The sequence below is a fragment of the Serratia odorifera genome (assembly GCF_041448735.1).
Lineage (GTDB): Bacteria > Pseudomonadota > Gammaproteobacteria > Enterobacterales > Enterobacteriaceae > Serratia_F > Serratia_F odorifera.
This window is the reverse complement of record NZ_JBGMUT010000006.1, coordinates 57,672-115,342: the sequence shown is the minus strand read 5'-3', so window position 1 is coordinate 115,342 and position 57,671 is coordinate 57,672. Positions and strand designations below refer to the sequence as shown.

The 57,671-nt window shown below is 58.7% G+C and carries 49 protein-coding genes (2 of these 49 cut by a window edge); 18 read left to right on the top strand and 31 right to left on the bottom strand.

Features of this window, described 5'->3' with window-relative positions; genetic code table 11:
* From selB to fdnG, 8 genes are all read right to left on the bottom strand, one after another.
* On the bottom strand, nt 1-1,603 hold the 5' portion of the coding sequence (gene selB, locus ACCC84_RS16170) for a selenocysteine-specific translation elongation factor (RefSeq protein ID WP_004957102.1). 239 nt of this gene lie to the left of the window's left edge; the window shows 1,603 of its 1,842 coding nt (coding positions 1-1,603); the start codon lies at nt 1,601-1,603; the stop codon falls past the left edge of the window.
* Nucleotides 1,600-2,991, bottom strand: coding sequence for an L-seryl-tRNA(Sec) selenium transferase (gene selA, locus ACCC84_RS16165; RefSeq protein WP_004957099.1), 1,392 nt, complete (start codon nt 2,989-2,991; stop codon nt 1,600-1,602). The genes selB and selA overlap by 4 nt, the downstream gene beginning before the upstream one ends.
* 67 nt (nt 2,992-3,058) lie before the next feature.
* A complete protein-coding gene (locus ACCC84_RS16160) occupies nt 3,059-3,664 on the bottom strand; it encodes a glutathione S-transferase (RefSeq protein WP_004957096.1) in 606 nt (201 codons plus the stop codon).
* Between the two features lie 34 nt (nt 3,665-3,698).
* Nucleotides 3,699-4,349, bottom strand: coding sequence for a DcrB-related protein (locus ACCC84_RS16155; RefSeq protein WP_004957093.1), 651 nt, complete (start codon nt 4,347-4,349; stop codon nt 3,699-3,701).
* Nucleotides 4,350-4,477: 128 nt separating this feature from the next.
* The gene (gene fdhE / locus ACCC84_RS16150) at nt 4,478-5,407 is read right to left on the bottom strand and encodes a formate dehydrogenase accessory protein FdhE (RefSeq protein ID WP_004957092.1); all 930 of its coding nucleotides are present in this window, start codon (nt 5,405-5,407) and stop codon (nt 4,478-4,480) included.
* Nucleotides 5,407-6,042, bottom strand: a complete 636-nt coding sequence (gene fdoI / locus ACCC84_RS16145; RefSeq protein ID WP_004957089.1) for a formate dehydrogenase cytochrome b556 subunit — start codon at nt 6,040-6,042, stop codon at nt 5,407-5,409. The genes fdhE and fdoI overlap by 1 nt, the downstream gene beginning before the upstream one ends.
* Nucleotides 6,039-6,938: a formate dehydrogenase subunit beta gene (gene fdxH / locus ACCC84_RS16140; RefSeq protein WP_004957087.1), complete on the bottom strand. Its 900-nt coding sequence runs from the start codon at nt 6,936-6,938 to the stop codon at nt 6,039-6,041. The genes fdoI and fdxH overlap by 4 nt, the downstream gene beginning before the upstream one ends.
* 12 nt (nt 6,939-6,950) lie before the next feature.
* Nucleotides 6,951-9,998: a formate dehydrogenase-N subunit alpha gene (gene fdnG / locus ACCC84_RS16135; protein ID WP_088499819.1), complete on the bottom strand. Its 3,048-nt coding sequence runs from the start codon at nt 9,996-9,998 to the stop codon at nt 6,951-6,953.
* 168 nt (nt 9,999-10,166) lie between these two features.
* On the opposite strand from fdnG, the gene fdhD reads away from it, so the two are divergent.
* The 4 genes from fdhD to ACCC84_RS16115 all read left to right on the top strand — a co-directional run bounded on the left by fdhD (nt 10,167) and on the right by ACCC84_RS16115 (nt 13,432).
* On the top strand, nt 10,167-10,985 hold the full coding sequence (gene fdhD / locus ACCC84_RS16130) for a formate dehydrogenase accessory sulfurtransferase FdhD (protein WP_371902074.1): 819 nt from the start codon (nt 10,167-10,169) through the stop codon (nt 10,983-10,985).
* A 127-nt stretch (nt 10,986-11,112) separates the two neighbouring features.
* Complete coding sequence (sodA, locus tag ACCC84_RS16125; RefSeq protein WP_039991494.1) at nt 11,113-11,733, top strand: superoxide dismutase [Mn]; 621 nt, start codon at nt 11,113-11,115, stop codon at nt 11,731-11,733.
* Nucleotides 11,734-11,965: 232 nt separating this feature from the next.
* Nucleotides 11,966-12,637 carry a 6-hydroxyaminopurine reductase gene (yiiM, locus tag ACCC84_RS16120; protein WP_198773562.1) on the top strand — a complete coding sequence of 224 codons (672 nt, stop codon included), beginning with the start codon at nt 11,966-11,968 and terminating at the stop codon, nt 12,635-12,637.
* A 21-nt stretch (nt 12,638-12,658) separates the two neighbouring features.
* Complete coding sequence (locus ACCC84_RS16115; protein WP_371902060.1) at nt 12,659-13,432, top strand: class I SAM-dependent methyltransferase; 774 nt, start codon at nt 12,659-12,661, stop codon at nt 13,430-13,432.
* Between the two features lie 55 nt (nt 13,433-13,487).
* On the opposite strand, the gene ACCC84_RS16110 is transcribed toward ACCC84_RS16115, so the two are convergent.
* Entirely contained in the window at nt 13,488-13,850 is a 363-nt protein-coding gene (locus tag ACCC84_RS16110) for a YibL family ribosome-associated protein (RefSeq protein ID WP_039991492.1), read from the bottom strand.
* Between the two features lie 73 nt (nt 13,851-13,923).
* Complete coding sequence (locus ACCC84_RS16105) at nt 13,924-15,390, bottom strand: aminotransferase-like domain-containing protein (RefSeq protein ID WP_004957072.1); 1,467 nt, start codon at nt 15,388-15,390, stop codon at nt 13,924-13,926.
* A gap of 139 nt (nt 15,391-15,529) precedes the next feature.
* Here ACCC84_RS16105 and ACCC84_RS16100 point away from each other — a divergent pair, with 139 nt between their 5' ends.
* Nucleotides 15,530-16,138, top strand: a complete 609-nt coding sequence (locus ACCC84_RS16100; protein WP_004957071.1) for a LysE family translocator — start codon at nt 15,530-15,532, stop codon at nt 16,136-16,138.
* On the opposite strand, the gene ACCC84_RS16095 is transcribed toward ACCC84_RS16100, so the two are convergent.
* From ACCC84_RS16095 to glyQ, 6 genes are all read right to left on the bottom strand, one after another.
* Nucleotides 16,135-16,686: an MltR family transcriptional regulator gene (locus ACCC84_RS16095; RefSeq protein ID WP_039991491.1), complete on the bottom strand. Its 552-nt coding sequence runs from the start codon at nt 16,684-16,686 to the stop codon at nt 16,135-16,137. The genes ACCC84_RS16100 and ACCC84_RS16095 overlap by 4 nt on opposite strands.
* A 152-nt stretch (nt 16,687-16,838) precedes the next feature.
* Nucleotides 16,839-17,993 carry a mannitol-1-phosphate 5-dehydrogenase gene (locus ACCC84_RS16090; protein WP_039992488.1) on the bottom strand — a complete coding sequence of 385 codons (1,155 nt, stop codon included), beginning with the start codon at nt 17,991-17,993 and terminating at the stop codon, nt 16,839-16,841.
* A gap of 52 nt (nt 17,994-18,045) precedes the next feature.
* A complete protein-coding gene (locus ACCC84_RS16085) occupies nt 18,046-19,968 on the bottom strand; it encodes a PTS mannitol transporter subunit IICBA (protein WP_004957065.1) in 1,923 nt (640 codons plus the stop codon).
* A gap of 520 nt (nt 19,969-20,488) precedes the next feature.
* Entirely contained in the window at nt 20,489-21,208 is a 720-nt protein-coding gene (locus ACCC84_RS16080) for a DUF3053 domain-containing protein (protein ID WP_004957062.1), read from the bottom strand.
* A 256-nt stretch (nt 21,209-21,464) separates the two neighbouring features.
* Complete coding sequence (gene glyS, locus ACCC84_RS16075) at nt 21,465-23,534, bottom strand: glycine--tRNA ligase subunit beta (RefSeq protein ID WP_371902059.1); 2,070 nt, start codon at nt 23,532-23,534, stop codon at nt 21,465-21,467.
* 9 nt (nt 23,535-23,543) lie between these two features.
* On the bottom strand, nt 23,544-24,458 hold the full coding sequence (glyQ, locus tag ACCC84_RS16070) for a glycine--tRNA ligase subunit alpha (RefSeq protein ID WP_004957056.1): 915 nt from the start codon (nt 24,456-24,458) through the stop codon (nt 23,544-23,546).
* A gap of 240 nt (nt 24,459-24,698) precedes the next feature.
* Between glyQ and ACCC84_RS16065 the strand changes: the two genes are divergently transcribed.
* Nucleotides 24,699-26,024, top strand: a complete 1,326-nt coding sequence (locus ACCC84_RS16065; protein ID WP_004957054.1) for an MFS transporter — start codon at nt 24,699-24,701, stop codon at nt 26,022-26,024.
* A 53-nt stretch (nt 26,025-26,077) separates the two neighbouring features.
* On the opposite strand, the gene ACCC84_RS16060 is transcribed toward ACCC84_RS16065, so the two are convergent.
* On the bottom strand, nt 26,078-28,066 hold the full coding sequence (locus ACCC84_RS16060; RefSeq protein ID WP_039991489.1) for an autotransporter domain-containing esterase: 1,989 nt from the start codon (nt 28,064-28,066) through the stop codon (nt 26,078-26,080).
* Nucleotides 28,067-28,263: 197 nt separating this feature from the next.
* On the opposite strand from ACCC84_RS16060, the gene ACCC84_RS16055 reads away from it, so the two are divergent.
* Entirely contained in the window at nt 28,264-28,833 is a 570-nt protein-coding gene (locus tag ACCC84_RS16055; protein WP_039991488.1) for a DNA-3-methyladenine glycosylase I, read from the top strand.
* Nucleotides 28,834-28,875: 42 nt separating this feature from the next.
* Here the strand turns inward: ACCC84_RS16055 and ACCC84_RS16050 are convergent, their stop codons facing one another.
* Entirely contained in the window at nt 28,876-29,931 is a 1,056-nt protein-coding gene (locus ACCC84_RS16050; RefSeq protein WP_081445063.1) for a fimbrial protein, read from the bottom strand.
* 643 nt (nt 29,932-30,574) lie between these two features.
* On the opposite strand from ACCC84_RS16050, the gene ACCC84_RS16045 reads away from it, so the two are divergent.
* The 8 genes from ACCC84_RS16045 to ACCC84_RS16010 all read left to right on the top strand — a co-directional run bounded on the left by ACCC84_RS16045 (nt 30,575) and on the right by ACCC84_RS16010 (nt 40,356).
* Entirely contained in the window at nt 30,575-31,237 is a 663-nt protein-coding gene (locus ACCC84_RS16045; protein ID WP_004957041.1) for an OmpA family lipoprotein, read from the top strand.
* 120 nt (nt 31,238-31,357) lie between these two features.
* Nucleotides 31,358-32,392, top strand: a complete 1,035-nt coding sequence (locus ACCC84_RS16040; protein WP_039991485.1) for a LacI family DNA-binding transcriptional regulator — start codon at nt 31,358-31,360, stop codon at nt 32,390-32,392.
* 205 nt (nt 32,393-32,597) lie between these two features.
* Nucleotides 32,598-33,350 (top strand): sugar phosphate isomerase/epimerase family protein, encoded by a 753-nt coding sequence (locus ACCC84_RS16035; RefSeq protein WP_004957038.1) that lies wholly within the window; start codon nt 32,598-32,600, stop codon nt 33,348-33,350.
* A gap of 5 nt (nt 33,351-33,355) precedes the next feature.
* Nucleotides 33,356-34,315 carry a sugar kinase gene (locus ACCC84_RS16030; protein WP_004957036.1) on the top strand — a complete coding sequence of 320 codons (960 nt, stop codon included), beginning with the start codon at nt 33,356-33,358 and terminating at the stop codon, nt 34,313-34,315.
* 115 nt (nt 34,316-34,430) lie between these two features.
* Nucleotides 34,431-35,699 (top strand): MFS transporter, encoded by a 1,269-nt coding sequence (locus tag ACCC84_RS16025; RefSeq protein ID WP_039991483.1) that lies wholly within the window; start codon nt 34,431-34,433, stop codon nt 35,697-35,699.
* Between the two features lie 47 nt (nt 35,700-35,746).
* Nucleotides 35,747-36,724, top strand: coding sequence for a glyoxylate/hydroxypyruvate reductase GhrB (ghrB, locus tag ACCC84_RS16020; RefSeq protein WP_004957031.1), 978 nt, complete (start codon nt 35,747-35,749; stop codon nt 36,722-36,724).
* Nucleotides 36,725-36,907: 183 nt separating this feature from the next.
* Nucleotides 36,908-38,968: an alpha-amylase gene (locus ACCC84_RS16015; RefSeq protein WP_371902058.1), complete on the top strand. Its 2,061-nt coding sequence runs from the start codon at nt 36,908-36,910 to the stop codon at nt 38,966-38,968.
* 134 nt (nt 38,969-39,102) lie between these two features.
* Nucleotides 39,103-40,356 (top strand): valine--pyruvate transaminase, encoded by a 1,254-nt coding sequence (locus ACCC84_RS16010; protein ID WP_004957025.1) that lies wholly within the window; start codon nt 39,103-39,105, stop codon nt 40,354-40,356.
* Between the two features lie 34 nt (nt 40,357-40,390).
* Here the strand turns inward: ACCC84_RS16010 and ACCC84_RS16005 are convergent, their stop codons facing one another.
* The 3 genes from ACCC84_RS16005 to ibpA all read right to left on the bottom strand — a co-directional run bounded on the left by ACCC84_RS16005 (nt 40,391) and on the right by ibpA (nt 43,164).
* The gene (locus tag ACCC84_RS16005; RefSeq protein ID WP_004957023.1) at nt 40,391-42,049 is read right to left on the bottom strand and encodes a putative transporter; all 1,659 of its coding nucleotides are present in this window, start codon (nt 42,047-42,049) and stop codon (nt 40,391-40,393) included.
* A gap of 178 nt (nt 42,050-42,227) precedes the next feature.
* A complete protein-coding gene (gene ibpB / locus ACCC84_RS16000; RefSeq protein ID WP_039991482.1) occupies nt 42,228-42,656 on the bottom strand; it encodes a small heat shock chaperone IbpB in 429 nt (142 codons plus the stop codon).
* 97 nt (nt 42,657-42,753) lie between these two features.
* The gene (gene ibpA / locus ACCC84_RS15995; RefSeq protein ID WP_004957020.1) at nt 42,754-43,164 is read right to left on the bottom strand and encodes a small heat shock chaperone IbpA; all 411 of its coding nucleotides are present in this window, start codon (nt 43,162-43,164) and stop codon (nt 42,754-42,756) included.
* A 304-nt stretch (nt 43,165-43,468) separates the two neighbouring features.
* On the opposite strand from ibpA, the gene ACCC84_RS15990 reads away from it, so the two are divergent.
* Nucleotides 43,469-43,810 (top strand): YceK/YidQ family lipoprotein, encoded by a 342-nt coding sequence (locus tag ACCC84_RS15990; protein WP_039991480.1) that lies wholly within the window; start codon nt 43,469-43,471, stop codon nt 43,808-43,810.
* A 90-nt stretch (nt 43,811-43,900) separates the two neighbouring features.
* Here ACCC84_RS15990 and ACCC84_RS15985 read toward each other — a convergent pair whose 3' ends face one another.
* The 7 genes from ACCC84_RS15985 to ACCC84_RS15955 form a co-directional block, all read right to left on the bottom strand.
* The gene (locus tag ACCC84_RS15985; protein WP_198773556.1) at nt 43,901-45,196 is read right to left on the bottom strand and encodes a YidR family protein; all 1,296 of its coding nucleotides are present in this window, start codon (nt 45,194-45,196) and stop codon (nt 43,901-43,903) included.
* A 45-nt stretch (nt 45,197-45,241) separates the two neighbouring features.
* Nucleotides 45,242-46,534: an MFS transporter gene (locus ACCC84_RS15980; RefSeq protein ID WP_039991478.1), complete on the bottom strand. Its 1,293-nt coding sequence runs from the start codon at nt 46,532-46,534 to the stop codon at nt 45,242-45,244.
* Between the two features lie 76 nt (nt 46,535-46,610).
* Complete coding sequence (locus ACCC84_RS15975; protein WP_004957011.1) at nt 46,611-47,927, bottom strand: MFS transporter; 1,317 nt, start codon at nt 47,925-47,927, stop codon at nt 46,611-46,613.
* Between the two features lie 116 nt (nt 47,928-48,043).
* Nucleotides 48,044-49,192 (bottom strand): galactonate dehydratase, encoded by a 1,149-nt coding sequence (gene dgoD, locus ACCC84_RS15970; protein ID WP_004957008.1) that lies wholly within the window; start codon nt 49,190-49,192, stop codon nt 48,044-48,046.
* A complete protein-coding gene (locus tag ACCC84_RS15965) occupies nt 49,189-49,806 on the bottom strand; it encodes a 2-dehydro-3-deoxy-6-phosphogalactonate aldolase (protein WP_004957005.1) in 618 nt (205 codons plus the stop codon). Before ACCC84_RS15965 ends, dgoD begins: the two co-directional genes overlap by 4 nt.
* Entirely contained in the window at nt 49,790-50,683 is an 894-nt protein-coding gene (locus tag ACCC84_RS15960; RefSeq protein ID WP_004957003.1) for a 2-dehydro-3-deoxygalactonokinase, read from the bottom strand. Before ACCC84_RS15960 ends, ACCC84_RS15965 begins: the two co-directional genes overlap by 17 nt.
* Nucleotides 50,680-51,375: a FadR/GntR family transcriptional regulator gene (locus ACCC84_RS15955; protein ID WP_004957001.1), complete on the bottom strand. Its 696-nt coding sequence runs from the start codon at nt 51,373-51,375 to the stop codon at nt 50,680-50,682. Before ACCC84_RS15955 ends, ACCC84_RS15960 begins: the two co-directional genes overlap by 4 nt.
* Before the next feature lie 245 nt (nt 51,376-51,620).
* On the opposite strand from ACCC84_RS15955, the gene ACCC84_RS15950 reads away from it, so the two are divergent.
* On the top strand, nt 51,621-52,226 hold the full coding sequence (locus ACCC84_RS15950; RefSeq protein WP_198774086.1) for a helix-turn-helix transcriptional regulator: 606 nt from the start codon (nt 51,621-51,623) through the stop codon (nt 52,224-52,226).
* Complete coding sequence (locus ACCC84_RS15945) at nt 52,223-53,191, top strand: threonine/serine dehydratase (RefSeq protein WP_371902057.1); 969 nt, start codon at nt 52,223-52,225, stop codon at nt 53,189-53,191. Before ACCC84_RS15950 ends, ACCC84_RS15945 begins: the two co-directional genes overlap by 4 nt.
* A gap of 194 nt (nt 53,192-53,385) precedes the next feature.
* On the opposite strand, the gene yidA is transcribed toward ACCC84_RS15945, so the two are convergent.
* The 3 genes from yidA to recF all read right to left on the bottom strand — a co-directional run.
* Nucleotides 53,386-54,201: a sugar-phosphatase gene (gene yidA, locus ACCC84_RS15940; RefSeq protein WP_004956995.1), complete on the bottom strand. Its 816-nt coding sequence runs from the start codon at nt 54,199-54,201 to the stop codon at nt 53,386-53,388.
* Nucleotides 54,202-54,332: 131 nt separating this feature from the next.
* Nucleotides 54,333-56,747: a DNA topoisomerase (ATP-hydrolyzing) subunit B gene (gene gyrB, locus ACCC84_RS15935; RefSeq protein WP_198774084.1), complete on the bottom strand. Its 2,415-nt coding sequence runs from the start codon at nt 56,745-56,747 to the stop codon at nt 54,333-54,335.
* An 18-nt stretch (nt 56,748-56,765) separates the two neighbouring features.
* A protein-coding gene (gene recF / locus ACCC84_RS15930) for a DNA replication/repair protein RecF (protein ID WP_004956992.1) crosses the window boundary here: on the bottom strand, nt 56,766-57,671 show its 3' portion. Its footprint extends 183 nt past the window's final position; only the last 906 of its 1,089 coding nucleotides appear in the window; its start codon lies off the right edge, out of view; its stop codon occupies nt 56,766-56,768.

Here is a 57,671-nt window from a genome sequence, read left to right as displayed (position 1 = left end):
GGCCCAACTGCGCCGCTTTGCGCAGCGTGGCGCGCACCTGTTGTTGATCCTCGCCCAGTTCGTCAGCCAGATCCCGCACCCACCAGGGCTGTTCGGCAAACAGCGGTTCAATGCGCTGCCACAGCGCCTGTTGCGATGCGCTGAACGCCAGACCGTGCTCCGGCAAATGCAGCCAGCCGCGAGTATTGCGCAGCAAGCCGTCCGCCAACAGCCGTTCAATCATTAAAAACACCAGCGGTTCCGGCAGCGTTGGCAACGCCATGCGCCGCAAGCGGGCCCGCCCCAGCCCCAACTGGTCGCCATGCTGCTGATGATAATCGGCCAATACCTGCAACAGCTGCTGCTGCGCCCGTTGGACGTTGTCCGTCGCCAGCGCCATACCATCGACGCTCAGCAGCGGTTGCTGCGCCAGCAGTTGCGCCAGCCCGTCGTCCGTCAGCTGCCGCGCCCAGGCAAAGGCCGCCAGATCCAGCGGCCCCTGCGGCAATTGCAGCGCCAGGCGCTGTGCGTCGTCCTGCGCCTGTGCCAGCTGCGCCAGCCACGCCAGGTACTCCGGCCGCCGCTTGCCGCGCGCCGGTGCCGCCAGCGTTAACGCGCGCGCCGCGCCAAGGGTTTCACGGGCAGCGATATCGCGTAGCACCAGCCGGTCGTCCTCCGCCAGCCACAGCGGTCGATCCAGGATCAGTTCGGCCAGAGGAGCCTGTAACAACGCTACGCGGCCGGTGGTGTGACTGGCGGCATGGTGCACATGCACCGGTTGCCAATGCTGTAGCGGCCGATCCTGCTCCAGTATCACCAGCAGCCGCTGCGCCGCCTGTAGCGGGCGTTGCGCCACCAGCCAGTCGCCGCGTGCCACCGCGTCTCTGCTGACGTCACCGCTGATGTTCAGCGCGATGCGCTGCCCGGCCTGAGCCCGATCTGCCGCCTGGTTCTGCGCATGCAAACCGCGCACCCGCACCGCAACCGCTGCGCCAGTCAGCCACAGCGTATCGCCAACCGCCACCGTACCGCCCAGCGCGGTGCCGGTGACCACCAGACCCGCGCCCTTGACGCTGAACGCGCGATCCACCGCCAGCCGGAAACGGCGCGTTAACGCATGCTGCGCCGGCGTCAGGGTCAGTAAATGCTGACGCAGCGCCTCGATGCCGCTACCCTGCGTGGCAGCGGTGACAAACAGCGGCGCCTGCGTCCAGCCTTGCTGCGCCAGTTCGGCACTGACCTGTTGCGCCACCTCCTCCACTCGCGCCGGGTCGACCCGATCCGCCTTGGTCAACGCCACGGTCAACCGGGGCCGACCGCTGAGACGCAGGATCGCCAAATGCTCGCGCGTTTGCGCCATGATGCCATCGTCGCAGGCCACCACCAGCAGCGCATGATCGATACCGCCAACGCCCGCCAGCATATTGCCGAGGAATTTTTCATGCCCTGGCACGTCGATAAATCCCAGTACCCGCCCATCGGGCTGTGGCCAGTAGGCATAACCCAGATCGATGGTCATACCACGCCGTTTTTCTTCCGGCAGCCGGTCGGCGTTGATGCCGGTAATCGCCTGCAATAGCGTGGTTTTGCCATGATCGACATGGCCGGCGGTGGCGATAATCATCGGTTTAGCGCCTCAACCAGCGCCTGTTCCTGCGTCAGACAGCGCAAATCGAGCCACAGCTTGCCGTCATTGATACGGCCAATAATTGGCTGCGGCAGCCCGCGCCAACGCTCAGCCAGCCGTTCTAACGTGGCGCCGCGGCCATCCAGCGGCGCGAAAGTCAGGGCATAGCTTGGCAGGCGATCGACCGGCAACGAGCCACTGCCGATTTGTGACCAGCATGGCTCGGCACGCAGCAGGAACTGTTCGCTGAAACGCGGTGTCAGTACCCTCAGCAGGCGTTCGGCGGCCTGTTGCATCTGCTGTTGCGGTCGGGTCAGCAAACGCAGCGTCGGCAGCTGTTGCGCCAGCAGTTCGGGTTGCAGATAGAGGCGCAGCGTGGCTTCCAGCGCCGCCAGCGTCATTTTTCCGACGCGCAGCGCGCGCTTTAGCGGGTGTTGTTGCAGTTGGGCGATCATGGCTTTTTTGCCGACGATGATCCCGGCCTGTGGGCCGCCAAGCAGCTTGTCGCCGGAAAAGGTCACCAGATCGACGCCAGCGGCCAACAGACGCTGCGGCATCGGTTCCGCCGGCAGGCCGTACTGCGTCATGTCGATCAGCGAACCGCTGCCCAGATCGGTGGCGGTGGCAATGCCGTGCTGCTGCCCCAATGCTGCCAGTTCGGCTTCGTCCACCGCAGCGGTAAAGCCCTGAATGCAGTAGTTGCTGGTGTGTACTTTCATCAGCAGACCGGTGCGTTCGTTGATGGCATTGCGGTAGTCCTTCAGATGGGTACGGTTAGTGGTACCGACCTCCACCAGTTCGCAACCGGCCTGGCGCATCACGTCCGGAATGCGGAACGCCCCGCCGATCTCCACCAGTTCGCCGCGCGACACCACCACCTGCCTGCCGGGCGTGACCGCCGCCAGCATCAGCAGTACCGCCGCCGCGTTATTGTTGACGATGCAGGCATCTTCCGCGCCGGTCAGTCGGCACAGCAGATCCGCCACCGCGCGATCGCGATGACCGCGCCCGGCGCCGTCCAGATCGTATTCCAGCGTGACCGCCGCCCCCATCACCCGCTCGATGGCCTCGATGGCCGGTTGCGCCAGCTGCGCGCGCCCCAGATTGGTGTGCAGTACGGTGCCGCTGAGGTTGAATACCGTTTTCATCGCCGGTTGCCGCTGCTGAAGCAGGCGCGCCTGCAAGGCCTGTGGCCAGTCGTTACACCATGCCGGCAGCTGCGCGTGCCGTTGAATCTCCACCCGGGCCTGCGCCTGCAGCTGGCGTAGCAGATCGCCGATCAGCGTCTGGCCATGGGCGGCGACCAACGGTTCAATCGCCGGTTCGCGCAATAGGCGATCGATGGCGGGTAATTGGCTGTAAAGTGAATGGGCTGCTGTACTCATGATTGCTCTATTTTTTATCTATATCAGCAGGATGGGCGCAACAATCACGCCCCTGTGCCATGGGGAGTCAGGGTGGCAGCGTCCGCGCGAAGCTCTCACGGGCAAACAGCCGTTCGGCGAGCTTGATCAGCGTCGGGCGCCCTACGCACCAGTTTGGCAGGATACGGCGGAAGTTCAGGTAGCCCAGCGCACAACCGGTAGCAATATCGGCCAGCGTCAGCCGTTCGCCATTCAGCAGCGTTTTTTGCTGCGCCAGCGCCTCAAGCGCGTCCAGGCCCTGCTGGAGTTTTTCGCGCTGTCGCAACATCCAGCTTTCATCCTGTTTTTCCGGCGCGCGTCGGCTTTCACGAAACAGCGTTGCTGCCGCCTCCGTCACACCGTCCGCCAAGGCTTCAATCTGGCGAATACGCAGCGCGCCAGCGCGATCGGCCGGCAAAAAAGCCGGGGCGTCGGGCAACAGTTCCAGATATTCGGCAATCACCCGCGAGTCGTAGAACGCCTCGCCGTCATCAGTCACCAGCACCGGCACCTTGCCGAGCGGATTAAACTCCGCCACCCGGTTGCCGGCCTCGTACGGTGGGTCGTTGACGAATTCGAACACCATGCCCTTTTCCAGCAGCATGACGGAGATTTTGCGTACAAAAGGGCTGGTGTAACTGCCAATAAGCTTCATCAGTCTTCCCCTCGGTTGGCAAACCACTGGGTTGTTATTTCACCGCCAGCGTGTCGATAATCCGCTGCACCAGCGCCTGATGCACCTCCGGCGTTTTAGCCGGGGATAGCATTTGCAAGGTAACCACGCGTTTATTGAACACCGTCAGCATGATGGTGGAAACCACTTTTTGCCCGTTAACGCTCTGTTCGGTATCCAGACGGTGAAACTTCTGTTTGCCGATCACCAGGTTTTCTTCTTTGGTTCGCTTGATGTTCTGATAGCGATCGGACAGCTCGGTCATCATGCTCTGCATCAGCTCGTTGAGCATTTTATCGCTGTTATTCAGCTTCATACCGTCCGGTGGGATCACTTCGGACGATACCGTACGCTGGCGCGATTTGCTGTCCAGGAACAGCTGAATATGGGATTTGCTGTCGTTGATAATGCCGCTGTATTTGGTTTGATCGCTAAAGCCCGGCGGCAGTTCAAAGGTGATGTTGCCTTTTTGCATCGACACGCTCAGGCCCTTTGGCAGCGCGGGTTTCGGCTGTTCTGGCTTGGCTGCTGGCGGCGCCGTTTGCGCAGCGGTGGGTTTGGGGTCGGGTTTTGGCACCGTCGGCTGTTTGGTGTCAGGGTTGTCACACCCCCCCAGGCCGGCAACCAGTGCGGCCACCGTGGCAAATTTCGCTATCGTCTTCAGCATCGTCCCTTTCCTTTCGCGTTGCGCGTCATTGCGTAAACGTAGCAAGTCACTTCGCCGAATGCCAGACACGCACGCTGAAATTGGCCTGCTGGTCGGTTGAAGGCGCGGCACACCACGCCTTCAACCCCCTATTCGCCCGGGAACAGGAACGGGTTGATGCTGCTGCGCGCAAAACCTTCGTCTTCCATTTTTGCGTCCAGGATCAACGTGGCCAGATCGTCGGCTACCGCTTCCACCTTCGGATCCTTTTCCTGATACAGCAGCTTCAGATAGGTGCCGCAGTCGCCACAGCTTTCCGCCTTCACCGCCGCCTGCTCGCTGTCCAGCGACCAGTAATTGAGATCGCGGCTCTGCTCGCAGTTGCTGCACTTCACGCGCACCACATGCCATTCGCTTTCGCACAGGTTGCAGTGCAGATAGCGCAGGCCGTTGACGGTACCGATGTGCACCATGCTGGATACCGGAATGCTGCCGCACACCGGGCAAAACTGCCGGTGTTCGCCATATTCGGCGCGCGCCTTGCCGGGGATCAGGCTGGCCATTTGCGCCCAGTACAGCGACAGCGCGGCCCAGATAAACGGCGCGTTCTCACTGCCGACCTGTGCAAACTCACGGTTGAGCAACGCGCCGGCCATCAGCTCCAGTTCGTGGGACGAGGCTTTTTCCAGCTTGTCCAACACCACCGCGACGTGATCGGGCGCCTGCGGGCGCAGTTCGGCCATCAGCGCCGTCAGCAGTTTCTGCCAGTGTTCACTGCGTGGATAAACGCCGACGTCGAGCGGCGGTTTACCACTGGCGGCACTTTGGCTCAGGGCATCGGACAGATCCAGCGTCAGCGGGTTGTCATACAGCGCATGCTGCTGTGCCTCGGCAATGGTTGCAGCAAAGTTGAGGTAATCGCCCAGCGGGTGATCGACCGCCAACTGGCGCAGGCGCTCAGCGCGACGGCTGTACAGGCTCTTCAGATTGGCGAAAAGCAACGGCGGAATTGCTTCCGCCGCCGTCGTCTTCTCACGCTGTGCCCCTAACTGCTCTTTAGGAACGATGCGGATACTCATCAGGGTTTATCTTCCTGTTGTTTTTCGCGGACCTCTCGGTACCAGCGTGGATGATGTTTCTTGGCCCAGGCGGCCGGCACCCAGCCTTCAACCATCGCGGTAATGGTGCCTTTTACCCACAATGCGGCATAAATGTGCACCATAATCACGATGATCAGCCCCACCGCCGCCAGCGAATGCACCAGCAGCGCAATGCGGATCAGCGGGATGGGGAACGCCGGGGCGAAGTACGGCCGCCAGATAACGATACCGCTGGCCAGTAACAGCACCAGACTGACGATCGCCGCCCAGAATACGCATTTCTGACCGAAATTATAACGTCCGGTGTCACCCACTTCCTCATTCAGGGCGATTTTGTGGATGTTTTTGGCCCAGACGATGTCTTCCCGGTTGATCAGATTATGCTTCCAGTAGCGCAGGAACATCAGCAGAAACGCCGCGAACATCACCACGCCGGCAAACGGGTGCAGGATGCGCGCCAGCTGCGGCGTACCGAAGATGTTCATCAGCCAGTTGAAGGACGGGAAAAAGAACCCCAGCCCGCTGATGGCAGCCAGAATAAAGCAGAACGCCACGATCCAGTGGTTAATCCGCTCCGGCGCACTGTAACGCTGAATTGGCTTTTCCTTCCTCATTTGCGCGTCTCCTCATCATGCAGCTCGTCGTTGTCTTCCTCTTCGACGCGGTTTGGCCCCACGCCGACGTAATGGAAGATACTGGCTGCGAAGGTGGCCGCGAAACCGATGGCCGCCAGCGGCTTCCATACCCCTTTCCAGAACGTCACCGCCGGGCTGATGGTCGGATTGTCCGGCAAACCGTGGTACAGCTGCGGTTTGTCGGCGTGATGCAGCACGTACATCACGTGGGTGCCGCCCACGCCCGCCGGATCGTACAGACCGGCGTTTTGGTAACCACGAGTTTGCAGTTCGCTCACGCGCCCTGCGGCGACTTCCTTCATCGCGTCCTTGGTGCCGAAGTGAATCGCCCCGGTCGGGCAGGTCTTCACGCAGGCCGGTTCCTGGCCGACATCAACGCGGTCGACGCACAGGGTGCACTTGTACACCCGATTGTCTTGCTCGTTCATGCGCGGTACATCGAACGGACAGCCGGCGATGCAGTAACCGCAGCCGATGCAGTGCTCCGACTGGAAGTCGACGATGCCGTTGGCGTACTGGATGATCGCCCCTTCCGACGGACAGGCCTTCAGGCAGCCCGGATCGGCGCAGTGCATGCAGCCGTCCTTGCGGATCAGCCACTCCAGCTTGCCATTCTCCTCCACTTCGGAGAAACGCATCACCGTCCACGACTTGGCGGTCAGATCGGCGGGGTTGTCGTACACCCCGACGTTGTGGCCGATTTCATCGCGGATGTCGTTCCATTCGGAACAGGCCACCTGACAGGCCTTGCAGCCGATACAGGTGGTGACGTCGATCAGCTTCGCCACTTCTTCCTGGTGGTCGCGCGCGCGCGGTGCCGGTGTGAAGCCGTTGGTAGCGGATTTACGAATAATGTCTTGAGATTGCATGGCCATAACTCGTCTCCGTTACACCTTTTCCACATTGACCAGGAACGCCTTGAACTCCGGCGTTTGCGTGTTGGCGTCGCCGACGAACGGCGTCAGGGTATTGGCGATAAAGCCTTTTTTCGTCAGACCTTCGTAACCCCAGTGGATCGGGATACCGATGGTGTCCACCTCCTGACCGTTGACCTGCAGCGTACGAATGCGCTTGGTCACCACCGCCTTGGCCTTGATAAAGCCACGGTTGGAACTGACTTTTACCGTGTCGCCGTGCTTGATGCCTTTTTTCTCCGCCAGTTTCTCACCGATTTCAACAAACTGTTCCGGCTGCGCGATGGCGTTGAGCTGCGCGTGCTTGGTCCAGTAGTGGAAATGCTCGGTCAGACGATAGGTGGTGCCGACGTACGGGAACTTGTCGAAGGTGCCCATCGCCGCCAGATCGTCCTTGAACACGCGCGCCGCCGGGTTGGACACCACGTTCGGGTGCAACGGGTTGGTGCCGAGCGGCGTTTCAAACGGCTCGTAGTGTTCAGGGAACGGCCCTTCCGCCATCTTGTCGGTGGCAAACAGGCGCCCCATGCCTTCCGGCTGCATGATGAACGGCCCGACGTCGCTGTCCGGCGCGGCGGTGCTGTAGTCTGGAATATCCGCGCCGGTCCACTTGGCGCCGTCCCATTCCAGCAGTTGGCGCTTGGCGTCCCATGGCTTGCCGGACGGATCCGCCGACGCACGGTTATACAGGATGCGGCGGTTGAGCGGCCATGCCCAGGCCCAGCCCAGCGTGTTGCCCAGGCCGGATGGATCGGCGTTGTCGCGACGTGCCATCTGGTTACCGGCCGGCGTCCAGCTGCCGGCGAAGATCCAGCAGCCGCTGGCGGTGGTGCCGTCGTCGCGCAATTGCGCAAACGAACTGAGCTGTTCGCCTTTTTTCACCAGCACTTTGCCGTCGGCGTCCAGCAGATCGGCCAGCGCCTTGCCGTTGCTTTCCATCGCCACCTCTTCCGAGGCCGGGTTGTCCGGGGTCAGATAATCCCAGCTCATGTTCAGCACCGGTTCCGGCACCGCGCCGCCGTCGCGCGCATACATCTCGCGCAGACGGGTGAAGATGCCCGCCAGGATTTCCCCGTCGTTCATCGCTTCGCCCGGTGCGTCGGCGCCTTTCCAGTGCCATTGCAGCCAGCGGCCGGAGTTGACGATCGAGCCGTTTTCCTCCGCAAAACAGGTAGACGGCAGGCGGAACACTTCGGTCTGAATCTTCGCCGGATCGACGTCGTTGAATTCGCCGTGGTTCTGCCAGAAGTTGGAGGTTTCGGTATTCAACGGATCGATGGTCACCAGGAACTTCAGCTTGGAGAGCGAGGCGATCACCTTGTTTTTGTTCGGGAACGACGCCACCGGGTTAAAGCCCTGGCAGAAGTAGCCGTTTACCTGGCCCTGCGACATCATTTCGAAGTATTGCAGTACGTCGTAGCCCTTGTCCCACTTCGGCAACCAGTCAAAGCCCCAGGCGTTGTCCTTCTGCGCCTTGTCGCCGTAGAAGCTCTTCATCAGGCTGACAAAGAATTTCGGGTAGTTGCTCCAGTAGTTCACCTGCCCAGGCAGCAGCGCCTTCGGCGTGTTGGCGGCCAGGTAGCTGTCCAGATCGGTCTGTTTGTCGGACGGCAGCGACATGTAGCCGGTCAGGCTCTGCGACAGCAGACCGAGATCGGTCAGTCCCTGAATGTTGGAGTGGCCGCGCAGGGCATTGACCCCGCCGCCCGCCATACCCATGTTGCCGAGCAACAGCTGGATCATCGCCATGGTACGGATGTTCTGTGCGCCGACCGAGTGCTGTGTCCAGCCAAGGGCGTACAGGAACGAGGCGGTTTTGTCATTCACGCTGGTTTCGGCGATGTATTCGCACACCTGGAGGAAATCCGCCTTCGGCGTGCCACAGATGTTTTCCACCACCTCTGGCGTATAGCGGCTGACGTGCTGTTTCAGCAGATTCCACACGCAGCGCGGATCCTGCAGCGTGACGTCACGCTTGGCATAGCCGTTTTCGTCGAGCTGATAGTTCCAGCTGGTTTTGTCGTACCGGCGGTTTTCCGCGTCGTAACCGCTGAACAGGCCGTCTTCGAAGCTGAAGTCGTCACGCACCAGCAGGCTGGCGTTGGTGTAGGCCTCAACGTATTGGCGGTTGATTTTTTCGTTGGTCATCAGGTACAGCAGTACGCCCGACAGGAAGGCAATGTCGGTGCCGGAACGGATTGGCGTATAGAAATCCGCCACTGATGCCGTACGGGTAAAGCGCGGATCGATGACGATCAGCTTGGCTTTATTATGAATTTTGGCTTCCATCGCCCAGCGGAAACCCACCGGATGCGCTTCGGCCGCGTTACCGCCCATGACGATAACCAGATTCGCGTTCTTGATATCAACCCAGTGGTTGGTCATCGCACCGCGACCAAATGTTGGAGCAAGACTTGCTACCGTTGGTCCGTGTCAGACACGCGCCTGGTTGTCTACGGCAAGCATGCCGAGAGCGCGACTAAATTTTTGCGTTAAATAACCGGTTTCGTTGCTCGATGCCGATGCGCACAGCATACCGGTGCTCAACCAGCGGTTGACGGTCACGCCCTGCTCGTTTTTGGCGATGAAGTTGGCGTCACGGTCTTCCTTCATCAGTTTGGCGATGCGGGTGAACGCGTCATCCCAACTGATGCGCTGCCATTTGTCGGAACCTGGCGCACGGTATTCGGGGTATTCAAGTCGGCTTTCGCTGTGGATGAAATCCACCAGACCTGCGCCTTTCGGGCAAAGCGCGCCGCGGTTGACCGGATGATCCGGATCCCCTTCGATATGGAAAATGCTTTGTTTGGCGTTTTTGGCGCCATCGCCAAGGCTGTACATCAACAGCCCGCAGCCGACGGAACAATACGTACAGGTATTACGGGTTTCACGGGCGCGCAACAGTTTGTACTGCCGCGTTTCCGCCAGCGCCAGTTCCGGGGTAAACCCCAAAGCGGCTACCGTCGTTCCTGCCATACCGCCAGCGCAGATCTTAAAGAACTGCCTTCTGCTGACCTGCATGGGGATCTCCTTTCTCTATCGCGATTGTCACATTGTTTCGAATGCGCTTTCCCCGCCGAAGCGTGAAGCGCTAAAATAACCGTTGTTATATTTATAACGATACAACCGCCACATATTACCATACGGTAACTGTGGTTGTTACAAACAGGTGCCAGTAAAGTGAACAATATAGACCCAGAGCAGCAAACAAATGCGATCGCGCTCACAGGTGTGAGCCGCACTGCGGTATTTCAACGCGGTCAGTTGGCTACTGCCCAACAGGACTGGCTGGCAGAAGAAGTGCCGGTGGCTCTGGTCTATAACGGTATTTCGCACGTAGTGATGATGTGTTCTCCCAAGGATCTCGAGGCGTTCGCCCTGGGATTCTCGCTGTCGGAAGGCATCATCGCGTCACCGCGCGACATTTACAGTATAGAGATTAATCAGGTGTGTAACGGACTGGAAGTGGATATCGCGCTTTCCAGTCGCCGTTTCGCCGAGCTCAAGCAGCGCCGTCGTGCGTTGGCCGGCCGCACCGGCTGCGGCGTGTGTGGTATCGAACAGTTGGCGGACATCTATCGCCCCATCCCGCCGCTGCCGTTCAGTCAGCGCTTCTCGCTGGCCAATCTTGACCGCGCGCTGGCACAGTTACGCCAGGTGCAACAAGTCGGTCAACTGACCGGCTGTACCCACGCCGCCAGCTGGATCACGCCGCAGGGCGAGATGCTGGGCGGCTGTGAAGACATTGGCCGCCACGTGGCGCTCGACAAACTGCTCGGCGTGCGTGCCGGGCAGGGCTGGCAGCACGGCGCGGTACTGGCCTCCAGCCGCGCCAGTTACGAAATGGTACAAAAAACCGCCATGTGCGGCGTGGAAATCTTATTCGTTGTTTCTGCTGCCACTTCTTTGGCGGTAGAGATCGCCGAACGCAGCAATCTAACGCTGGTCGGATTCAGCCGCACCGGCCGCGCCACGGTGTTTAGCCATCCGCAGCGTATCGTTGATTAAAACAAAACCACACAAATCATCAGGCATTGATAATCATTTTCAATATCATTTAATTAACTATAATGATCCGACTGCTTACGCGGTGCTTACAACCTTGCGCCGCCCAACAACACTGGAGACGATGATCATGAGTTATTCACTGCCATCACTGCCGTACGCTTACGACGCACTGGAACCGCACTTTGACAAGCAGACGATGGAAATCCATCACACCAAACACCATCAGACCTACGTCAACAACGCCAACACCGTGCTGGAAGCATACCCTGAGCTGGCTTCGCTGAGCGTTGAAGAGCTGATCCAGGATCTGGACAAAGTGCCAGCCGACAAGCGCACTTTCATGCGTAACAACGCAGGCGGCCACGCTAACCATAGCCTGTTCTGGAAAGGCCTGAAAACCGGCACCACCCTGTCTGGCGATCTGAAGGCGGCCATCGAGCGCGACTTCGGCAGCGTTGAGAAATTCCAGGAAGAGTTCGAAAAAGCCGCTGCAACCCGTTTCGGTTCCGGTTGGGCCTGGCTGGTGCTGAAAGGCGACAAACTGGCGGTTGTTTCCACCGCTAACCAGGACAGCCCGCTGATGGGCGAAGCGGTTGCCGGCGCATCCGGTTTCCCTATCGTCGGTCTGGACGTGTGGGAACACGCTTACTACCTGAAGTATCAGAACAAACGTCCTGATTACATCAAGGCATTCTGGAACGTGGTTAACTGGGACGAAGCAGCAGCACGCTTCGCGGCGAAGAAGTAATTCGCGCCACGCCCTGTCGATGCCCGCTTAACGCGGGCATTTTTTTGCCTGGCGTTCGCCAGAATACCCCCCGCATGCTGCCCAGCTCAGGGCGATTAAATTTGCGCGGCGAGCGTAAAAGGCGCGCATAAAAACCGCCAGTCAGGCTATGCTGTTTTCCTGACAACTTTACCCCACCGCCAGCGCATTTCAGCCCCAGCGCCGGACGCCGGGTAAGCGAAACGGAGGCGCTATGCATCACCCTGAAGTTTATATCGGCCAGATCCAACCCTATGACGGCGGACGCCCCAGCGCGATCGCCAAACGCCAGGTGGACGGCGCCGTCAAGCTGACGCCGCTCGGCCTGGAAGGCGATCAACAGGCAGAAAAAAGCTTTCACGGCGGCCCGGATCGCGCGCTGTGCCACTACCCGCGCGAACATTACGCCCACTGGCGCGAACAGTTCCCGGCGCAGGCCGATCTGTTCAGCGCGCCGGCGTTCGGCGAAAACCTGTCCACCGCAGGCCTGACCGAACACCAGGTGTTTATGGGCGATATCTTCCGCTGGGGCGAGGCATTGATTCAGGTGACCCAGCCGCGCTCGCCGTGCTTCAAACTCAACTATCATTTCGCTATTGACGATCTGTCGGTGCTGATGCAGCACAGTGGCCGCTGCGGCTGGCTATACCGGGTTATTTCCCCCGGGCTGGTCAGCAGCGATCGTCCGCTGGAGCTGGTGACGCGCAACAGCGAGGTGTCGGTGGCCGAGGCCATTGGCATCGCCTGGCACATGCCGTTTGACGAAGAACAGTATCGCCGTTTACTGTCGGTCGCCGGGCTGTCCGCCAGCTGGAGCAAAACCCTGCTGCTGCGTATCAGCGAAGGCAAGATCGAAGACTTTGACCGCCGCCTGCTGGGCCGCTGAATCATCATGGCAGGAGAAGATATGACACAATCCATTCACCACGCCGCAGCCACCGGTTACCAGAGTAACGCTGACCGCTACGTCAAGGGGCGGCCGGGCTACCCGGCGGAGATCGCCGACTGGCTGCGTAACGACATCGGCCTGCAGGCCGGTAAAACGGTAATCGATCTGGGTGCCGGTACCGGTAAATTCACGCCACGCCTGCTGGATAGCGGGGCAGAGGTGATTGCCGTCGAGCCGATCGCACCGATGCTCGACAGGCTCGCCGCGGCGCTGCCGCAGGTAAAAACGCTGGCGGCCACCGCCGATGCCCTGCCGCTAGCGGATGAATCCGTCGATGCGGTGGTCTGCGCCCAGTCGTTCCACTGGTTCGCGACGCCACAGGCGCTGGCTGAAATCCAGCGCATCCTCAAACCCGGCGGCAAGCTCGGCCTGGTGTGGAATTCGCGCGATGCGCGCGTCAGTTGGGTGCGCAAATTGAATCAGATCGTCGACCGCTACCAGGGCGATGCACCGCGCTTTTATACCGGTGAATGGCGCCGGCTGTTCCCCGGCAAAGGGTTCGCGCCGCTGCATGAACAAGCCTTTATGTTTGGCCACCACGGTGCGGTCGAGGACGTGCTGTATAATCGCGTTCGCTCAACCAGCTTTATCGCCGCGTTGCCGCAGGCACAGCAAGAGCAGGTGATCGAACAGGTTCGCCAACTGGTGGCGCAGCAAGAGGAATTGCACGGGCAGGAGAAGATCACCGTACCGTATCAAACCAAGGCGTTTGTTACTCACAAGCTCGGTTAACGGCGGTGACGGCATTCGGCAGCGGGGGGAGCAACTCTCCCCGCTGCATAGGGTATCAGAAGGCTTTTTTCGCGTAGCCGGTGACCACTTTCAAACCCATTTCACGGCCCAGCGCGGTCATCGGGTGCACCACCACCAGACCGCGTGCGCTTTTCTTCAGCGCGCCCATATCGGCCTGCTCTTTCTTGGTGATTTCACGGCTGAACGGCAACTGCTGCAGCTTCTGCGCTTCGTTGCTCAGCTTCTCGACGCGCACGTTCTTCAGACGCTCGATTTCCGCCGCCAGTTTGTCTTTTTCTTTTTGATGTTGCGCAATCAGATCCGGATTGCCCTGTTGGATCACATTAGCGTCTTTATGGTTCAGTGCGTCCAGCAGGTCGCTAAGGCGCTTGATCTCTGCCTTTTCTTTCTCTTTCATGGTCTCTGCCTGGGGTGCCGCAATCGGCACGTTAAAAAGGAATTTGCTGCATTGTAGCAAAATGCGCGCACAGTTACTCGCCTGCTGCGATCCCCGGCGGCAGACCGCTCATCTCGCAGGCCTTGGCGCCAACCCGCGCCAGCGCATGGCTGTAGCGCGCATTGAACGGATAACAGCAAGAAAGCCGCAGTCCGTTACGGTAACGCCCGCTCGGTGAATACAGCGTGCCCGGCGTCAGGCAGATTTGCTCTTTCAGCAACTGGTGAAACAGCCGTTCGCTGTCCACCCCCGGCGGGAATTCCACCCAGAAGACAAATCCGCCGGCTGGCTGGGTTGCCAGCGTGCCGCGCGGAAAGTGGCGGGCAATCAGCGCGCGCGCCTCATCCAGCTGCGCGGCGTAGCGTTTGCGCAAATTGCGCAGATGATGATCGTAGCCGCCATTTTCCAGGAACGTCGCCAGCGTTTCGCACAGCAATTGCGATTCGGCCATCGACGACACCGCCTTCAGCTTGCGCAACGCGTCGGTAAACCGCCCACCGGCTACCCAACCGACGCGAAAATCCGGCGCCAGCGTTTTGGTGAAGCTGGAGCAGAACAGCACCCAGCCGTCGCGGTCGAACGATTTAACCGACGGTGACTGGGTGGCGCCGAATTGCAGCTCGGCGTATAACCCGTCTTCAATCAACGGCACCTGATGATCGTTCATCAGGCGCGCCAAGCGTTTTTTGGCCGCCAGCGGCAGCGTGCATCCCAACGGATTCTGCACCGTCGGCATGGCGATCACCGCATTCAACCGCCGTTCGTTCAGCAGCAGTTCCAACGCGTCCAGCGATAGGCCATGTTGCGGATCGGTGGGAATTTCAATCGCCTTCAGCCCCAGACTGGCCAGCAACGGCAGCAGGTAGAAATAGGTGGGCGATTCCAGTCCAACGCAATCTCCCGGTTGCGTGGTCACCCGCAGCGCCAGCTGCAAGGCCTCCATGCAGCCATGCGTCAGCGTGATATCGGCCGGATCGAGCAACATGCCGAGCGTTAGCGCTCGCCGGGCGATTTGCTGGCGCAGCCGTGGGCTGCCGGGCGGCAAGGCGTATTTGCCGATCAGATCCGGCTGACGGCGTAATTGCGACGCCAACATGCGGCTCAGCTTGCCGCCAGGATAAAAATCCGCGGTCTGTGGGCAGGCGAGCGAAATGTTGGTAAATGCCGGGTTCTGCTGTGCGGCAAATACCGTATCGATCAGCGCCAGCACGTTATCGGCCGGTGCCTCAATACGCGTACCGGGAGCCGAAGGCGTTTTTGGCGCCGGCAGTATGCTGCGCACGTAAAACCCGGACTGCGGCCGCGCCTCGACCAGCCCACGATCTTCCAGCGTGCGATAGGCCGCCACCACCGTATTGATGCTGACGCGGTGTGACTGCGCGCAGCGCCGTACCGAAGGCAGTCGGCTGCCGGGCATCAGCACGCCGCGGCGGATGGCTTCCGCCAGCGTATCCGCCAGCTGCAGGTAGCGAACTTCCGGGCTTTCATCGAGCAGGGTCACAGTTTCTCTCCGAACCAGGGGTACAGTTGGCAATAAACATGATTGTACCCATTACAATAGCTGTTTTCTGCTTCTGTCACCACATCAGGTCACGCCTTATGCTGGAGGTTGTTGCCCACTACCGTTTAAGGAACCTCCCATGCTCGATACAGCCTTTGTCAGCTACGTGACCGTCATGTCGATCACCCCCGGTCCGAACAATCTGCTGCTGGCCTCGTCCGGCGTTAACTTCGGTCTGCGTCGTACCCTGCCGATGCTGTTCGGCATCAGCGCCGGCTGTGCGCTACAGTTGGTGCTGACCACCAGCCTGCTGGCTGCCATTCTCAATTGGGCCACGGTATTGCGTTTTCCGCTGGCGGTGATCGGCTGCGCCTATCTGCTGTGGCTGTCATGGAAACTGTTCAATGCCGCTTCGCCGGCGTCGAAACAGCAGGCGCAGCCGATGCGCTTTGTCAGCGGCGCACTGTTTCAGGCGGTCAACCCAAAGGCCTGGCTGATGGCAATTAACGTCGCGATCCTGTTTACGCCGCGCACCGGCGCCAGTCTGAGCCATACCCTGTGGGTAATAGCCGGCTTCACGCTGCTGAACTTCCCTTGCGTGATGGTGTGGGCGATATTGGGCGATCGGCTGCGGGATGCGCTGCGCGTGGCGTGGAAATTGCGGTTATTCAATGGCGTGATGGCCGGCCTGATGGCGCTCACTGCGGCCTGGTTACTGTTTGACGAATGGCGTGCGGCGTTCGCTTAAGGCGGTCCGAGAGGAGAAAGGCGCGAAGGCTGCTTGGCGCCGATGCCGGCAATCAGCTCGGTCACCGACAATACCATGGTGGAACGCACCATCTGCTGGTAACGCTGGCGTTGCATGGCAATCAGCGATTCATCCGCCTCGCCGGGCTGCAGGAAGGTCGGTACCGGCGGCAGCGCCGTCACGCAGTGCAGCTCCCCAAACGGGCCGAGTATTTCGTCATCGACAAAACGGTATTCGGCGCCGTCGTGGTTAAGCTCTTCCCGCATCGCCATCAACAGTTCGGCATCTTCGTATTCGTGGCGGGAGATCACCCCCAGTCCGTACAGCAGTTTCAGCCGTACCGACAGCTCACCCAGCGGTCCGGCGCCGGACAATAGCGGTTCGACGGCATACTTTACCGCGTAGTCGTCCTTGCGGAAAACCTGCATCACCAACACGTTGAGCGCGTCTGCCAGCAGTTCAACCGCTGCGATCAGAAACCCGCGCACCGTCTTGCCGGCGTTGAGCTTTTCCAGAACCTGATTTTCAAATGCCTGAGTCTCGATCATCGTCGCTTTTCGCATGGCGTAATAGGGTGATTGATTGGCTGCATCACCCTTTGGTTCATTGCCAATAGAGGTTGGCCCGGAAGTGGACAGCACGCCGCCCCCGGAGCGTACACCAAGTGCGTGCGGAGTTCGAGTACTGCCCACTCTCAAACCTAGCGGCGTTGCATGGCGTTATACACAGCCACGGCGTTTTCTACAACCTCGCTGTCCGCCGGCAGCCCGGAAAGCTGAACCAGCGTGGCTTTTGGTCCGTGGGTATTCAGCAGTTCCACCAGCTGTTGCGCCTGCGGATCCTGCTCGCTGCGGTAGTGCATGGCAGCGGCGATGCCCTGGATCAGGTTATCGTGCGGCAAGCCGTACTCCAGCGTGCCCAGCAGCGGTTTGATCAGCCGATCGCCGGCGCTCAGTTTGCGCAACGGTTGGCGCCCGACGCGCTCTACCTCGTCATGCAGATACGGGTTTTCAAAACGGCCAAGGATTTTCTCGATGTAGGCGGCGTGCTTCGCCGGGTCAAAATCGTAGCGTTTGATCAACACCGCACCGCTCTCCTCCATCGCACCTTTCACTACCCGCCGAATCTGCCGATCGAGAATCGCATCGCGAATGGTGTCCAGACCGGCCTGTTGGCCAAGATAGGCGGTGATGGCATGACCGGTATTCAGGGTGAACAGTTTGCGCTCGACGAACGCCATCAGGTTGTCGGTCAGTTCCATACCGGCGATCGCCGGCGGCGTTCCCTTGAACTGGGTTTGATCGACAATCCACTCGCTGAAGGTTTCCACCGTCACTTCCAGTGGATCCTGGCTGTCGGCCCTGGCCGGCGGCACGATGCGATCCACCGCAGAATCGACGAAGCCGATGTGTTGCTCTACCCACGCCTGCTGTTCTGCCGTCAGCGCGGCGAACACGTGCTGCTTCAGTTGGCTGGTGCCGCGCACCATGTTTTCACAGGCAATGATGTTCAGCGCGGCCTGATTACCCTGCTGCTGGCGTCTGATCAGCCCTCTGGCCAGCGTACCGGCGATTCTTTCCAGCACCTGCGGGCCAACGGCGGTGGTGATGAGGTCGACCTCGGCAATCAGCGCCAACGCCTCCTCACTGCCGCTGTTCACCGCGTTGACGTTGTTTACCGGTTCAACGCGCGCCTGTTCGCCCACCACCTGTACCTGGTAGCCGTGTCGCTGGTTGATTTCATCCAGCACCGTTTGGTTGACGTCAGCAAAAGTCAGTTCGGCGTGCGCATCGGCCAACAGTTTACCGATAAAACCACGACCGATATTCCCGGCTCCGAAATGTAATGCTTTCATAATGATACCTTCCTGAAAATAACCAGGGCGCAGCATGCTGCGCCCCAGGGGATTAGGCTTTCTTACCGCTTAACAGTGCCAGCACTTCCTGCGGATTGCTGGTTTGCGCCAGTCGCTCGATCACCGTTTCATCATCCAGCGCATTGGTTAAACTGGTAATGACGTGGATGTGTTCGTTATTGCGAGCGGCAATACCGATCACCAAACGCGCAACCTCATCTTCCTCGTCACCAAAACGCACGCCCTGCGGGTACTGGCAGAACACCACGCCGGTGCGCAATACGCGGTCTTTGGCCTCGATGGTGCCATGCGGCACGGCAATCGATTCGCCAAGGTAGGTCGAGGTCAGTTTTTCACGCTCCAGCATCGCCTGCACGTATTCCGGCTCAACGTAGCCCCCCTTCACCAATTGCTCGCCGGCGAAGCGGATTGCCTGCTCTTTGTCGTCGGCTTGCAGGCCAAGGAACACGTTGTCCTCACCCAGTTTGAACAGGTTCTGTTCGCTATCTTCAAAGCTGTCGTCCAGCGCGCCCACCACCTTCTGCTGATTGTCGCTGGATTTATTGGCCGCCAGCAGGCGCGCCGTCAAATCGCTGTACAAATTGCTGTCGAGGAAGTTGCTCAACGAGATGTGCTGCGCCTGCGGCGCATGGCGCATCGCCCGCTCGGTCAGATCGCGGTGGGTGATCACCAGGTCAACGTCGTCCGGCAAGCTGTTAATGGCGCAGTTGGTGACGGAAATGTTTTTCAGCCCGGCGTCGGCCACTTTCTTGCGCAACACGCCGGCGCCCATGGCGCTGGAGCCCATACCGGCGTCGCAGGCCACGATGATTTTGCGCACCGTGCTCAGGTCGCCGTCTACCGCAGCATTCGCCGCCGGCTTACCGCCCTTGGACGAGGACTTCATGTCCTGCATGCGGCGGGTGGCCTCTTCCAGCGAGTCTTCGTCCTCTTTCACTTTCGAGGTTTTCAGCAGGAATGCCGCCACCACAAATGACACCACGAAGGCCGCGCAGATCGCCGCCAGGTTGGCGAAGTAGGCGCCTTTTGGCGTCATCGCCAGGATAGCCAGAATCGACCCCGGTGACGCCGGGGAAACCAGGCCGCCGTTCAACAGTGTCAGGGTGAACACCCCGGTCATACCGCCGAGAATCACCGCCAGCAGCAGACGCGGGTTCATCAGTACATAGGGGAAATAAATTTCGTGAATCCCGCCAAAGAAGTGAATGATGGCCGCACCGCCGGCAGACTGCTTGGCATTGCCACGTCCAAAGAACATATAGGCCATCAGCACGCCCAGACCCGGACCCGGGTTGGCTTCAATCAGGAAGAAGATTGATTTGCCGGCTTCGGTTGCCTGCTGAATACCCAGCGGCGAGAAGATGCCGTGGTTGATGGCATTGTTGAGGAACAGAATTTTTGCCGGCTCGACGAAGATCGACGTCAATGGCAGCAAGTTGTTCACCACCATCACGTGTACGCCAGCGGCCAGCAGCTTCGACAGTGCTTCGACCAACGGCCCGATAGCCAGGAACGACAGCACCGCCAGCAGCATACCGATAATGCCGGCGGAGAAGTTGTTCACCAGCATTTCAAAGCCACTTTTGATCTTGCCGTCGACCCAGCGGTCAAAATGCTTGATCGCCCAGCCGCCCAGTGGACCGGCAATCATCGACCCCAGGAACATTGGCATATCAGCGCCGACGATCACCCCCATGGTGGTGATCGCCCCCACTACCCCGCCGCGCTCGCCGCCAATCAGCTTACCGCCGGTATAGCCGATCAGCAGCGGCAGCAGATAGGTGATCATCGGGCCAACCAGTTTGCCTAACGTTTCGCTCGGCAGCCAACCGGTGGGAATGAACAAGGCGGTAATGATACCCCAGGCGATAAATGCGCCAATATTAGGCATCACCATGTTGCTCAGGAAACGGCCAAAGTTCTGTACTTTGACCTTGATATCTGGTGAAAACATAAAACACACCCCTGTAGTGAAGCGGTAATAGCATTACGCGCTGACAAGTAGGAGCGCGCGTTTCTTTTTGTAGCGAACCGATTTGCCGTAAACCGGCAGCGTTGGTGCTGTATGCGAAATGGACTCTAGCACGCTCTTTTTAACACGCGTACTTCACGGGAATTTTGTGACAAACATCACTATATACACCCCCAAAAGTGGCTATTTATGGTGATGAAGATCACAATTTTTCGGTGTAAAAAAAGCACATTGGGCGCAAGTCGCTGCTTTTACCGTTATTTTTGTGATCATAATCACATTGTTAAGTGACAGGTTTGTTTTGGAAATGTGATGTTAATCACAAGATATTTTCACGCCAGACGTCAACGCCAGGCAACGGCGTAGTTTCATGCCATGGTCACGCAACGCGAAGGCATGGCTGAAAGAAAGTTACGCCATAGCGCAACGGCGTTGTTTTGAAGTGTAGTACACCGACGAGCGGGTGAAGACAGAGGCGGCAGACCCGCCTCTGGAAGAGAGGTTACTGCATTACTTCGAGCACCGCTTTTTGCGCGCTCAGCAGGCTTTGTTGTTTAGCCACCAGGTTCGACATCATGGTGTTGTACTGCGTCGCCTGCTGTTGGCTGCGGAACTGCACGCCGCCGTTGTTGAAGCTGACCTGATTGCCCTGTGCCTGCAGGAAATCCCCAACCTGCACCAGATCCTGTACAAAGCTGGCGGTGGTCGGGATTGCCGGCATCAGCGCATTGGCCGGTGCGGTGACAATCTTGTCGTACGCCTGGTTATATATCGCTTTCAACGAGTCCGGCTGTTTCAACGCCGCATGGGCGGTATCGGCCTGCGATTTGGCACTCTGAATCTGCTGTCCCAGCAGATTAAGCGCGCCCACCGCTTGCTGGAGCCCGTCACGCTTGCTGATATAATCCTGCGCGCTGCGGATCTGATTAATCTGGTCGAGCGCCGGCGTCAGGCTGGCGTCCACAGATTTGGTCAACTGCTGCGAAAAACCGACCAAAATCGCGTAATCGCCGGCATAGTTGCCGAACTTCTGTTTCTGATCTTCGCTCAGCGTCGGGATCTTCACTCCGCTGCGCATAACCGTATTCTGTAAATATTCGATGAATGCCTTGCGCTGTTCCGGCTCTTTATCGCCACAGGCGGTCAACTGCATGACCACCAACAATGCCAATACCGGTGCCAACCAACGCGTAATACCTCTGCTCTGGATCCCTACCGCCATGTGACATAACTCCTGTTATAAACCTGCTTTTTCATCAGCTCCCTGCCTTTTTCCGCACTCCCTGCGCCTATAAGAATAGATCAACTGGCGGCGATCCGATACGCGATTCCACTTGCGCCACGCATTCCCTTGGCTGGCGGCGGCAAAACGTCTGGAAAGAGCGCATGAGCTGATCCTTACCCCCAAGTCACACCGCCAGCCACGCCAGAAATAAAAAAAGGCGCCGCTAGGCGCCTCTGACGATCATAGTATGGTGTTATTGCAGCACGGAGATATCTGCAACCTGCAAGAACAGCTCACGCAATTTGCTCAGCAGGGTCAGGCGGTTGACGCGTACCGCGTCGTCTTCAGCCATCACCATTACGCTTTCGAAGAACTCATCCACCGTCGCACGCAGCGCGGCCAGCTCCACCAGCGCGTCCTGATAGCGGCCTTCGGCGAAAAACGGCTCCAGTTTGTCGCGCAGCACCACCAGGTGCGTTGCCAGTTTCAGTTCGGCCGGTTCCTTCAGCACCGAGGCGTGAACGTGATCGTTCAGCGTATCGGTCGACTTGGCCAAAATGTTGGACACCCGTTTGTTGGCTGCCGCCAACGCCGCAGCCTCTTCCAGCGTACGGAAGTGGGTTACCGCCTTGACGCGTGCGTCGAAGTCCGCCGGCTTGGTCGGGCGGCGCGCCAGCACGGCCTGGATGGTGTCTACCGCGTGGCCTTCTTCCTGATACCAGGCGCGGAAACGGCCCAGCATGAATTCCACCACGTCGTCGACCACGTTGGCGTTGGTCAGCTTGCTGCCGTACAGGCGCGCTGCCTCTTCGGTCAGGGTTTGCAGATCCAGCGGCAGGTTCTTCTCAACGATAATACGCAGCACGCCCAGTGCCGCGCGACGCAGTGCGAACGGGTCTTTATCGCCTTTCGGATGTTGCCCGATGCCGAAAATACCGGCCAGGGTGTCCATCTTGTCAGCGATGGCCAATGCACAGGCCACCAGCGATTGCGGCAGCGCATCGCCGGCAAAGCGCGGCTGGTACTGTTCGTTCAGCGCAACGGCAACGTCTTCCGCTTCGCCGTCGTGGCGCGCGTAGTGCATGCCCATCACGCCCTGGGTGTCGGTGAACTCGAACACCATATTGGTCATCAGGTCGCACTTCGACAGCATGCCCGCACGGGTTGCATGATTGACGTCTGCGCCAATCTGGCCAGCGATCCAGCCTGACAGCGCCTGAATACGGTCGGTCTTGTCGCGCAGCGTGCCCAATTGCTGTTGGAACAGCACGGTTTCCAGACGCGGCAGATTATCTTCCAGGCGCTTTTTGCGGTCGGTATTGAAGAAGAACTCGGCATCGGCCAGACGTGGACGCACCACTTTCTCATTGCCGGAGATAATTTGCTGTGGATCTTTCGATTCGATATTGGCCACGAAAATGAAGTTCGGCAGCAGCTTGCCGGCAGCGTCGTACACCGGGAAGTACTTCTGGTCGCCCTTCATGGTGTAGACCAGCGCTTCCGCTGGCACCGCCAGGAATTTTTCTTCGAATCTGGCGGTCAGCACGACCGGCCATTCCACCAGTGAAGCCACTTCTTCCAGCAGGCTTTCGCTCAGATCGGCCTTGCCGCCGATCTTCTCGGCCGCCAGCTCAGCGTCACGTTTGATGATGGCTTTACGCGCTGCGTAATCCGCCACCACTTTGCCGCGCTCCAGCAGGATTTGCGGATACTGATCGGCATTTTCCAGCGTGAACTGCGCTTCGCCCATAAAACGGTGGCCGCGTACGGTCCGCGCAGAGTCGATACCCAGTACGGTGCCCGGGATCAGCGCGTCGCCCAGCAGCATGGTCACGGTATGCACCGGACGCACGAACTGAGTTGTTTTATCGCCCCAGCGCATCAGTTTCGGGATGGGCAATTTGCTCAGCGCAGTGCTGACCATGCCTGCCAGCAGTTGCTGCGCGGATTGGCCTTTAACCTGCGCGCGGTACAGCAACCACTCGCCTTTGTCCGTCTTCAGACGTTCGGCTTGATCGACGGTGATACCGCAGCCGCGCGCCCAGCCTTCGGCGGCTTTGCTTGGCTTGCCTTCGGCGTCAAACGCCTGCGCAATCGCCGGGCCGCGTTTTTCGACTTCGCGATCGGCCTGTGCTGCGCTCAGGTTCGCTACTTTCAGCGCCAGACGGCGCGGGGCAGCAAACCAGTTGACCTCGCCATGCGCCAGGTTGGCGTTGTCCAGCTCAGCGCTGAAGTTGGCGGCAAAAGATTCCGCCAGTGAACGAAGAGCCTTCGGCGGCAGCTCTTCCGTGCCGATTTCCACCAGGAAAGTCTGTTGAGTCATGGCTGCCTCTTAATTCTCGTTCTTTTTACACATCGGGAAGCCCAGCGCTTCGCGCGAAGCGTAGTAAGCTTCGGCAACTGCTTTGGTCAACGTGCGGATACGCAAAATATAGCGCTGACGTTCGGTCACCGAAATCGCCTTGCGGGCATCCAGCAGGTTGAAGGTGTGGGCAGCTTTCAGAATGCGTTCGTAAGCCGGCAGCGGCAGCGGTTTTTCCAACGCCAGCAGCTGTTGTGCTTCTTTTTCGTAATGCTCGAAGCAGGTGAACAGGAAATCAACGTCGGCGTATTCGAAGTTATAGGTCGACTGCTCGACTTCGTTCTGATGGAACACGTCACCGTAAGTGGTGATGCCAAGCGGACCGTTGCTCCACACCAGATCGTAAACGCTGTCCACGCCCTGGATGTACATCGCCAGGCGCTCCAGACCGTAGGTGATTTCGCCGGTCACCGGCTTGCATTCCAGACCGCCAACCTGCTGGAAGTAGGTGAACTGCGTCACTTCCATGCCGTTCAGCCACACTTCCCAGCCGAGACCCCAGGCGCCGAGCGTCGGGTTTTCCCAGTTGTCTTCAACGAAACGGATATCGTGAATGGTCGGATCCAGCCCCAGCTCTTTCAGCGAGCCCAGGTACAGTTCCTGAATGTTTTCCGGCGAGGGCTTAATCACCACCTGGAATTGATAATAGTGTTGCAGACGGTTCGGGTTTTCACCGTAGCGGCCGTCGGTCGGGCGGCGGGACGGCTGCACATAGGCGGTGGCCATTGGCTCTGGGCCAAGCGCGCGCAGGCAGGTCATCGGGTGAGAGGTCCCCGCGCCGACTTCCATGTCCAGCGGTTGGACAATGGTGCAGCCCTGGCGCGCCCAATAATCTTGCAGTGTCAGGATCAGGCCCTGAAAGGTCTTGGTATCAAACTTTTGCATGTTGGATTCGCACGCGATACAAGTGGATTTAATTGGAATGCGCCAGTATACCCGTTGACCGTAAGATATACAGCCAGAATCCGGTATCCGTTGTAATCATCGTGCAAAAAGCCCGCATTTCGCACCATGCTGGGGCAGCCTGGCGTTGGATACGCCTCAAATCCCTGCGCCCGCCCGCGCCGAGAAACTGGCACCGATCTTGCTCCACTCCGATCTCAAAGATAGTCAGGAGATTGGCTCATGCAGGCAGACAGCCGTTATCGTTACCGAATTTTTGCCATGGTGTTCTTTATCGCGTTGATTAACTACGTTGATCGCGGCGCATTATCGTTCGCCGCCAACGACATTTCTCGCGAGTTTAACTTCAACAAGGCACAGTTGGGCGCAGTACTGGGCTACTTCGGCTTTGGGTATCTGTTTGGCTCGTTGTGCGGCGGCTTTCTGGCCGATCGCGTCGGCACCAGAAAAGTGTGGCTGCTGGCGGGCGCGCTGTGGTCATTACTGGAAATCGCCACCGCCTGGGCCGGTGAACTGGGGGTGGCGCTGTTCGGCGGCTCGGCGATCATGGGCTTCGCCGCATTGCGCATCATGTTCGGCTTTGCCGAAGGCCCGGCCTACGCGCTGATGAACAAGACCATCGCGCACTGGGCGCCGCGTAAAGAGCGCGGCTTCGCGCTGGGTATCGGCCTGTTGAGTACCCAGGTGGGATCGCTGCTAACCGCACCGCTGGCGGTGGGGTTGCTGCTGCTGACCGATGACTGGCGCAGCATGTTTATCCTGCTCGGGCTGTTCTCGCTGATCGCCATTGTGCTGTTTGCCCGCGTGTTTACCGATACGCCGCAGCAGCACCCGCAGGTTAACGCCGACGAACTGGCGATCATCGGTGCCGATCAGCAAGCAGATGACGGGCAAGATATACGTTTACCCTGGTGGGCATTTTTCACCAACCGTACCTTGGTGTTCAATGCGCTGGGGTATTTTTCCTTCTTGTACGTCACCTTCGTGTTGGTGACCTGGGGCCCCAAATACCTGCAAGACACCTTTAACTACGATCTGCATTCGTTGTGGTATGTGGCGATGATTCCATGGAGTGGCGCCTGCTTCACCGTACTGCTCGGCGGTCGCATTGCCGATAGCCTGCTGCGGCGCTTTGGCAATTTACGGCTGGCGCGCAACCTGTTTGCGGCAGTGACGCTGCTGTTAACCGCCTGCTGCTTTTTGCTGATCCCGTTCATGCACAGCCCGGCCGCCATCATTCTACTGATGACGCTGGGCAACGCGCTGAACGCGCTGGTGAACAATGTCTATTGGTCAGTGGTGATTGACGTGACGCCGAAAGCGTCGGTGGGCGCCTACAGTGGCATGACGCTGGCCGTTGCCAATCTGGCGTCGATCGGCGCGCCGATGCTCAGCGGCTGGCTGGCGCAACATCACGGTTACGGTGCCATGTTCTTCGCCACCGCTATCGTCTCCTTTTGCAGCATGCTGTGCATGACCCTGCTGCAACCGGAGAAAAAGATCGTCAGTGCCGAGCCGACCCCAGACGCGACTCGTTACCTGGCCTAACGTCGCGGTGGCAAGCAGATACGGAGGCGAAAGCCTCCGTTGACGATCACCGATCAAAACCGCGCGCTGACGCCGACGTTATACATAAACTGCTCGCCGCTGCTCAGACCACCGGTTTGCGAAACGGTAGCGAACGCCGCCACCCGATCGCCCAACGGCAGGTTGGCACCGACGGTGACATCGACCCAGTTTTTATCCTGTCCGGCGGCATCGCGGGTAAACGATGTCTGGGTTGATTTCAGCCCGCCGCCGGCCCGGTAGACGTTATCGCCAAACTGATGCTGATAACTGATTTCGGCGTACGGGTTGAAGGCGCCAAAATTGCTGTCCAGCCGCCAGCCGAGCGCGCCAATTTGCGAATGGTAGGTTTGATCGTCAAAGCGCATGGCGGTGCTGTCATTACCGTCTTCGCTGTAACCGGACACGTTGCTGTAATCCCAGGCGAACTGCGCCATCGGCCCGGTGGTCAGATAGGACGTCAGCGGCAGGTCGTAGCCGGTAGTCAGCCGAGCACCCCATTGTTTGCCCGACGTGGAGCCGGTTTCGCTGCGCGTCAGCCCCCCTAGCCGCATACTGCGGCGAATGTCATCGTAGTCCAGCGTCGCGTAGTGCAGATCGGCGTTTATCCAGCCATGTTCGAACAGCTCCAAGGCGGTAAAGGCGGAAAACAGCAGCCCACGCGCCTGGTATTCATAGCGGCTCGACGGCTGTTGATCGTCGTTCGAACCGGCAATCAGCGCGCCAATCAGCCAGCCGTCGGTCAATTGGTAATCGACGCCAACCGTCAGGTTATGCGTGGTGGCGTTGCCGTCGCCGGCCGTCGCGTTGTCGGCATAGTCATAATGCTGACCGGCATAGCCGCCAAACACCCCCAGCGCCCCTGTCGGGTTATCACCGCTGCGCAACTGCTGCAAGCGGCTGTCGAGGGTTGCACGGCTGTCACGCGCCATCGCCGCCGTCGCCTGGTTGAGCGCCACCACCTGCGCCGGACCGTCCAGCACCGCTTGAATGTAATCGGCGATCAGCAGATGCGCCTGCGGGCTCGGGTGGAAATGATCGGCAAACAGGAACGACTGGCGGTTATCAAATCCTGGCGTCGCGCCAGTACACACCGCTGACGACACGCCGGCAGGACAGGCCATGCCGGCGGTGTTGGTGAAGCCGAACTGCTGCGGATTGGCGATGGCTTCGCCAAACAGCTTATTGACATCAACGCGCACGATATTGCCGCCACCCTGCGCCAGTAAGCGGTCTTCGCTGCTGTTGTAGAAATCGGTCAATTGACCGGCCTGCTCGCGCAGACTGTCATAGGCGGCGATCAGCTGCGCGGCAATCACCTGCTGCACCTGCGGGTTGTTGCTACCTTGCGCCGCCGCCGCGCTCAACGCCTGATGAATCGCCTGCTGACGCGCGGCATCGTCTGGGGTAGCCAGCGCATTGAGGGTGGCATACGCCGCCTGCAACGCCGTTGCCTGTACCGGCGCCAGCGCCTGTTGCACGATCAGTTCCATCAACTGCGGCGTAGAGCCGATATTCGGCACCGTCGGCACAACTACCGTGCCCGCACCGGCATCCAGCAGCGATCGCACCTGCATCGCCGCCGCCGCCGCGCTGTGGTAGCTGACGCTGGTGGCAGTCGCCGGGTTCAGCGCCGCAGCCGCCAGGTCGTTGCCGCCGATCCAGTGAATATAGAGCCCGTCGCCGTCGGCCTGGCCATTGACGCGGGAAAAATAGCGCTGCAGCTGATCCTGGGTATTGTCCGCCGGATTGAGCGCCGGCACCGCCACGCCGCCACCGGCCGCATAGTTGTCGCCGCCGTTGTCCGACGCCACCAGCGCCTGGCCGATACGCTGCGCCAGCGCTTCGTCATACAGCAGATGCTGACTGCCGTCGTAGGTAAAACGCCCGTTGTTGCCGCTGTCGCTCAGACTGTCGCCAAACACGTAAACCCGATCGTATGCCATTGCCGGCAAAGCCAGACAAAAGGCTAAAGCCACCGCCAGCGCCGCCGGTTGAGCAGCGCGTATTATTTTTAGAGGCATGAATCGACTCCTGAGAGCCTGCAAACTGAAGAAAGCCGCCTGGTTGTCATTGACCATTTTTTAAACGGCACTGTAATAAATATTGTCTGCTTTGTGCACACGTCAAGTCAGCAGAAGATAAAATAATCAGTGGCTTGCCAAACGTCGCTTTTACGGCAATGATAACTGTAAATATACACAGCATAAGGGCCGACAGTATGACGAACCTCCGTTGCGGTTGGGTGACAGCCGATCCGTTATATCTGGAGTATCACGATCACGAATGGGGTACGCCGACCACCGACACGCGAGAACTGTTCGAAATGCTGTGTCTGGAAGGGCAACAGGCGGGACTGTCCTGGATCACCGTGCTGAAAAAGCGCGAAAACTATCGCCGCGCCTTTCATGACTTCGATCCGCAGCGCGTCGCCGCCATGACCGAACAACAGGTGGAAACGCTGCTGCAAGATGCCGGCATCATCCGCCATCGCGGTAAAATCGAAGCCATCATCGCCAACGCCCGCGCCCTGCTGGCGATGCAGGCGGCGGGCGAAGACTTCGTCGAGTTTATCTGGCGTTTTGTCGACGGCCAGCCGCAGTTGAACCAGTGGCAACAGCTAAGCCAGGTGCCGGCAAAGACCGCAACCTCCGACGCCATGTCCAAGGCATTGAAGAAACGTGGGTTTAAATTTATCGGCTCCACCATCTGCTATGCCTTTATGCAGGCCAGCGGCCTGGTGAACGATCATCTCACCGGCTGCTTTTGCTACCCAAAGCCGGATAAATGACGCCACGACCCTATTCGACACCCTTGGCCATGGCTCACCGTTTTATTGTAATTCTGCATTAATGATAGCGACGGCTTTAAACGGCCCGGGGATTGGCATGCTGCCGGTCACATTAATCGGAGCTACCTTCATCAGGCTGGAACCAAGCTGATGGGTACCTGAATAGTCCATGGTTACCGGCAAGCGGCCACTGTTGGGGGAAATCGTAGCACCTTGCCCATCGGTTAACCTTATGCCAATGTCCTTATTATTGGTTGCCAGCGCCGTATTATCACCCGCTGCGGCTTGGCCGTTAACAGATAACAAGACCTTGGTGCCTGCCGCAATATTGCTGCAGTCCAGCGTGACATTAACATCCTTTACTTTTCCGGAAGGCATTGCACCTTTGGTGGCGATGGTGTCGCTGCGCATGTCGCCCAAATCAATATTGATCACCTGCCCGGCATTGATGCTGCAACTTTGAGGCACCGTAATCATACCGTGGAAGGTTACATAAGAAATCGGCACGGCAGAGAAAGAGCCTTTCGTTTTTGACATATATATATTTAATATCTTGGTTTCCGGAATAACCAGTTGACCAACAAAAGGACGATTGAAATACAAAGATAACTTTCCAGCATTCCCGGTAGCAAATGGAGCGACGGCACAACTCGTTACAGTATTGTTATCGGTAGAGTTCGGTGTAGGGTAAAACCCTGTGCCTGCGCCGTTACGGAAAACATAAATTTCGCTAGCGAGCTCAATATTATCATTTAACTTAAAATAGTTCAGTCCGCCTAAAGTACGTGAAGGAGGGAGCGGTACCTCGGTTTTAACGTAGGTGACGCCGCTGAATGTACTGTCACAATCACATTGCCCTTTAAACGACAAACCGGTGGACCACTGATATGCGTTGGGTAAGACGGTCCCGCTTTTATTATCGTCAGGGCTGGTAATGGTTTTATTAAGTGCAAAAGAAAAGGCATTTGCACCAGTTACGCCCTGACACCACCCAGTACCCGCAGCCTGGGAGGAATTATAGAGACTTAGGCTGACGATTAACAGGAAGAGGTTTCTTATTTTTTTGCAACCATTATCCATATAAAATCCATGAGACATGACAGCAACTCCTTGTTGATTAAAATCCTTATATAAGAATAAACATCTATTTTGTTTAAGATGCGTTTATATTATATCTGGTCCGCCCGTGAGCAAATCAACGGTGCGACTTTTACTATCGAAATGAATATACTATTATTACCTTCTTTTATAGCAATTAATATAAAAAACATGCCAGCATCGATATTTCCTATCAGTTTCCACTTTCAGCCTTATAATCCGACGGCCAATGTTATTGTTCTGTGAGGCATGAGTTAAGGTACTTATCGATTTGGCTATCACTCGGCCAATCACGCCTTTCGACGCCAGCCTGGCATCTGCTCGCTCTCAATGCCGGCATTCTCGCCAGCCCCCCATCGCCGTTTAACGAATAAATGACGCGCTAAACCGACGTTGGCAGGCTGCCGCCTCGGTTTTCGGAATCCGCTGCATAGCCATCTGCCGCCTTTTGCCGGATAACTGGCGCAGCCGAAAAGCGGGAGCAATATAATTTGTCACCTTTTTTCGGAACTGCCGAGCGTAAAACGCGTCATATTAGCGCTCGAAACGGCTGTTTTCAGCGTGGTTACTGGCCAGAAGACGGTTTTTAGCGCTTCCCTGATTGGAATGTCGCGCACAGATTTGATGCATAAAAGGAAAAAACATGAAAAAACGCATTGCGATTATTGCCGGTGCCGTGGCAATGACCATGGCCTTGTCGGCCTGTACCACCAACCCTTACACCGGGGAATCTGAAGCCGGCAAATCCGGCATTGGCGCTGGCCTGGGCGCTGCGCTCGGCGCCGGCATCGGCGTACTGTCCTCCTCCAAAAAAGACCGCGGCAAAGGCGCGTTGATTGGCGCAGCAGCCGGCGCGGCGCTGGGCGGCGGTGCAGGGTATTACATGGACGTGCAGGAAGCGAAACTGCGCGACAAAATGCGCGGCACCGGCGTCAGCGTTACCCGTCAGGGTGACAACATTGTGCTGAATATGCCGAACAACGTAACCTTCGATACCGACAGCAGCACGCTGAAACCGGCCGGTGCCAACACCCTGACCGGCGTGGCGATGGTACTGAAGGAATACCCGAAAACCGCGGTTAACGTGGTCGGCTATACCGACAGTACCGGCGCGCGCGCGCACAACATGACGCTGTCGCAGCAACGTGCCGACGGCGTCGCCAGCGCCTTGATTACCCAGGGCGTGGCGGCCAACCGCATCCGTACCCAGGGTGCCGGCCCGGACAACCCGATTGCCTCCAACAGCACCACCGAAGGCAAGGCGCAAAACCGCCGCGTAGAAATTACGCTCAGCCCACTACAGTAAGCTCTGTTACCGGGGAACGCCCGTTCCCCGGTAAATGCCCACGCGGCGCAAACTTGCCTTGCCACGCCACGCCTCCGGTGTGGTAGTCTCCTTGACAGTTAACATCAAGGGAGATTGGCTGTGAGCAGTGTGAAAGCCTCGCGTGCTTCCGGGCGCGCCACCATCAGTGACGTTGCCAAGACCGCAAACACCGGCAAGACCAGCGTGTCACGCTATTTGAATGGTGAACAGCATCTGCTTTCCGACCATCTCAAACAGCGTATCGAGCAGGCCATTCAACAGCTGGACTATCGCCCAAGTCAGATGGCGCGCAGCCTGAAGGGCGGCCAGACCCGGCTGATCGGCCTGATCATCGCCGATATCACCAATCCCTATTCCGTCGACGTAATGCGCGGCATCGAAGCCGCCTGCCGTCAGCACGGTTTTACCCTGCTGGTGTGTAACACCAATAACGAAGTCAATCAGGAACAACACTACCTGCAACTGCTTAGCAGTTATCGGGTCGAAGGGATCGTGGTCAACGCCGTCGGCATGCGGGAAGAAGCCCTGTCGACGCTGCAACAGTCCCAGTTGCCGATGGTGCTGATCGACCGCAAAATCCCCGATTTCGCCTGTGACGTGGTGGGACTGGATAACCACGAGGCCGCCACCGTTGCCACCGAACATCTGTTGCAGCAGGGCTTTGAAGCGATAATCTTTCTCAGTGAACCCATCGGTTCAGTCAATACTCGTCTGGAACGGCTGTATGCGTTTCGTCAGGTGATGTCGGCGCATGCCGATCTGGTGGCCGAACAGGCGGAAACGCCGCTCAACGACGCACAACGCCTCGAGCAGGTGCTGGACGATTTCAATAAACGTCACCGCGGCATGCGCAAGGCGGTACTGTCGGCCAACGGCGCGTTGACGCTACAGGTCGCGCGCGCCATGCGTCGGCTCGGCATTCACTGGGGCAGCGACATCGGCCTGCTCGGCTTCGACGAGCTGGACTGGGCCGAACTGGCTGGCGTTGGCATTACCACCCTGAAACAACCTACCTATCAGATGGGGCATGCGGCGCTGGAACAGCTGGTACAACGCATTCAAGGCATGGATGCGCCCATCAACGAACAGGCGTTTCCCGGCGAGTTAATCGTGCGCGGTTCTACCACCCGCTAATCCCCTCGACAAAAGCATCTTACGGACGTTTTCCCCCGCTGCCGGTTGGCGGCACGCCGCGCCGCGCGCTGAACGCGGCTATTTTTTGCTCATTGACGTGATTGCGATCATATTTTTACATTCTATCGCTTTAACATGGAACCGGTTCCATTTAACGTGTTTGTAACAGCAGCGGTGGAGATTTCACCACCTCAGGAGCAAAAAAATGAAAAAAGAGATCGTGATCGTGACCGGTGCCTACGGCACGGATACCGTCCGCCAACGTGGCGGTCAGGCTGCCTTGCTGGCACTGATTGCCGAAGCGGGTGCCGACGGCGTGGAGATCCGCCGCGAATTGTTTACCCCCGAAGAACTGGACGCGCTGCCGCAACTGGCGCAGGCCATCGAACAGCAGCAGCTGTTTGCCGTTTACTCCGCCCCTGAGGCGCTGTTCACCCCGCAACATCAGTTAAACCCCAATCTGCCGGCGCTGCTGGCGGAAGCACAGGCGCTCAAGGCCCGTCAGCTCAAGCTGTCCCTCGGCCATTACCAGCCAGGCTTTGACTTTACCGAACTGAAGGTGGCGCTGGAACAGCATCCGGTGAAGCTGGTGGTGGAAAACGACCAGACCGCCGATTGCGGCATCCTGTCGCTGCTGAACGCCTTCTTCCACGCCGCTGAAGACAACCATTTGCCGGTCAGCATGACCTTCGATATGGCCAACTGGCACTGGGTTGGCCAGGATCCACTGGCCGCCGCAGAGCGGTTGGCGCGTCACGTTGGCTATGTACACGTCAAGGCGGCAACCCAGGGTCCACGCGGCTGGCGGGCGGTCGCCCTGGACGATACCGACGGCAGCTGGCGTACGCTGCTGGCGGCTCTGCCGCAGGACGTGCCGCGCGGTATCGAATTCCCGTTGCAGGGCGATTCGCTGGAGGCGGTAACCCGGCATTACGTTAATCTTTTACGCGCGGAGTAAAGGGCATGACGACAGTAACAGCAGAACGCAACGCCACGCTGGACGTGGTGACATTGGGCGAGGCGATGGCGATGTTCGTCGCAGCAGAAACCGGCGATCTGGCCGCGGTCGAACACTTCACCAAACGCATCGCCGGTGCGGAGCTGAACGTGGCGATCGGCCTGGCGCGTCTCGGGCTGAACGTTGGCTGGGTCAGTCGCGTCGGCAACGACGCGTTCGGCCGCTTCACGCTGCAACAGTTGCAAAAGGAAGGCATCAACTATCAGCAGGTGACGGTTGATGGCCACTACCCGACCGGCTTTCAAATCAAATCCAAAACCAACGATGGAACCGATCCCATCGTGGAATACTTCCGCAAAGGCTCGGCGGCCAGCCACCTTTCCACCGTCGATTTCGATCGTGATTACTTCGGCGCGGCGCGTCATTTGCACCTCAGCGGCGTCGCGGCCGCATTGTCCGGCCAGTCGCTGGAACTGAGCCATTTTGCCGCGCGTGAAATGCGCGCCATGGGCAAGACCATTTCGTTCGATCCCAACCTGCGCCCGGTGCTGTGGTCCAGCCAGCAGGTGATGATCGAACAGCTTAACAAACTGGCGTTCGCTGCCGACTGGGTGCTGCCGGGTCTGAAGGAAGGGCAAATCCTGACCGGCCAGTCGACGCCGGAAGGCATCGCCGATTTCTATCTGGAACGCGGCGTGCAGGCGGTAATCATTAAAACCGGCCCGGACGGCGCCTGGTTTAAAACCGCCGCCGGTGACCAGGCGACTGTGCCGGCAATTAAAGTCAGCAACGTGGTGGATACCGTTGGTGCGGGAGACGGCTTCGCCGTCGGGACACTCAGCGCCCTGCTGGAAGGCAAAACGCTGAAACAGGCGGTGCAGCGCGGCAATAAAATCGGCTCGCTGGCGATCCAGGCCATCGGCGACAGCGAAGGGCTGCCAACCCGCGCAGCGCTGGCGGAATAACAATCGGCTGATCTTTCAGCTCGACAGGTTTTACGCCCTCCCTGACTGCAACCATCTCTGGCCCTACAACCAGACGGCAGCGGAAGAGCACTCGACACCACTGAGGATTATGAACATGAACAAAGCAACCGTTGCGGCTAAACGCTGGTGGTACATCATGCCCATCGTGTTTATCACCTACAGCCTGGCCTATCTTGACCGCGCCAACTTCAGCTTTGCCTCGGCCGCCGGCATCAATGACGACCTCGGCATCACCAAAGGCATGTCATCGCTGCTGGGCGCGCTGTTTTTCCTGGGGTACTTTTTCTTCCAGATCCCTGGCGCCATTTATGCCGAACGCCGCAGCGTCAAGAAACTGATTTTCTGGTGCCTGATCCTGTGGGGCGGCTGCGCCTCACTGACCGGCGTGGTCAGCAATATCCCGATGCTGGCGGCGATCCGCTTCATTCTGGGCGTGGTGGAAGCGGCGGTAATGCCGGCGATGCTGATCTACATCAGTAACTGGTTTACCAAATCCGAACGCTCACGCGCCAACACCTTCCTGATCCTTGGCAACCCGGTGACGGTACTGTGGATGTCGGTGGTGTCCGGCTATCTGATCCACGCCTTCGGCTGGCGGGAAATGTTCATCATCGAAGGCATACCGGCGGTGCTGTGGGCATTCTGCTGGTGGGTGCTGGTAAAAGATAAGCCGTCACAGGTCGGCTGGTTGAACGCCGAAGAGAAACAGGCGCTGCAAGACCAGCTGGCGGAAGAGCAAAAGGGCATCAAGGCGGTACGTAACTACGGCGAAGCCTTCCGCTCGCGCAACGTGATCCTGCTGTGCATGCAGTACTTCGCCTGGAGCATCGGCGTGTACGGCTTCGTACTGTGGCTGCCGTCGATTCTGCGCAGCGGCATGCAAATGGGCATGGTCGAAGCCGGCTGGCTGTCTGCGGTGCCTTATCTGGCGGCGACCATTGCGATGATCGTGGTGTCGTGGGCCTCGGATAAAATGCAAAACCGCAAACTGTTCGTCTGGCCGCTGCTGCTGATCGGCGCACTGGCCTTCTTTGGTTCTTATGCGGTGGGCGCCGATCACTTCTGGGTTTCCTACGCGCTGCTGGTGGTTGCCGGTGCGGCAATGTACGCACCTTACGGCCCGTTCTTTGCCATTATTCCTGAGATGCTGCCGAAGAACGTCGCCGGCGGCGCCATGGCGTTGATCAACAGCATGGGGGCACTGGGATCGTTCTTTGGTTCCTGGTTCGTTGGCTATCTGAACGGCGCTACCGGCACCCCGGCGGCATCGTACATGTTCATGGCGATTGCGCTGGTGGCCGCAGTAGTACTGACGCTGGTGGTCAAGCCGGCACGTAACGAAACCCATCCGCAGCTGGCCTGAAGCCGGGTGTGTATACTTAGCGTTTTAAAAACAGCCTGGAGTCAGTAATGAAGCCTTCTATCGTGTTGTACAAGAGCATCCCCGCCGCGCTGCGCGAGCGTCTGGAGCAGCATTTCACCGTGCATGCCTTTGACGGCCTGGGGCCGGAGCATGGCGACGCGCTGAAGCAGGCGCTGCAACAGGCCGAAGGGATCATCGGGGCCAGTGAAACCATTGATGATGCATTCTTGCAACAGGCGCCAAAACTGCGAGCGGCGTCAACGATTTCCGTCGGTTACGACAATTTCGATGTCGATGCGCTCAACGCCCGTAACGTGGTGTTGATGCATACACCCACCGTACTGACCGAAACGGTAGCCGACACCATCATGACGCTGGTGCTGGCCACCGCCCGTCGGGTGGTCGAACTGGCCGAACGGGTCAAGGCCGGCAAATGGCAAGGCAGTATCGGCCCGGACTGGTTCGGCGTCGACGTTCACCACAAAACCCTCGGCGTGATCGGCATGGGGCGCATCGGCCTGGCACTGGCGCAGCGCGCCCACTTTGGCTTCGGCATGCCGATCCTCTACAACGCCCGCCGCCCGCATGATGAAGCGGAAAAACGCTTTGGTGCGCGCCACTGCGATCTGGACACCCTGCTGGCGGAGGCGGATTTCGTCTGCATTACGCTGCCGCTGACCGAACAGACGTTCCATCTGATCGGCCGTGACCAACTGGCAAAAATGAAGAAAAGCGGCATCCTGATCAATGCCGGCCGTGGCCCGGTAGTGGATGAAGCCGCGCTGATTGAAGCGCTGCAAAACGGCACTATCCACGCCGCCGGTCTGGACGTGTTTGAACAGGAACCGTTACCGGTGTCCTCGCCGCTGTTGACACTGTCCAACGTGGTGGCGGTACCGCACATCGGCTCCGCGACGCACGAAACCCGCTACGGCATGGCCGAATGCGCCGTCGACAACCTGATCGCCGCACTGACCGGCACGGTGAAAGAAAACTGCGTAAACCCGCAGGTATTGCAAAAATAAACGTCGCCCGGCGGCCTGCTACGGCAGGCTGCCCGTCCTGCCCTACCTACGCCCACCTTCGGCTATCCCCCTGCGCCCTCCTCCCTTAAATTCCCACGGCGGGATGAGGCGTTTTTCCCCACCCGCGGCACACTGAAGACGACCCGAGTCTGACCACGCTTCCTACCGTGCGTAAGGAGAGCCATGAAACGCCTGATCCTCCCCCTTTTGCTGCTGTCACCTGCGGCCTTCGCCGCCTGGACGCTGCAAAACTTCCCGTCCTTCAGCGAAGCCACCAGCGGCGTCTTCACCAGCCAGGCGACCTTGCAGAAGGGCCAACAGCCGCTGCAACTGTTTCAGGACAGCCAATGCTGGCAGCCGACCGACAGCGTTAAACTCAACCAGACCCTGTCGCTGCAGCCGTGCGCCGCACAACCGCCGGTAAACTGGCGGCGCTTTCGCGACGGCAACTACCAGGTGCGCATTGATACCCGCAGCGGTACGCCGACCCTGCAACTGGGTATCGAAGCGCCGCCCCCCCCCGCAGCGGCAGTCAGTCGCAGCTGCCAGCGCTGGGACGGCCAGCCGCTGACCGTCGAGGTCGACGGCACCTTCGCCGAAGGTGAAACGGTGCGTGACTTTTATTCCGGCCAAACCGCCACCGTCACCCACGGTAAAGTCAGGTTGCAACCCGCCGCCAACGGCGGTGGCATCATGCTGCTGGAAGCGGCGACCACCGACCGCGCCGCGCCGTTTAGCTGGCACAATGCCACGCTGTACTTCGTGCTGACCGATCGCTTCGCCAATGGCGACCCCGGCAACGATCATAGCTACGGCCGGCGCAGCGACGGCATGCAGGAGATCGGCACCTTCCACGGCGGCGACCTGGCCGGGCTGACGCAAAAACTGGATTATCTGCAACGGTTAGGGGTCAATGCGCTGTGGATCAGTTCACCGCTGGAGCAAATCCACGGTTGGGTCGGCGGCGGCAGCAAAGGGGATTTCCCCCATTACGCCTATCACGGCTACTACACGCTGGACTGGACCCGACTGGACGCCAATATGGGCAGCGAGCAAGATCTGCGCCACCTGGTGGAACAGGCACACCGACGCGGCATTCGCGTGCTGTTCGACGTGGTGGTCAACCACGCCGGCTACGCCACGCTGGCCGATATGCAGCAATTCCACTTCGGCTCGCTCTACCTGCAGGGCGAGCAGATCGAAAAAACCCTCGGCAAACGCTGGGGCGACTGGCAACCGGCTGCCGGACAGAATTGGCACAGCTTCAATGATTACATTAACTTCAGCGACAAAAACGGCTGGGCCAACTGGTGGGGCAAGCACTGGATCCGCACCGATATCGGTGATTACGATGCCCCGGGCTACAGTGACCTGACCATGTCGCTGGCATTCCTTCCGGACATCAAAACCGAAGCACAGGGCGACAGCGGTTTGCCGCTGTTTTACCGCCACAAGCCGGATACCGCGGCCAAATACCTTGCCGGCGCCGGGCCACGTGACTATCTCAGCCACTGGCTCAGCCAATGGGTACGGGACTACGGCATCGACGGCTTCCGGGTCGATACCGCCAAACACGTGGAAAAAGCCACCTTTGATCTGCTGAAACAGCGCGCCAGCGACGCGCTGGCACAGTGGAAAGCCGCCAATCCGCAACAGGCGCTGGATAATGCCCCCTTCTGGATGACCGGCGAATCCTGGGGTCACGGCGTCACCCGCAGCGACTATTACCAGCACGGGTTTGACGCGATGATCAATTTTGACTTTCAGGATCGGGCGGCGCAGGCCCTGGACTGCTTTGCCAAAATTGATGACACCTATCAGCAAATGGCCGACAAGCTGCAAGGCTTCAACGTGCTGAGCTATCTATCGTCCCATGACACGCGCCTGTTCTTCCACAGCGACGCCAAAGGTGACCTGAAACAGCAACAGCGCGCCGCCGATCTGCTGTTGCTGGCGCCGGGGGCGGTGCAAATTTATTATGGCGATGAAAGCGGGCGCCAATTTGGCGCCACCGGTTCCGATCCGTTGCAGGGCACGCGCTCCGACATGAACTGGCCGGCATTATCAACCACCAGCGCACCGCTATTGGCGCACTGGCAACGACTGGGCGAATTCCGCGCCCGCCATCCGGCTATCGGCGCTGGCCGGCAGCAATCACGGCAAACGGCCGCTTATTACAGCTTTAGCCGCCGCCATCAGGACGATCGGGTGATGGTGGTGTGGGCCGGCAACCCCTCAGAGTAATTCAGTGGAATATGCTTAAAAACAGCCGTCGGGCAACGTTTAACCCCGGTGGCTGTTTTATCAGCCGCATTGCGCCGGCAATTGTCTGGCGGTATGGTGGGGGATTACCTGCTAAAAACACTACTGCTGCATTTATGAATTTTTCACTTTTCGGCGACAAATTTACCCGTTACGCGGGCATTACCCGTTTAATGGACGACCTGAACGAAGGCCTGCGCACCCCCGGTGCCATCATGCTCGGCGGCGGTAATCCGGCGCAAATCCCCGAGATGGAGAGCTACTTCAAACAGCTGTGTCAGACGCTGCTCGAGCAGGGCAAGCTGACCGAAGCGCTGTGTAACTACGATGGCCCCCAGGGCAAGGATGCGCTGCTCAAAGCGCTGTCCGGCATGCTGAGCGAGGAGCTTGGCTGGCAGATCGAACCACAGAATATTGCACTGACAAATGGCAGCCAGAGCGCGTTTTTCTACTTGTTCAACCTGTTTGCCGGCCGCTACGCCGACGGCAGCCGCCGCCGGGTGCTGTTCCCGTTGGCGCCGGAATATATCGGCTACGCCGACGCCGGGCTGGATGAAGGGCTGTTCGTGTCGGCAAAACCGAACATCGAACTGCTGCCGGAAGGCCAGTTCAAGTACCACGTGGATTTCGAGCATCTGAAAATCAGCGACGATATCGGCATGATCTGCGTTTCGCGCCCGACCAACCCGACCGGCAACGTCATTACCGATGACGAGCTGATGAAACTCGACGTTCTGGCGCAGCAGCATGACATCCCGCTGGTGATCGACAACGCCTACGGCGTCCCCTTCCCGGGGATTATCTTCAGTGACGCCACGCCGCTGTGGAACCCGAACATCATCCTGTGCATGAGCCTGTCCAAGCTCGGTCTACCGGGTTCGCGCTGCGGTATCGTGATTGCCGACGAGAAGATCATCAGCGCGCTGACCAATATGAACGGCATCATCAGCCTGTCGCCAGGCAGCATCGGCCCGGCGATTGCCACCGAGATGATTGAACGTGGCGATCTGCTGCGCCTGTCGAACGAGGTGATTCGCCCGTTCTATCAGCAGCGGGTGGAGCAGACCATCGGCATTATCCGCCGTTATCTGCCGGAAGAGCGCTGCCTGATCCACAAACCGGAGGGGGCGATATTCCTCTGGCTGTGGTTCAAGGATTTGCCGATCACCACCGAACTGCTGTACCAGCGTCTGAAACAACGCGGCGTGCTGATGGTACCGGGGCACTATTTCTTCCCGGGGCTGGAGCATGACTGGCCGCATACCCACCAATGCATGCGCATGAACTACGTGCCGGATCCCGACAAGATTGAGCGCGGCGTAGCCATTCTGGCGGAAGAGATCGAGCGCGCGCATAACGAAACAAACTAGCCCTATCACGGGCGCGGTAACGCGCCCGTTCGCGCTACAGCGCCCAGAACAGCACCGCCAGCAGCTGCGGCGACATAATACGCAGGAACATCGCCAGCGGGTAGACCGTGGCATAGGACAGCGCAGCGGCGCCACAGGTTGGGTGCAGGTTATTGGCGAACGCCAGCGCCGGCGGATCGGTCATTGAACCGGCCAGCATGCCGGACAGCGTCAGGTAGTTCATCTTGCCCAGCGTGCGGGCCAGCACGCCGACCACCAGCAGCGGGATGGCGGTAATCAGCGCCCCGTAGCCAATCCACGCCATGCCTTCGCCATGTAACAGGGTATCGACAAAATTGCCGCCCGACTTCAGGCCAACCACCGCCAAAAACAGCACGATGCCCAGTTCGCGCAGCGCCAGATTGGCGCTCGGCGGCATAAACCAATACAGTTTGCCGATGCTGCCGATACGTCCGAGGATCAGCGCCGCCACCAGCGGACCGCCGGCCAGCCCCAGGCGCAATGCCGCCGGGAAACCGGGCACGAACAGCGGAATGGATCCAAGCAGCACCCCCAGCCCGATACCGATAAACACCGGCAGCATTTGCACCTGTTGCAGCTTCTGCCTGGCATTGCCGACGATCGCCGCCACCGCCTCAATCGATTCGGGTCGGCCAACCAGGTTAAGGATATCGCCGAATTGCAGCGACACATTGCTGCCGGCCACCAGCTCGACACCGGAACGGTTAAGCCGCGAAATCACCACATCGTAGGTCTGCTTGAGGTTCAAATCGCGAATCTTCTTGCCCAGCACCTGTTCGTTGGTCACCACCGCGCGCACCACCTGCAGCGAGGTGCCGCGCGTGGACAGCGATACGTCTACCTGCTCGCCAATGATCAGCCGGGCATTTTCCAGATGCTCGGGTTTGCCGACCAGATGCAGGAAATCGCCCAGTTCCAGCTTTTCTTGCGCTGCCGGCACCATTAATACATTGCCGCGCTTCAGCCGCGAGCAGATGATATCGTCGCCGTTCAGCAACGGTACCTGCCCAATCGCCATCCCCTGCAAGTTGGGGTTACGCACTGCCACGTTCATGGTTTGCAGCAGATCGCGCCCCTGACCCAGACTGGCGTCGAACGCCTGCGCTTCGCGTTCGATATTGATGCGGAAGAACAGCCGTATCAGCCACATCACCAGCAGAATGCCGCAGATGCCGAACGGATAGGCCATCGCGTAACCCATCCCCATGCGCGCCACCAGCGCCGGATCGGAACCGAGATCGGTCAGGATCTGCTGCCCGGCGCCCAACGCCGGAGTATTGGTCACCGCCCCGGAAAACACCCCAAGGATAATCGGTAGCGGCACGGCGAACAGTTTATGCACCAGCGCCGCCACCAGACCGCCGACCGCCACCAGCAGAATGGCGAAGCCGTTGAGCCGCAACCCCGAGACGCGCAGCGACGAAAAGAACCCCGGCCCGACCTGAATACCGATGGTGTAAACAAACAGGATCAGGCCAAACTCCTGAATGAAATGCAGCATGTCGCCATTCAGATCCCACTGCCAGCGTTGCGCGAAATGGCCGACGATAATTCCGCCGAACAGCACCCCACCAATGCCCAGCCCCACGCCGTACACCTTCCAGTTGCCTATCCACAGCCCGAGAACGGCCACCAGCGCCAGCATGCTGACGGTTAGGGCGATATCGTTCATAGGTCACTTCCTTGACAAGTTTATGATTCGCTGGCCCAGACGGGCGAATTAAGTCATTAGAACCTGTGTGGATTTTAACACCGACATCCACGGGGGGACTGTGGGGTGCAGCACAAAACACAACGGGGGAAGCCCGTCTGGACTTCCCCCGTTGATTGGCATGCCGTGTGAGCGCCGGTTATTTGGCTTCAATCCCCGGTGTACTGCCGATGGCGATGCGCTGCGGCTGAAGCGCTTCTGGTACGTCGCGCACCAGATCGATGTGCAGCAGGCCGTTGGTAAATTGCGCTTCGGCAACGTTCAGGTGTTCCGCCAGGGTGAAACTGAGGGTGAACTCTTTGCACACCAGCCCCTGATGCAGATATTCCACCGGTTTTTCCGGCGGGGTCGGCTTACCACGCACCGTCAGGCGCGGGCCTTCGACTTCGATATCCAGTTCGCTTTGTTTGAACCCGGCCAGCGCCAGAGAAATTCGATAATGGTTATCGTCACTTTTCTCGATATTGTATGGCGGAAAACCTTGCGGCTCCTGGCCACCCATCGAGCTAGCTAATTTATCAAAACCAATCCATTGACGAAGCAATGGAGATAAATCGTAATTACGCATAATAGTAACTCCTTCCAAGAAGCGAGAGGTGATATATTGCCCCCTGTCGGCGGGCAACGAGCGGTTACTGGCGCCTATTGCACCAAAAAAATAATGTTTACTTAATTTCGATACGCCGTGGCTTTAACGTTTCGGGTATTACGCGCTGCATATCGATATACAGCAGGCCGTTTTCCAGTTTGGCGCCCTTGATTTGAATGTGCTCGGCCAGCTGGAATTTACGTTCAAAGTTACGTTCTGCAATACCCTGATACAGAAAGGTTTTCTCTGCAGTCTCACCCTGATGCGCACCGCGCACTATCAGCATGTTATCGTGTGAGGTTATTTCCAGTTCCTGTTCGGCGAACCCGGCAACCGCAATGGCGATGCGATAATGGTTTTCCTCTACCAGTTCGACATTATACGGAGGATAGCCATTAGTCTGATTTTGACCGGCTTCCAACGCGTTAAATAAACGGTCAAAACCAATAGCGGAACGGTATAACGGAGAAAGATCGAAATTACGCATGTAACAGCCTCCTAAGGCACTTCAGCGAGGTTGAAAATAGGCCTTCCATCATGGACAGGCAGCGAGACCACAATTCCCTGACGGCGAACTGTTAATTTGGTCTTGTAGATAAAATGGGGTTTGCAATTTTATTTTCAACCGACCAAGATCAAAAAAATGGCCATTGAAGGCGGCGAAAGTTTTTTTATCACATACAATGAACAGTGAGAAAACCGCCACAGAGCGGCGCTTTGCTCGTTTGACGCATCGGTCAGATGTGATAAATCAGCAAATTCAGGGGAACAGCACCCTTCAGGATGGGATGATGAAGATGATGAAAGTAATGGCAGCCAGTTGTCTGCTGTTGGCAACCAGCGGTTGCTCCAGCATTATGAGCCACACCGGCCCCGATCAGGGCTACTACCCCGGCACACGCAGCAGCGTGAACATGCTGAAGGACGACGAAACCGGTTGGGTGATGAAACCGCTGGTGGCGCTGGATTTACCGTTCTCGGCGGTGGTCGATACCGTGTTGCTGCCTTATGACTACCTGCGTGCCGACAGCGATAAAACTGCCGACTCGCCAAGGGAGCGCATTCTGCACGAAGAACAGCAAAGGCTGGCGGCCAGCGGTACCCCAGGCCAATCCGGCAGCGTTACCCATTGATTCCCGCGGGCCATCCGGCCCGCCCGCTTCCCCCCATTGTCACCGCTTCAGCTTTCGCCCGCCCCACTGTCGTAAACCGTCAGCATGGCTTCAACCAGGGTGACGTGCGGTGTCGACCACGAATATCTGGTTGAAGCCGGCCACCTCACGCATAAACGCCACCCGTGTGCCATCGGGGGAAAACACCACCGCGTCGCCGCTGGGCGGCCGTTGGCTACGCTGCGTCAGGCGATGCATGCCGCCGTCGGCGACGTCACATAGCATCACGCTGTTATCGCACACCAACGCAATCTGCCGGCCCTGTGGGTGCCAACTGAATGCCGATTGAATATCATGCTTGCCAACGCTGATCTGCCGCGGTGCGCCGCCGTTGGGTGAAACGCACCATAACTGCACGACGCCAGCGTCGTCTTTCATCAAAAAGGCAATCTGGCTGCCGTCGGGCGAGCTGCGCAGCCAATGGCGCGGCACCGTTGCCAGCCCGGGATAACGCCGATCGCCGGTCTGCGTCAGCCGTCGTTGCCGAACCCCCTGCGGCGGTGCCGGCAGCGTGGTTTCGCTACCTTGCAGCGGTTGCGCACCGGCCCTGGCGTAATCGGCGTCGTTTTCCGGCAGATCGACAATAAACACTTCCGGCAGTTTTGTGCCGTCGGCGGCCAGCGTATCGCCGATGAACGCCAGCGCCCAGCGCTGTTGGCGGCCATCCTCCTTCAGGTAGCCGTTTTGCCCCACCCAGCCCTCTTCATAAGCGCGGTTGATGTCGTCGCTGCCCACGCGCGGCTGCGGCGTGGTCTGGCTGACCAGCACGCAATAGTGGCTGCCGTCATACTCACGCGGATGCTGTTTGGGCGGATTCACGCCGTGCAACGGCAGCGCTACCCCCACGTTGCGCAGATCGAGCGCCGGGTCGAGCTGGTGCATGACATGGTCGTTATAGGTGAAACTGAGGCGACTGCCATCGGGGCTGAAAACGTGCACGTGGCTGCCGCCGCGCAGCGCGCCGGGGGTGTAAGGCGCAGTGATGTCCAACGCGTCGAGCGTGATCGCCAGTTGGCGATCCGGTTCGCTGACGATCACCCCGCGGCGATGGTGAAAATCATAATGCCAATGGCTGTCCGGGTATTCCGGGCCATGAATGAACGCATAACGCGCCGGCGCATCGGGGCTGACGGTAACAACGCCGACGTGTGCGCCGTGCTGGGCGCGGTAAATCACCTGCGTCTCGCCGCTGGTCACGTTCACTCGCTCAATCGTCAAACCGGTGAACGAGGCGCCGCTTGGACGAACGTCATACGCCAGCCATTGACTGCACGGCGTCCAGACGTTGATATTGGTTAGCTGATGGCTCCGCTGCTCGAAAGTCAGCTGTGTTTCCCGATGGCTCATGGCGGCTCCCCGCAGATGCTGGCATTGAGCCGCCATCTTACCGGATCAACCGACCCGTTTCACATCGCCCACCAGCAGCAAATAGGAAAGCGCACCGATCAACGCCACCACCGAAATATAAATCAGCGACGGTGCGAAACCGTAATCCTGCGCCAGATAGCCCACCACCAGCGGTACGGTAATGCCGCCCAGCCCACCGACAAAGTTAAACACCCCGCCGGTCAGGCCAATCAGGCGCACCGGCGCCAGCGACGAGACCAGCGACCAGGTGATCGACGCGAAACCGTTGCCAAAGAATGCCAGCGCCATCAACACCATAATCCACAGCGGATCGTTGGTATAATTGGCGCCCATGATGCAGGTCGACAGCAACAGACCGCAGATGATCGGCGTTTTACGCGCAAAGCCGATCGACTTGCCACTGCGCAACAGGCGATCGGCGACAAAACCGGACAGCAGCACGCCGAAGAACGCCGCCAGGAACGGCACGGTGGTCATAAAGCCGGCGGTCAGCGCCGCAATGTGCTTTTCCTGCGTCAGATAGTTCGGGAACCAGGTCAGGAAGAACCACAGCGTCGAGGTAATGGCAAACTGGCCCAGATACACGCCAAGCAGCTTGCGGTGGAACACCAGCTTCCAGTCGGCGGCGGTCAGGGTTACCCGGGCTTTCTTCTCGCTGGCGACGTCGCCGTCCACCATGCCACCGCCGGCCTGGATGTATTCCAGTTCGGCGCGGTTCACGCCTTTGCTGTTACGCGGCGGCTGATAAACCAGGTGCCACACCAACGCCCAGACGATGCCCACCCCGCCAGTGATGATAAATACCCAGTGCCAGCTCAGCACTTCCTGCACCCAAATCAGCAACGGGGTCAGGAATGCCAGGCCGACAAATTGACCGGAGGTATAAAAGCCCACCGCCGAGGCACGTTCCTGCTCCGGGAACCAGCTGGTCACGATGCGGTTATTGGTCGGGAAGGCCGGTGCCTCGAACAACCCGGTGATGGCGCGCAGGCCAATCAGCGCGCTCAAGCCATTGGCGAAACCCTGCAACAGCGTGGCGATGGACCAGCCCATGATGGCGATAAAGTAGGTCAGCCGGGAACCGACGCGATCGAGGAACCAGCCGCCGGGGATTTGGCACAGCGTATAGGTCCAGGCAAAAGCGGAAAAGATATAGCCCATTTGCGCCTTGCTGATGCCAAACTCTTCCTGAATATGCGCCGATGCCACCGCCAGGTTGGCGCGGTCGACATAACAAATCACCACGGTGACAAATATCATTAATAACGTCAGGTAACGCCGTTTTGTTTTAGGTGTTGCGGTCAATGTCATTTCCATTATTGTTATTCCGTTATTTTTCGGATTTTAATAACGGCGAAATATCTCTGTAGGGTCGTATTTCGCCGGGTAGGGGTTATCGGTCTGGTAGCACTTTTATTGGTGGTTGTCTGACAGACTGTGGCGTTTGCCGACCTATTTTCAGGCCAATAACGCCGCCAATAATTAACGCCAGTGCGACAATAATCAGCGCGCTGTCATAACTGTGGGTCACGTCTTTTATTCGCCCCATCACCGGTGGAAATACCAATCCGGCAATATTGGCCACCGCATTGATCAGGGCAATCGAGGCGGCACCGGCTACGCCAGCGACGGTTTCGGTAGTCACCGCCCAGAAGATCGGCGTAATCGCCCAGTTAAGGCCGACGGTCAGCACCAGCAGGCCATACGCCAACAGCAGGTTCTGGCTGTAGATTGCCAGCAGCAGCAAGCCGCCGGCGGCTATCAATGGCAAGCCGAGATGCCAGGCGCGCTCTTTGCGCAGATCGGAATGGCGGCCGTTCAGATACATAAAAATGCAGGCAAACAGGAACGGCACCGCAGACAGCACGCCGACCATGAAATTGCTTTGTTCGGCCACCACTCCCTTGACGATCAGCGGCAGGAACAGCGTAATGCCGATGGTGCCGAACGCCTGCAATAGCCATAACAGGCTCAACGCCCATACCCGCCGGCTTTTCAAGGCGGTACGCCAGCCGTGTTGGTGACCGATGGCGGACTGCGCGCTTTCGTCAGCCAGGCGGTTGGCCAGCCAGCGGCGTTGTTCTGCACTCAGCCAGCGCGCCTGTTCCGGCGCATCATCCAGATAGAAGTACACCACGATGCCCAGCGCCACCGCCGGGATGCCTTCCAGCAGGAACAGCCAACGCCAGCCGTCGACGCCAAAGAAACCGTGCAGATTGAGAATCGAACCGGAAATGGGCAGACCAATCACCGACGCCAGCGCCGCGCCGATATAAAACAACGACATGGCGCGTGCCCGGTCGCTGCGCGGGTACCAGCAGGAGAGGTAATAGATAATGCCGGGCGTAAAGCCGGCTTCCGCCACGCCGAGCAGAAAGCGCATCACGTAAAGCTGCGTCGGCGTTTGCACCAGGCTCATGCCGGCGGCAATGATGCCCCAGCTGACCATAATCCGCGCGATCCACAGTTTTGCACCGACGCGGGTTAATATCACATTGCTGGGCACTTCAAAAATAATATAGGAAATATAAAATATTCCGGCGGCGATACCGTACATTTCTGCCGTCATCGCCAGATCGGCATTCATCTGTAATGCCGCCACCGATATATTTGAGCGATCGATATAGGCAATTAGATAAAGAATCATAATAAAAGGAATGATTCTGAGGTTCATTTTTTTTATGGTTGAGGAGTACAGATCGTTATTCATCACTTACCCTCACGCTAATTATTTGCAGGTGGGCGCCCAGCCACGGCGAAACCTCAGCCGGGCGCTGTCGAGGTAAAGCTATTGAGTAAATTTAATTATTATCGGTTAAGCCGGGTTTACCACTCGGCCACCGCGCCGTCGGGATAGCGCCACACCGGGTTGCGCCAGTCGGCAGCCTGCTTGCTGCGCTCAATCACCAGCTCTTCGTTGATTTCCACCCCCAATCCCGGCTTGCTTGGTGGATAGAAGTGGCCATCAGCCATGGCGAAATCATCCTGGTTGAGTACGTAATCCAGCAGCTCGGCGCCCTGGTTGTAGTGAATACCCATGCTTTGCTCCTGGAACACCGCGTTGCGGGAGACGAAATCCACGTGCAGACAGGCGGCAAGCGCAATCGGCCCCAGCGGGCAGTGCGGCGCCAATGCCACGTCGTACGATTCCGCCATCGCGGCAATCTTGAAGCATTCGGTAATGCCGCCGGCGTGAGACAGGTCCGGCTGAATAATGGCCAAGCCACCGTCGGCCAGCACCCGTTTAAAATCAAAGCGCGAATACATCCGCTCACCGGCAGCAATGGGAATATGCGTTTGCGCCGCCAGCCGCGGATAGTATTCCGCCTGCTCGGCCAATACCGGCTCCTCGATAAACAGCGGGCGGTACGGCTCCAGCTCTTTGATTAATACCCTGGCCATCGGCGCATCGACCCGACCGTGGAAATCTAGGCCAAATTCGATCTTGTTGCCAAACGCTTCGCGGATCTGCGCCACCACCGCCACCGCCGCGTCGATTTTGCGTGAATTGTCGATGATGCCCATCTCTTCACAGCCGTTGAGCTTGAAGGTATCGAAGCCAATCTGCGTCAGTTTCTCAATGCCGGCAATCACCTCGGCAGGGCGATCGCCGCCAACCCAGCTGTAGGCCTTGATTTTATCGCGTACCAGGCCACCCAGCAGCTGATACACCGGCACCCCCAGCGCCTTGCCCTTGATATCCCACAGCGCCTGATCGATACCGGCAATCGCGCTCATCAGTATCGGCCCGCCGCGATAAAATCCGCCGCGATACAGCGTTTGCCAAATATCATTGATACGCGCCGGATCCTGCCCGACCACATATTCGGCAAGCTCGTGCACCGCCGCTTCGACGCTGCGTGCCCGCCCTTCAATCACCGGCTCGCCCCAGCCGACAATGCCCTCGTCGGTTTCAACTTTCAGGAACATCCAGCGCGGCGGCAGCCGATAGGTGGTCAGTTTGGTTATTTTCATCGTGTGGCTTCCTTATAGGCTCGAACGAAAGCGGCGGCCTGCTGCGCAGTGCGTTCCAACGGCTGGCCGGCGCGGTACAGATCGCTGCCCAACCCAGCACCAACGCAACCGGCGGCCAAATACTGATGCAGATTTTCCGGCGTAATGCCGCCGACGGCGAAAACCGGCACCTGTGGCGGCAGCACGGCTTTCAACGCTTTGATGTAATCCGGGCCAAACGACAGCGACGGGAAGATTTTCAACGCCTGCGCGCCGGCATCCAGCGCGTTGAACGCTTCAGTGGCGGTGGCGCAACCGGCGCAGACCGTCATGCCAAGCGCTACCGCCCGGCGGATCACCGCCGGTTGGGTATTCGGCGTCACCACCAGTTTGCTTCCCAGCGCGGCCAGCTGTTCCACCTGCGGCACCTGCAATACGGTGCCTGCGCCGATCAGTGCACCCTCGCCGAAGTTCCTTACCGCTTCGCCAATGCTGACCGCCCATTCTGGCGAGTTCAGCGGAATTTCGATCGCGTCGAAACCGGCGTCCAGCAACGTCTGTATGTGAGCGCCGGCTTCCGGCGGCGTAATGCCACGCAGAATGGCAATCAACGGCAGTTCAGTCTTCCAGCTCATTGGCAATGCTCCTGATCCCAGTTTGAAAAGCGCGGTCGCCATCCAGCGTGCGATAGCGTATGCCCGCCATGTCGAACGCCCGGCCATAGCGTTGCGCCAGCGTCGGATTACCGATCACCGTTAACGCGGTATGCGCCGCCAGCGGATATTGCTGCTGCATTTGCGCCACTTCGTTGCCAATCAGCAAACCGGACAGCCAATCGCTGACCGCGCTTTTTTCCAGTTTTCCCAGCAGATGAGCGGCGCGGGTTTCAAATAGCCGCCTCACCAGATGGCGCTCGCCAAGCCCTGCCGCCAACCCGCGCTCAAACACCTGCGCATCGGGCCGTTGTTCGCCGAGTCCAACGCCAATCAGCGACTGGCTTAGCAGCAGGTGGTGCAGCTCGCCGGTCATTACGGTGCGAAAGTCCACCAGCGTATCGCCGTCCATCTGCACCCATTTGCTGTGGGTGCCCGGCATCACGTACAGCGGTGACGGCAGTTCGGTATGAGCGCCCAACAGTTGGGTCTCTTCACCGCGCATCACGTTACAGTTATCCTCGCCGTTGACGCAGATGCCCGGAATGATCCAGGCGCGATACGGCAACGCCTGCTCTACCGCGATCGCCTGGCGAGCGAGACCGGTCAGCGGCGAGGGGCACGGCAGATAAGGTGCCTGCAGCCAGCCGGCATTGCTGCCGATCATCCCCGCCATCACCACCGGCAGCGGCCGTTGCCAGCGCGCCATCAGTTCGCCGAATACCTGCTGCGGCGTGCGGCCGCCGAGCCGGGTAACGCCGGCCTCGGAGCGCACGCTGTCCACGCATGCGCCATTTTCATAACGCCAGGCGCGCAGGTTGGTGGACCCCCAGTCAATCGCGATAAAGCCGTTGCTCATAGCATGTCCTTTAACCTTTTGGTCGAGCTGGCGATCATGGTGAGCGCCGCCCGTTCGGCGGCATCCGCATCCTGATGGCGAATGGCGTCATACAAATCCTGATGCTCGCGCAGAGTACGCGGCATGTTGTCTTCGTCCGGCATATAGGTGCGATCAAACACCGCACGCTGCAATGAACTGATCGCTACGCTGAGCTGCTGCAACACCGGGTTGTGCACCGCCGCCAACACCGCTTCGTGGTAGCGAATATCGGCCTCGTTAAACAGTTCGCGCTCCTGATGATGGGCAATCATGTCGTTCAGCGCCGCTTCTATCACCGCCAGTTCGCTGGAGGTGGCGCGCTCCGCCGCCCAACGTGCGATGGTCGGTTCCACCAGGTTGCGCACTTCGCTCATTGCCGCTATCAGCCGTGGGTCATAATCCTGCGCCAGTACCCAGTTCAGCACCTCGGTATCCAGATAGTTCCACTGGCTGCGCAAGGTGACAAAGGCGCCGCGGTAGCGTTTGACCTCCACCAGCCGCTTGGCCATCAGCGCGCGCAGCACTTCCCGAATGATATTGCGCGACGTTTCAAACTCTTCGCACAACTCCGCTTCGGACGGCAGCGCCGCCCCCGGTACGTACTTGCCGCCGACGATCTGCTGGCCAATGTCGATGATGATGCGGTCGGTTTTACTGATCTGCTGCTTCATGGTTGCTCCGTATTTTCGCCTGCGGGAAATGGCTTCACTTTACTCCGCTGGCGCTATTGGTTCCTGCGATTGCAGCACAATCTTTATCATCTCATCGCTAACACTCGGACGATTGTAGTACCAAGATTATATGTTGTACTACAATCTGGATCACAAAATAGACAATAGCTGATTTTGTCATTATGCGATTTACAGATTGGATTAAAAAGTACAGTATGGATTTTTAAGTCTAAATGAGTCTGGTCATGTTAAGCCGTTATCACGCCATCGCCGATGCTATCGCCCTGCTGTTTGCCCCTTATGCCGAAGTGGCGATCCACGATCTCGCCAGCCAAACGCTGGTCTACATCGCCAATAACCGCTCGCAGCGTAAAATCGGCGAAGCCTCCAATATGAGCGAGTTACAGCAGGATCGTCATTTGCAGGTGCTGGGCCCCTATCTGAAACGCAATTGGGACGGCAGTCAGCTGCGTTCGATCAGCGCGGTATTGCGCGACGATCGCGACCAACCGATTGGCCTGCTGTGTATCAATATGGATATCAGCGTGTTGGAAGGTGCCAAAGCCGCGCTGGAGACATTCCTTGCCGGTAACGCCTTGCAGCCGCAGCCAGAGGTGCTGTTTCAGGATGACTGGCAAGAACGCATCAACACCTTTGTGCATAACTGGCTGCAACAACGGCAGCAAACGCTGGCTACGCTGAACGGCGCCGGCCGACGCGCGTTGGTGGAGGCGCTGTATCACGAGGGGGCTTTCAAGGGTAAAAACGCCGCCGGCTACGTGGCGAAGATTCTTGGCATGGGCCGTGCCACCGTCTACAACTATCTGAAAAATACAAAGGAATCATTATGAGCCAGTTATTTGACCAGATTGTCACCGCGCATCAACAGCTGCGTCCACAGGTTCGCGTGACGCCGCTGGAGCGCAGCATCCTGCTGTCGCAGCAGTTGGGCTGCGAACTGTGGCTGAAATGCGACCACTTGCAGCACACCGGCTCATTCAAGTTTCGCGGCGCCAGTAACAAGCTGCGGTTGCTGTCCTCGCAGCAGCAGCGCGATGGGGTGATCGCCTCTTCCAGCGGCAATCATGGCCTGGCGGTAGCGCAAGCCGGTAAGCTGATGGGCATCGGCGTGACGGTCTACGTACCGGAAAACGCCGCTTCGGTGAAGGTTAACGCCATTCGCGCGCTGGGCGCCGAAGTGATACTGATCCCTGGCGATGCGCTAAATGCCGAAATAGCTGGTGAACAGGCAGCTAATGAGCAGAAAAAAGTGTATATCTCGCCGTATAACGATTTACAGGTGGTCGCTGGCCAAGGCACCTGCGGCATGGAACTGGTGGAACAGCAGCCGGATCTCGACGCGGTGGTGGTAGCGGTCGGTGGCGGCGGTTATATTTCGGGAATTGGCAGCGTATTGCGGCGTTTGTCGCCGAAAACCCAGCTGATAGCCTGCTGGCCGGAAAATTCAACCGCCATGTACAGCGCTCTGCAGGCTGGTCACATTCACCCGGTCGATGAGCAGGATACGCTGTCCGACGGCACCGCCGGCGGCGTCGATCCGCAGGCCGTCACCTTCCCGCTGTGTCAGCAACTGATCGACCGCCAGGTGCTGGTCAGCGAAGCGGAAATCAGACAGGCCATGCGCGCCATCGCCGCCAGCGACCGCTGGATTATTGAAGGGGCCGCCGGTGTCGCATTGGCTGCCGCCATCAAACTGGCGCCGGAGTTGCAGGGCAAAAAGGTCGCCGTGGTGCTGTGTGGCAAAAATATCGTATTGGAAAAATACCTGGCAGCCATCAACGATGCGCATTCTTGACCGCAGCAAATACTGGCCGCATTCGATGCAGATACCGTCACGACGTTGCTGAAGCAAGACTTGAACGGGTAAACAGGAGCTGGCGAGCGCGCTGACCAGCAGGGCGGATATTCTACTGGTCGATGCGCAGGATCAGTGTACGGAATATGGCGAGATCGCCACGGCTGTAACGGGCGCCAAAGCGCCCCGACTCATCAGGCGTTGAGCACAAATTTTTCGATGGCGCGCGCCACGCCGTCTTCGGTGTTGCTGCTGGTAACGAACTGCGCCACCTGCTTCAGTGCCGGGATCGCATTGCCCATCGCCACGCCAACGCCGGCAAACTCAATCATCGCGGTGTCGTTGGCCTGATCGCCCAATGCCATCACGTTTTGCTGAGCAATACCCAGATGATCGGCCAGCATTTTCACGCCAGCGCCCTTGTCGACCTTTTTATGCAGAATTTCCAGATAGTAAGGCGCACTTTTCAGTAGGGTGTACTGCGCCAGCGTTTCCGGCGGAATGCGCGCAATGGCGCTGTCGAGTAACTCCGGTTCGTCGATCATCATCACTTTTGGGAAGCGCATGTTGCGATCCATTTCATCCACGCTGCGATATTTCAACGGGATGCCGGTCATCTCCGCTTCGTGCACGGTGTATTTGCCGATATCTTTGTTTGGCGTGTAAAGGGTATCAAAATCAAACGCCTGGAAATGCACTCCCAGCTGACGTGCCAGTTGTTCAAAATGCAGATAGTCGTCGAAGCCCAACGTTTCCTGCAGAATACAAGCCCCGTCCACCGCTTGCAGCACCAAGGCGCCATTATAGGTTATACAGAAATCATTGCCGCCCTGGATATCCAACTGACGCAAATAGTCTTGCACGCCAACGTAAGGCCGCCCGGTCGCCAGCACCACATGCACCCCTTTGCGGCGTGCTGCGGTAATGGCCTGCTTCACTGCCGGAGTAATCTGATGCTGCGGGTTGAGCAGCGTGCCGTCCATATCTATTGCAATCAGTTCAATCGCCATGCGTACTTCTCCGAATTGATCCAGTATCAGCCCATGCTAACGCGTTTCAGCCTGCGGTGTCAGCGGCTAAGAAAGCAAAAAAAATCCGCGCGGGTTGCCCGGCGCGGATTTTGACAGCGACCGACAGCCGCTTAGATATCGATGTTCGCCGCTTTCAGGGCGTTTTCTTCGATAAATGCACGACGCGGTTCAACCGAATCGCCCATCAAGGTGGTGAACAGCTGGTCGGCGGCAATGGCATCCTTCACCGTCACGCGCAGCATGCGGCGACTTTCCGGATCCATGGTGGTTTCCCACAGCTGCTCCGGGTTCATTTCGCCCAGACCTTTATAGCGCTGTACCGCCAGACCACGACGAGACTCTTTCACCAGCCACTCCAGCGCCTGTTCGAAGCTGTCGACCGGTTGGCGACGTTCGCCACGTTCGATGAACGCGTCGTCTTCGATCAGGCCGCGCAGTTTCTCGCCCAGTTGACAAATCTTGCGGTATTCGCCGCCGTGAATGAAATCGAAGTCCAGCGGATAATCGGTATCGACACCGTGCGTACGAATGCGCAGCGTCGGTTCGAACATCTGGCGCTCACGGTTTTCAACCATCACGTAGCCGTAGCTGCTGCCATGCTGTTCTTTTTCGTTCAGCAGGTTCACCAGTGACTCGATCCAGGCTTGTACCTTGGCCTGATCGCCGAGATCATCTTCCGCCAGCGTTGGCTGATAGATCAGATTGTTCAGCAGTGCGCGTGGATAACGACGCTCCATGCGGCCAATCAGTTTCTGCACGCTGTAATGCTCCGCCACCAGTTTTTCCAGCGGTTCACCTGCCAGCGCTGGCGCGTGGGCATTGGCGTGCAGCGTTGCACCGTCCAGTGCGATGGCGATCTGATACTGATCCATCGCGTCATCATCTTTAATGTACTGTTCCTGCTTGCCTTTCTTCACTTTGTACAGCGGCGGCTGAGCAATGAACACGTGACCGCGCTCAATGATTTCCGGCATCTGACGGTAGAAGAAGGTCAGCAGCAGCGTACGGATGTGCGAACCATCGACGTCGGCATCGGTCATGATGATGATGCTGTGATAGCGCAGCTTGTCCGGGTTGTATTCGTCACGGCCAATGCCGCAGCCCAGCGCGGTGATCAGCGTTGCCACTTCCTGCGAAGACAGCATTTTGTCAAAGCGCGCTTTCTCGACGTTGAGGATTTTACCTTTCAACGGCAGGATCGCCTGGTTCTTGCGGTTACGCCCCTGCTTGGCAGAGCCGCCCGCAGAGTCCCCTTCCACCAGATACAGTTCGGACATCGCCGGGTCGCGTTCCTGGCAATCCGCCAGCTTGCCCGGCAGGCCGGCCAGATCCAGCGCGCCTTTACGACGGGTCATTTCACGCGCCTTGCGCGCCGCTTCACGCGCGCGGGCCGCATCGATGATTTTGCCGACGACGATTTTCGCATCGTTCGGGTTTTCCATCAGGTAATCCACCAGCTTCTCGTTCATCAGCGACTCAACCGCGGTCTTCACTTCCGAAGACACCAGTTTGTCCTTGGTCTGGGACGAGAACTTGGGATCCGGTACCTTGACCGACACCACGGCGATCAGACCTTCACGCGCATCGTCACCGGTGGCGCTGATCTTGGACTTCTTGCTGTAGCCTTCCTTGTCCATGTAGTTGTTCAGGGTACGGGTCATCGCGGCACGGAAACCGGCCAGGTGCGTACCGCCGTCGCGCTGCGGAATGTTGTTGGTGAAGCAGTAGATATTTTCCTGGAAGCCGTCGTTCCACTGCAACGCCACTTCCACGCCGATATCGTCCTTCACGGTGGAGAAGTAAAACACCGTCGGGTGAATTGGCGTTTTGTTTTTGTTCAGATACTCGACAAACGCCTTGATACCGCCTTCGTAGTGGAAGTGGTCTTCTTTGTCATCGCGCTTGTCTTTCAGGCGGATAGATACGCCGGAGTTGAGGAACGACAGTTCACGCAGGCGTTTCGCCAGAATGTCGTACTGGAATTCGGTCTGGTTGGTAAAGGTCTGGTAGCTCGGCCAGAAACGCACCGTGGTGCCGGTCTGCTCGGTTTCGCCGACCACTTTCAGCGGCGTTTGCGGCTCGCCGTGGCTGTAGGTTTGCTCGTGAACCTTGCCTTCGCGGCGGATCACCAGCTCCAGCTTCTCGGACAGGGCGTTAACCACCGAGACGCCCACGCCGTGCAGGCCGCCGGACACCTTGTAGGAGTTATCGTCGAACTTGCCGCCGGCGTGCAGCACGGTCATGATGACCTGTGCGGCAGAAACGCCTTCCTCTTCGTGGATCCCGGTCGGGATACCACGGCCATCATCCTGCACCGAAACCGAATTGTCGGCGTGGATGGTGACCTGAATGTCACTACAGTGGCCAGCGAGTGCTTCGTCGATAGCGTTGTCCACAACCTCGAATACCATGTGGTGCAGACCGGTGCCATCATCGGTATCGCCGATATACATGCCCGGGCGCTTGCGCACCGCATCCAGCCCTTTTAATACCTTGATACTTGAGGAGTCATAAGAATTCGACATCAACGTTTCTCGCTCATTTTAGTCCTGTGGTTGAACCTCTATTTTACCCTGTTCCACGCGGAACATCTTGCCCTTTTCACCCACCATGTCGGTCACTTGTTCAGCGCTGACTGCGCTGACAAAGACTTGAGCCTGGGTGGCTTTCAGGCGATCGGCCAACAGCCGGCGTCGGCCGGTGTCCAGCTCGGAGGCAAAATCATCAATCAGATACAGGCAACGCCGCCCGCTCTGCCGGGTGAGAAACTCACCCTGCGCCAAGCGCAACGCGCACATCAGCAGCTTGAGCTGACCGCGCGACAATAAATCCTCTACCGGCGTGCCGTCGGCACGAATGCGGAAATCCGCCTTGTGCGGCCCTACCGCGGTATAGGTCAGTGCCCTGTCGCGTTCAAACTGGCGCTCCAACAGCTCGCCATAGTCGCTTTCCTTATCCCAGCCGCGCTGGAAGGAGAAGCTCAGGGCAAATTCGGGCAGAAACTGCGCGCAGGTCGCAGTGATATCCGCGGCGATTGCGTCGCTGTAGGCTGCCCGCCAGTCGCTGATGCGCTCGGCCAACGGGATCAGTTCCTGATCCCAGGCGCGAATCTGCGCATAGCGGCTCACCTGGCGCAGCGCGGCATTGCGCTGCTTCAGTAACCGTTTCAGGTTGCTCCAGGCGGTGAAAAAACCGGGTTCGTTGTGAAAACATCCCCAGTCCAGGAACGCGCGCCGAAACTTCGGCCCGCCGTTTAGCAGGGTAAAACCTTCGGGAGTGATCAGTTGCATCGGCAATAGCTGAGCGAGCTCCGCCACTTTGTGGCCGTCGCTGCCATCGATGCGCACCTTGCTGTCCCCCTGGCGGCTTTTACTCAGGCCGACCGACAGTTCGCGTTCGCTGCCGCTGTCTACCCGGCCATGCAGTACGTATTCCGGCTGGTCATGGCG

What these genes read in the sequence shown, in the direction of transcription:
- ACCC84_RS16055 (WP_039991488.1), top strand. Translation starts at nt 28,264, where the DNA reads ATGACGAACCTCCGTTGCGGTTGGGTGACAGCCGATCCGTTATATCTG.
- ACCC84_RS16080 (WP_004957062.1), bottom strand. Translation starts at nt 21,208, where the DNA reads ATGGCGGTAGGGATCCAGAGCAGAGGTATTACGCGTTGGTTGGCACCG.
- dgoD (WP_004957008.1), bottom strand. Translation starts at nt 49,192, where the DNA reads ATGAAAATAACCAAACTGACCACCTATCGGCTGCCGCCGCGCTGGATG.
- ACCC84_RS15945 (WP_371902057.1), top strand. Translation starts at nt 52,223, where the DNA reads ATGAGCCAGTTATTTGACCAGATTGTCACCGCGCATCAACAGCTGCGT.
- ibpB (WP_039991482.1), bottom strand. Translation starts at nt 42,656, where the DNA reads ATGCGTAATTACGATTTATCTCCATTGCTTCGTCAATGGATTGGTTTT.
- sodA (WP_039991494.1), top strand. Translation starts at nt 11,113, where the DNA reads ATGAGTTATTCACTGCCATCACTGCCGTACGCTTACGACGCACTGGAA.
- ACCC84_RS16010 (WP_004957025.1), top strand. Translation starts at nt 39,103, where the DNA reads ATGAATTTTTCACTTTTCGGCGACAAATTTACCCGTTACGCGGGCATT.
- ACCC84_RS16090 (WP_039992488.1), bottom strand. Translation starts at nt 17,993, where the DNA reads ATGAAAGCATTACATTTCGGAGCCGGGAATATCGGTCGTGGTTTTATC.
- ACCC84_RS16160 (WP_004957096.1), bottom strand. Translation starts at nt 3,664, where the DNA reads ATGAAGCTTATTGGCAGTTACACCAGCCCTTTTGTACGCAAAATCTCC.
- yiiM (WP_198773562.1), top strand. Translation starts at nt 11,966, where the DNA reads ATGCATCACCCTGAAGTTTATATCGGCCAGATCCAACCCTATGACGGC.
- ACCC84_RS16065 (WP_004957054.1), top strand. Translation starts at nt 24,699, where the DNA reads ATGCAGGCAGACAGCCGTTATCGTTACCGAATTTTTGCCATGGTGTTC.
- fdhE (WP_004957092.1), bottom strand. Translation starts at nt 5,407, where the DNA reads ATGAGTATCCGCATCGTTCCTAAAGAGCAGTTAGGGGCACAGCGTGAG.
- ACCC84_RS15975 (WP_004957011.1), bottom strand. Translation starts at nt 47,927, where the DNA reads ATGAATAACGATCTGTACTCCTCAACCATAAAAAAAATGAACCTCAGA.
- ACCC84_RS15985 (WP_198773556.1), bottom strand. Translation starts at nt 45,196, where the DNA reads ATGAGCCATCGGGAAACACAGCTGACTTTCGAGCAGCGGAGCCATCAG.
- ACCC84_RS16095 (WP_039991491.1), bottom strand. Translation starts at nt 16,686, where the DNA reads ATGATCGAGACTCAGGCATTTGAAAATCAGGTTCTGGAAAAGCTCAAC.
- ACCC84_RS16045 (WP_004957041.1), top strand. Translation starts at nt 30,575, where the DNA reads ATGAAAAAACGCATTGCGATTATTGCCGGTGCCGTGGCAATGACCATG.
- ACCC84_RS16115 (WP_371902060.1), top strand. Translation starts at nt 12,659, where the DNA reads ATGACACAATCCATTCACCACGCCGCAGCCACCGGTTACCAGAGTAAC.
- ACCC84_RS16085 (WP_004957065.1), bottom strand. Translation starts at nt 19,968, where the DNA reads ATGTTTTCACCAGATATCAAGGTCAAAGTACAGAACTTTGGCCGTTTC.
- ghrB (WP_004957031.1), top strand. Translation starts at nt 35,747, where the DNA reads ATGAAGCCTTCTATCGTGTTGTACAAGAGCATCCCCGCCGCGCTGCGC.
- ibpA (WP_004957020.1), bottom strand. Translation starts at nt 43,164, where the DNA reads ATGCGTAATTTCGATCTTTCTCCGTTATACCGTTCCGCTATTGGTTTT.
- ACCC84_RS15960 (WP_004957003.1), bottom strand. Translation starts at nt 50,683, where the DNA reads ATGAGCAACGGCTTTATCGCGATTGACTGGGGGTCCACCAACCTGCGC.
- ACCC84_RS16035 (WP_004957038.1), top strand. Translation starts at nt 32,598, where the DNA reads ATGAAAAAAGAGATCGTGATCGTGACCGGTGCCTACGGCACGGATACC.
- glyQ (WP_004957056.1), bottom strand. Translation starts at nt 24,458, where the DNA reads ATGCAAAAGTTTGATACCAAGACCTTTCAGGGCCTGATCCTGACACTG.
- selA (WP_004957099.1), bottom strand. Translation starts at nt 2,991, where the DNA reads ATGAGTACAGCAGCCCATTCACTTTACAGCCAATTACCCGCCATCGAT.
- ACCC84_RS16030 (WP_004957036.1), top strand. Translation starts at nt 33,356, where the DNA reads ATGACGACAGTAACAGCAGAACGCAACGCCACGCTGGACGTGGTGACA.
- fdxH (WP_004957087.1), bottom strand. Translation starts at nt 6,938, where the DNA reads ATGGCCATGCAATCTCAAGACATTATTCGTAAATCCGCTACCAACGGC.
- ACCC84_RS15950 (WP_198774086.1), top strand. Translation starts at nt 51,621, where the DNA reads ATGTTAAGCCGTTATCACGCCATCGCCGATGCTATCGCCCTGCTGTTT.
- ACCC84_RS16060 (WP_039991489.1), bottom strand. Translation starts at nt 28,066, where the DNA reads ATGCCTCTAAAAATAATACGCGCTGCTCAACCGGCGGCGCTGGCGGTG.
- ACCC84_RS16100 (WP_004957071.1), top strand. Translation starts at nt 15,530, where the DNA reads ATGCTCGATACAGCCTTTGTCAGCTACGTGACCGTCATGTCGATCACC.
- ACCC84_RS15990 (WP_039991480.1), top strand. Translation starts at nt 43,469, where the DNA reads ATGAAGATGATGAAAGTAATGGCAGCCAGTTGTCTGCTGTTGGCAACC.
- ACCC84_RS16005 (WP_004957023.1), bottom strand. Translation starts at nt 42,049, where the DNA reads ATGAACGATATCGCCCTAACCGTCAGCATGCTGGCGCTGGTGGCCGTT.
- ACCC84_RS15980 (WP_039991478.1), bottom strand. Translation starts at nt 46,534, where the DNA reads ATGGAAATGACATTGACCGCAACACCTAAAACAAAACGGCGTTACCTG.
- ACCC84_RS16050 (WP_081445063.1), bottom strand. Translation starts at nt 29,931, where the DNA reads ATGTCTCATGGATTTTATATGGATAATGGTTGCAAAAAAATAAGAAAC.
- ACCC84_RS16025 (WP_039991483.1), top strand. Translation starts at nt 34,431, where the DNA reads ATGAACAAAGCAACCGTTGCGGCTAAACGCTGGTGGTACATCATGCCC.
- ACCC84_RS16155 (WP_004957093.1), bottom strand. Translation starts at nt 4,349, where the DNA reads ATGCTGAAGACGATAGCGAAATTTGCCACGGTGGCCGCACTGGTTGCC.
- ACCC84_RS16015 (WP_371902058.1), top strand. Translation starts at nt 36,908, where the DNA reads ATGAAACGCCTGATCCTCCCCCTTTTGCTGCTGTCACCTGCGGCCTTC.
- ACCC84_RS15965 (WP_004957005.1), bottom strand. Translation starts at nt 49,806, where the DNA reads ATGAGCTGGAAGACTGAACTGCCGTTGATTGCCATTCTGCGTGGCATT.
- fdoI (WP_004957089.1), bottom strand. Translation starts at nt 6,042, where the DNA reads ATGAGGAAGGAAAAGCCAATTCAGCGTTACAGTGCGCCGGAGCGGATT.
- ACCC84_RS15955 (WP_004957001.1), bottom strand. Translation starts at nt 51,375, where the DNA reads ATGAAGCAGCAGATCAGTAAAACCGACCGCATCATCATCGACATTGGC.
- yidA (WP_004956995.1), bottom strand. Translation starts at nt 54,201, where the DNA reads ATGGCGATTGAACTGATTGCAATAGATATGGACGGCACGCTGCTCAAC.
- gyrB (WP_198774084.1), bottom strand. Translation starts at nt 56,747, where the DNA reads ATGTCGAATTCTTATGACTCCTCAAGTATCAAGGTATTAAAAGGGCTG.
- ACCC84_RS16110 (WP_039991492.1), bottom strand. Translation starts at nt 13,850, where the DNA reads ATGAAAGAGAAAGAAAAGGCAGAGATCAAGCGCCTTAGCGACCTGCTG.
- glyS (WP_371902059.1), bottom strand. Translation starts at nt 23,534, where the DNA reads ATGACTCAACAGACTTTCCTGGTGGAAATCGGCACGGAAGAGCTGCCG.